The following is a 48545-nucleotide window of genomic DNA, read 5'->3' as shown; positions in this document are numbered from 1 at the left end:
CTGGACTCCCGCCCTGCTTGCGCCCGCTCCTTCCGGTCCTGCGGCCATCCGGAGTCCTTCGGAGGAGCGCACACCACGGCACGCCAGCACGCCACGCCAGCAGGCGGTGCGTGAGCTAGCAAGCTAGTTAGTACAGCTTGGCGTAGATAAACATACAGTTAAAGACCGTCCCTAACTCTAGTGAAGGACCTTGATAACTGCATAGTTATTTAGCCCGAAGTGTACTGGTACGAGGTAAGTCGCCACCCTTCGACACGGTCCCTCGCAAGCTCGTGACCTGCTCAGGATGCCGACTGATTTGTCCCTGGCCGTCCCAACGGGACACGCGCATCCTGAGTAGGCCGCCGCGAGGCACGACGCCAGCGGGCGGTGCGTGAGCTAGCAGGCGGACCGAGAGGTAGTAGATGTACCAGGAGGTACGCGGGGATCCATACTTGTCTACTTGTTTCCTTGTCTACTTGTTTCCTTGTCTACTTGTCTACTTGTCTACTTGTCTACTTGTCTACTTGTTTCCTTGTCTACTTGTTTCCTTGTCTACTTGTCTACTTGTCTACTTGTTTCCTTGTTTCATTGTCTACCCGGAGTTATCCAGTGCACATTCTACCCATCGACTCTGATACCATCACCCTGACCAATGCCGGCGGCAAGGGGATCAATCTGTCCCTCATGTCCCGAACCGGCCTGCCCGTGCCGGGTGGTTTCATCGTCGCAACAGACGCCTATCGCGCTTTTGTGGAGGACAATGCCCTGCAAGGCCCGATCATGGAGGCGCTGGCCGCGACCAATATGAAAGACCCGGCCGCTTTGCAGGAGGCCTCCCGGGCCATCCGCGCCTGTTTCGCCGCCGGCCAACTATGCCCCTCGTTGCGCAGGGCGCTGAGCGACGCCTACGCTAATCTGGGCAAGCCCGCGGTGGCTGTTCGCTCCTCTGCTACCGCCGAAGACCTGCCCGACATGAGCTTTGCCGGACAGCAAGATACCTTCCTGAACGTGGTGGGAGAGCAGGCCCTGGAAAAAGCCCTGGTCGACTGCTGGAGCAGCCTCTGGACCGCCCGCGCCATCGCCTACCGGCAACGCAACGCCATTCCGCAAGAGGATGTGGCACTGGCGGTGATCATTCAACATATGATCGAGAGCGAGGCATCGGGAGTCCTGTTCACCGCCAATCCCCTCACTGGCAAACGCACCGAAACGGTCATCGATGCGGTCCTGGGCCTGGGAGAAGCTTTGGTCAGCGGGCAGGTGGAACCGGACAACTACATCGTCGATAACAGCACGAGCGCGATCCTGGCAAAAACCCCTGGCGCCAAGGCTGTGACGATCCGGGGCAAGGAAGGTGGCGGTACCATCACCACTGCCATCGACGGCAACCGGCAGGCCCTGCCCGATGCCGCAATCGTGGAGCTGGCACGCCTGGGTCAGCAGATAACACAAGAGCTCTATGCCGGTGTTCCCCAGGATATCGAGTGGGCCTGGGCCGATGATCAACTGATCCTGCTGCAATCCAGGGCCATCACCTCGCTTTTTCCCCTGCCGGATGGCATGCCACCGGAGCCGCTTCAGGTCATGTTTTCGCTGGGCCACGTGCAGGGGATGCTCGACCCTTTCACGCCACTGGGGCAGGATACCCTGCGGCTGGTCCTGCTTTCTCTGGCGCAGCTCTTTGGCCGCCATCTTGAACTGGAATCCCAGCGCGAGGTCCAGGTGGCAGGTGAGCGCCTGTGGGTGAACTTCACCCCGGCCATGCGGCACGCCCTTTTCCGCCGGCTGGCGCGCAGCTTCCTGGGCTACATCGATCCTGCCGCGCGCCAGGCCCTGGATTCCCTGTGGGACCATCCCCAGTTGGCGCCGACCCGCCGGGGGCTTGGCCTCAGGGCGGTCCGCCAGCTATCCGGAAACCGTGCAATGATCGCCCTGTTCATTCGGGCCATGCGCCACCCCGATGAACAGCGCCAGGCCGCTACCAGGGCAGCTGAGGCCGGGCTGATCGACGCCCAGACGCGCATGAGAGCGGCAGGTACGCTGGCCGACCGGTTGGCCGTCTGGGACAACCTGAATTCATTTTTCCCCGACACGCTGGCTCCGATAATCTTTCCCAATCTGGCAGCGGGCATGGCATCCTTCTTTCAGCTTCGCCGTTTGGTGAGCAATCAGTTCGGCAGCGACCAATTGGCTCTGGAAGCTGCCCGGGGCCTGCCCCACAACGTCACCACCGAAATGGACCTGGTGTTATGGACCGTGGCCCAGGTGATCCAGGCCGACCCGCCAAGCAGCGCGCGTTTCGCGGCCGACGATGCTAAAACGCTGGCTGAGGACTACGCCGCGGGCAGCTTGCCCCTCGCGGCTCAGGCAGCCATTGCCGCCTTTATGGACCGCTACGGCATGCGAGGCGTGGCGGAGATCGACCTTGGACGGCCCCGCTGGCGCGGGAAGCCGGCCCAAATCATGCAGGTGATTCAGTCCTACGTTCAGATCGACGACCCAACGTTCGCGCCCGATGCGGTGTTCCGGCGGGCAGACTGGGCAGCCCACCAGTCCATCGACCGGATTGTCCGCGGGATCAGGAATCCCTTCAAAGCCAGATTGGCCCGCTTCTTCGCCACCCGCATGCGCGCGTTGGCTGGACTCAGGGAATATCCGAAATTCGCCATCATCCGGCTGATGGGCGTCGTGCGTGAAGGCGTCCTGGAAAGTGGCAACGAACTGGTTGCCGCCGGGGTCCTGAATCGGGCTGAAGACCTGTTTTTCCTGCGATATCGGGAACTCCAGGCGTTGGCGGCCAACCAGGACCGTGACTGGAAGGCTCTGGTCGCCGAACGCCGCGCCCGTTACGAGCGGGAAACGATGAGAGCCCAGGTTCCCCGGCTATTGCTCAGCGATGGCACAGCGTTCTACGAGGGTATCGCTGCCGCGCAGGACCAGGATGGCGAGGGTAGCATCACGGGCACACCGGTCTCCCCGGGAATCGTCGAGGGCATCGTTCGGGTGGTATTCGATCCCCATGAGACCATGCTGCTCCCGGGGGAAATCCTGGTCTGTCCCGGCACCGACCCGGCCTGGACTCCCCTGTTTCTGGTGGCCGGGGGGCTGGTCATGGAGGTCGGGGGGTTGATGACCCACGGCTCGGTGGTGGCCCGCGAATATGGTATCCCCGCCGTAGTGGGCGTTCACCGGGCGACCAGTCGCCTGCAAACAGGCCAGCGGATCAGGGTTGACGGATCGACCGGCGTCGTCACGCCGTTGGACTGAAACGAACGAAACTTCTCAGGTGCGACGCACTTGGTGTAGAAAATCCAGTCGACTTGAATGTCAAGCCGAAAATAACCACTTGGAGTCATACGAGCAAGTGCGTTGCAGCTTATGCCTGAGCAGTTGCAAGCGGACTTGCTTTAACCAATTGTTAACCGTATAATAACACGTGGTCACCGGTTTCTTCGTCAAGACAGTACCTCTGCACCCGCTGAAGAAACCAGAGACTTATCTTGTCCAACCCCAATTCACACCAGTATCCGATCGTTTCTTCAAGGAGGAAAAAATGTTCACCAAACGCACCTTGATCCTGATGGCCATTTTGGTGGCTGCCGGGATTCTGCTCATGGCCTGTGTGCCCCCGCCACCCCCTGGAGCCCCACAACAGTCATCCAGCAACACGCTGAACCTGCTTTGCACCCCCCAGGTGGAATGGTGCGAGGGCATGGAGGGTGAGTTCGAAGCTGCCCATCCCGATATCAACGTGGAGTGGGTACGCATGTCCAGCGGTGAAAGCCTGACCCGCCTGCGCAACGAAAAGGAAAACCCCCAGTTCGACATCTGGTGGGGTGGCCCCATCGATAGCTTTATCGCAGCTTCGGCCGAGGATTTGCTGGAAACCTACGACAGCCCCAATCATGCCAATATCGTCAACAAGGACCTGATGTTGAGCTCCGAAAATCAATGGGCCGGCATCTATGTTGGTTCTCTCGGTTTCGCCACCAACAGCGAGTGGCTGGAAGAGAATCCTGACATGGAAGCACCGAATGCCTGGGACGACCTCCTGGCAGAGGAACTTGCAGGCCAACTGATGGTTGCCCACCCCTCCAGCTCGGGCACCTCCTACACCGCCCTCTGCACGATCCTGCAGGTCAAGGGTGAAGAGGAAGGCTGGGAGTTCCTGAGGGACTATGCCGGCCAGGTCAACCAGTTTACCAAGAGTGGCTCGGCGCCAGCCAGTTTCGTCGGTGGCGGAGAGGCCGCGGTGGGCATTGTTTTCTCCCACGATATCGTGAAACGGATCGAGGATGGCCTGCCTCTGGTGCTTTCCTTCCCTGAAGAGGGTACCGGTTACGAGGTCGGCGGCATGGGTATCGTCAAGGGTGCCAAGAATCTGGAGAATGCCAAGAAGTGGTACGACTGGGCCCTCGAACCTGCAACACAGGAAATTGGCCCCAAGTATGGCGCTTACCAGGCACCTACGGTCAAGGGCGCAACACCTCCGATGCCGGAGCTGCTCGAGGTCAACCTGATTGACTATGACTTTGTGTGGTGCGGCGAGCACAAGAAGGAGTTCGTAGATCGCTTCACCAACGAGATCGCCGGCGCTGCGGATCTGAAAGAGTAATCAATCGACGACAGGGATGGCGGGAGCGCAGTACTGCGCTCCCGCCATTTCCTATCGGACCAGCACCGCGATGCCGTGATAACGTGATAAATGGTACGTCGCACTTTTCTCAACTATTGTGACATGGTGCGCCAGGCGCTGATTCGCCCTGTTGCCCTGTTGCCCTTTCGCCATTCGCCAGCACTTCTTTTCGCCCCATGACATCAAACTGGCGCGAGTCGCTGAAACAACGCTATCGGGAGATCCAGCAGATCGGCCGCGATCCTGTATTGATGGTCGGCCTGCTGATCAGTACAGCCTTTGTGTTTCTCTTTATCGTTTGGCCCTTGCTGCGGGTCGTCGTGCAGGGTTTCTTCGAATTCGGCACAACCAGGGTCTCCCTCGAATACTTCGGCCGCTACATTGATCCCTATTTTTCCCGACACAACTGGAACACCGTACGCGACACCATGATCATGGGCCTGGCCACGGCCACAGGTGGCACATTGCTCGGTTTCATTGTGGCATTCACCCTGGTACGCTGCGACTACCCTTTTACTCGCGTCTCCCATGCACTCTCCTTGATCCCCACCATCTCTCCACCCTTCGCCATTGCCATTGCCGTCATCCTGCTGTTCGGTCGCGGCGGATTGGTCACAAGAGATATACTGGGGATCGAATTCACCCTGGGTGTCAATGATATCTACGGGCTCGATGGACTGGTCTTCGTCCAGGTCATTACCTTTTTCCCCGTGGCCTATCTGATCATTCGCGCCATGCTGGAACGACTGGATCCCTCCATGGAGGAGGCAGCCCAGAGCCTGGGAGCCGGCAAGCTGCACATCCTGCGCACCGTGACCTTGCCCCTGCTGATTCCCGGTTTTGCCGGATCCTTCTTACTGCTCTTTGTCGAATCGTTGGCTGATCTGGGCAACCCGCTGCTGCTCACCGGCACCAGGAATGTCCTCTCCACCGAGATCTTCCTGGCAGTCAACGGCGAATATAATCAGCAAAAGGCCGCTGCTCTCTCGTTGGTATTGCTGATTCCGACCCTCACCGTATTCATCGTTCAGCGTTATTGGGTCAGCCGCCGCTCCTACGTCTCCGTGACCGGGAAGCCGACGGGCGGTCAGCTGCAGATTGACGCCTGGTACATTCGCTGGCCCTTCGTGATCCTGACGACCCTTGCGTTGATCCTGGTAGCAGTTCTCTATGCAACAATAGCCCTGGGATCATTCACCCGCCTTTGGGGCGTCGACTACTCGCTCACACTGGAGAACTACCGCATTGCATTCGACCGGGGGTTTGAAGCCATTCTGGACACAACCTTCCTCTCGGCGGTAGCCACGCCAATTGCCGGTGTTTTGGGCATGATCGTTGCCTTCCTGGTGGTGCGCCGCCAGTTCTCCGGAAAAGAAGCCCTCGACTTCACATCGAATCTGGGTGCCGCCGTTCCGGGCACGATCCTGGGTATTGGCTTCATCATTGCCTTCATCAGCCCACCCCTTGCAGCCCTGGTTCTCGTTTTCCTGGCATTCCTCTATTACCTGATGAGCAACCTGAATACCCCTGGATCAGCAAAAGTGATTGCGCTGGCCCTCGGTGTGGTTCCCGGGTTAGCCCTGGGCCGATTCCTGACCGGATGGGCCGGTGAGTGGTATGTAGCCATCGCAGCCCTGATCCTCGGTATCCTGTTGTTGATAGTGGCCTGGTTCAGCGTGCTGCCCAAGCATCGCCGGGCAGTGGTCCTGTTGCTCCTGGTTGTCGGTATCGGCCTGTTTCTTTATGTGGTTGGCACCTTTCCAGCCAGTGCGTTGTCTTCCTGGGGCCGTTCTCTTGGCGGTAAAGCTGCCGACCTGGTCACCAGTATCGCCGATTGGATCGACGTCTTCACCCAGGTACCGCTGCCACTACATGGACTGTTGCTGATGGCAATCGGCGGCTATGTGATGAGTCGCGTGCTGCCTGGACGCCAGGCCCTGTTCTCAGCACTGTTACTTGCAATCAGCACCATGCTGATCTTTGCCGGCGCACCCCTGGCCCTGGTAGGGACATCGTACATCATCATCGCCGCCTACGCGGTGCGCAGCATGCCTGCCTCCCTGCGCGCTGGTGTGGCATCGCTCCAGCAGATCGATCCCGCCATCGAGGAGGCCTCGACCTCCCTGGGCGCCGACTCGCAGGTTACCTTTCGGCGAGTCACCCTGCCCCTGATCGCTCCTGCCTTCCTGGCCGGGCTGATCTTCGCCTTCGCACGGCACATGACATCACTCAGTGCTATCATCTTTTTGACCACACCAAAATGGCGCATCCTCACCGTGCAGATTCTCAGTGAGGTTGAGCAGGGTGGCCTCAATATCGCAACCGCCTACGCCATGATCGTGATTTTCATCGTATTGATTGCCATCGGCCTGTTCTACCTCATCATGGACCGGGCCTACAGCTCTGACCTGGATATCGATCTTCAGGAGATTGGCGGCGTCGACCGCCAGCTCTCTTCCGAATAGGAATCTCGAGCATAGTCCCATGAGCTATCTATCACTCCGAAATTTGGTCAAGATTTTCCCCGCCCGCGGCGGCAGTGGTGAAGTTGTCGCTGTCGACCATGCCAATCTGGACATCGAACAGGGTGAGTTTATCACCTTGCTCGGCCCCAGCGGCTGTGGAAAGACGACAACCCTGCGACTCATTGCAGGGTTCGAGTTCCCCACCGAAGGCGAGATCATTCTTGACGGCTCAGACGTAGCCCCATTGCCCCCCGACAAAAGGCAGATGTCGATGGTTTTCCAGTCCTATGCCATCTTCCCCCATCTGAGCGTCTACGAAAATATCGCCTACGGCTTGAAGATTCGCAAGCTCTCCACCGATGAAATCAACCGACGGGTTGCCGAGGTTCTGGAACTGACCGAGTTGACCGGCCTGGAAAACCGGGCGCCCAACCAACTCTCAGGCGGCCAGCAGCAGCGGGTCGCTCTGGCCCGGGCCCTCGTTATGGAACCCAAGGTGCTGCTACTGGACGAGCCGCTGAGCAACCTGGACGCCAAGCTGCGCGAGCAGATGCGCACCGAGTTGCGCCGCATCCAGCAGCAATTGGGCATCACGTCGGTCTATGTTACCCACGACCAGGTAGAGGCAATGGCCCTGTCCGATCGGATCGTGGTCATGAACCTGGGCGAAATTGAACAGGTAGGACCACCCTGGCAGATCTATCGGCAGCCAGCCAGCAGATTTGTGGCCAACTTCATTGGCCGTGCCAATTTCGTGGACGCCACCGTACTGGGCACTGAAGACGGCAAGCTTTCATTGAGCGCGCTGGAGGGCAAGCTGCAGGTGCCCCTGCCGGACACGCCCCGCCAGCCCGGCGAGGCCGTTACACTGGTCGTCAGGCCCGACGCTATCCGCCTGGTTGAGAACGACGGTGAGTTTATAGGCACGATTCGGCGCTCTACCTATCTGGGCGACCAGGTCGAGTACGAGGTCGATGTGGCTGACCAGACCATGGTGGCCGTCGAAAGCGACCCCCGTCATGTTCAGGTCTATCCCCCGAACAGTCAGGTCGGTGTAGACTTCCTGGCCGACGCTATCTACCTGTTGCCTACCTGATCAAGCGTCGTTTTTTTGGACATCCCCCACAGTCCGTGCTATACTCATTTCGTGTTTTCTGGAACGGGTCAGGTACAACATGCCGGCCCCTTGTTTTTGTCGCGCGGAAGTCGAGGTAGACATTGTGATCGTAACCACCGCAGAGCTATTTGAGATCGCCTACGGAAAGTTCGCCATAGGCGCGTACAACATCAACAACATGGAACAATGCCTGGGTCTTTTCGAGGGAGCCAGGCGAGCCGAGGCGCCCATGATCATCCAGATCTCGCGGGGTGCGCGCAGTTATGTCGGTCAACCCACCATGCTGGAAGCCATCATCCGGGCGGCTGAAGCCATCTATCCGGAGGTTATCTTTGCCGTTCATCTGGACCATGGCGACGAAAAAACCTGCTACGACTGCATAGACTCCGGTTTCTACAGCTCGGTCATGATCGATGCATCCCACCATCCCTTCGAGGAAAATATCGCCATTACCCGTCGGGTTGTCGAACGCGCCCACGCCAGGGGTATTAGCGTCGAGTCTGAACTGGGAATGCTGGGCGGTGTCGAGGAAGACATCAAGGTCGACGAAAAGAACGCCATGTTGACCGATCCGGATGAGGCCGAGCAGTTCGTCAAGCGCAGCGGCTGCGACTCCCTGGCGGTGGCCATCGGCACCAGCCACGGCGCTTATAAGTTTAGCGGTGGCCAGGGGCTTCACTTCGATCGGGTGGCTGAGATCCAGAAACGGCTTCCCGGCTTCCCCCTGGTGATGCATGGCTCGTCGTCGGTTCCCCAGGAGGAAGTCGAGCGGATCAATGCCGCCGGCGGCGCGCTCGATCCTTCTGCAAAAGGGGTGGATGAAGACGAGTTTGCCAAAGCAGTGCCGCTCGGCGTTACCAAGGTCAACATCGATACCGACGGGCGCCTGGTCTGGACACGGGTGCATCGAGAGTTCTTCCGCGATCACCCCGAAGTGTTCGATTTCCGCAAGCCTGGCGTTATCATGATGGACGAGTATGCCAACTTCATCGTACATAAAAGCGAAAAACTGGGTTGCGCAGGTCGGCTGCTCGAGATAAGGGCAATTCTGGGCACCTGAGATCAAATTCATTGAGCTGCGAATCCCGCAGCCCGCATTAAGGAGCATAGATAATGACAGCAAATATTCCTGAACTGCTTGGTAGCGAGGCAGACAGTCTGCTGGAGTTCGATTCCCCCAAGATCTCCAGGGACCGCTTGCACCTGCCCGGCCCCGACTATATCGACAGGTCCTTCTCCCAGACCGATCGCTCACCGGTAGTGCTGCGCAACCTGCAGACGTTGTACAACACCGGTGGCCTGTCGGGAACCGGCTACCTTTCCTTCCTGCCGGTGGACCAGGGCATCGAGCATTCGGCGGCAGCCTCTTTTGCCCCCAATCCCGACTACTTCGACCCGGAGAATATCGTCAGGCTTGCCATCGAAGGTGGCTGCAACGGGGTATTCTCGACCCTGGGTGTGTTGGGTGCCGTTTCCCGCAAGTATGCCCACAAGATTCCTTTCATGGTCAAGATCAACCACAATGAACTATTGACCTATCCTCCCATCCATGACCAGAATCTGTTTGCCAGCATTGAGCAGGCCTTCGACCTGGGCGCGGTCGCCATCGGCGCCACCATCTACTTCGGGTCCGAGGATTCCCGGCGCCAGATCCAGGAGGTCAGCGAGGCCTTTGCAATTGCCCACCAGTTGGGCATGGTCACAGTGCTCTGGGCCTATCTGCGTAATTCCGCCTTCAAGAAAGATGGCGTGGACTATCACCTGTCTGCTGATCTGACCGGCCAGGCCAACCACCTGGGCGTCACTATCGAGGCGGACATCATCAAACAGAAGCAGGCCGAAAACACCGGCGGCTACAATGCAATCGGCTTCGGTCGCACCCACCCCAAGGTCTACAGCGATCTGAGCAGCGATCACCCCATCGACCTGGTTCGTTACCAGGTGGCCAACTGCTACATGGGCCGAATTGGCCTGATCAACTCCGGCGGCGCATCGGGCGAAAACGACCTGGCTCAGGCCGTGCGCACCGCGGTGATCAACAAGCGAGCTGGCGGCATGGGCATGATCTCCGGCCGCAAGGCCTTCCAGCGGCCGATGGCCGAGGGCGCCCAGTTGCTTCGGGCGATCCAGGAGGTCTACCTGGACGACTCGATCACCGTCGCCTGACGTTAAATTTTCGACGGGGCCGCGCCTTTTTTGGCCGGCCCCGTTGGTTTATGCCCCGCCCACTCCCCGCCCACCAGCATGGCCGCGCGATCGCCCCAACCCGTTCTGAACACACCAAAATGATTCGGCCCAGCGCACGTCTCGATTTGTCAAGCCGTGCCAGGTGCCGTAAAATGTCGTGGTCGGATTGACCCGAAATCCGCCATTGACTGCTCGATCCCGCCGGTATGCGAAACACAGCGAACTATTAGGAGAATCACCCATGACCCCTAAACGTTTTGTCGTCCTGCTGTTGGTAATCCTGACCTCCCTCTTGCTCGTTGCTTGCGGCGCCACGCTGACGCCGGTGCCGGTCGATACGCCGGTGCCCGTGGAACCTGGCGAGCCAGCGGATACGCCGATACCGCCGGATGGCGCCACTGGCCAACCGGAGGATGCGTGGGATCGCATCCAGGAAAATGGTACCATGGTCGTCGGCATATCCGTCGATTATCCCCCCTTTGAGTACTACAATGAGGAATTCCAGGTCGTCGGTTTTGATCCAGCCCTGATGAAGGAAATCAGCGATATCCTCGGCATTGAAATCGAATTCAAGGATATTGCCTTTGATGGACTGGGAGATGCCCTCCAGGTCGGGCAAATCGACGCCGCAATCGCGGCCATCTCGGTAACGCCCAAGAGAGAAGAAGAGTTCGACTTCAGCCACATCTACTTCGTCAGTGAGGATGCCTTCATAGCCGTTCAGGGATCGGGCATCGGTCCCATCACAACCGTGGAAGATCTGCACGGGTATCGGGTAGGCGTTCAAAAGGGTTCGGTTTATCACGACTGGTTGGAGGAAAACCTGGTCGAAACCGGCCGAATGGCATCGAGCGATCTGTTCATTTATTCCGATATCGAGCAGGGGTTTCCGGACCTGGACGAGGGTCGCGTGGATCTGTTAGTCATGGACTTGCCGCCGGCCCAGTTGGCCGTCTCTGCCAACGACTATGAGATTGTGGCCCAGGGACTCCACCGGGAACGTTACGCCATCGCCATGACCAAAGGGCAGAACACCTTGCGCACCCGAATCAATCAGGCGTTGATTACCCTTCAGAATGAGGGCGTGGTTGCCGATCTGGTCCAGGAGCACCTTCACATCGAAGAGAAGGATATCCTGCCCCCTCCCACGCCAACACCGATACCACCGACACCTACGCCGGTACCCGATCAACCAACCCCGACGCCCACGCCGATTCCCCGCTGCCTGGACAGCATGGGCTTCGTGCAGGACCTGAGTTTCGACGACCACAACATGACGGCGCCACCGGTGATGCAGCCAGGCCAGCTCTTCAACAAGGGCTGGCGCGTCCGCAACACTGGCACCTGCACCTGGGATAGCAGGTACACACTGCGATTTGCCGATGGTAACCAGGCGGGTGCACGCATGGGCGGCGAGACGATGAACGTGGATGGCGTGGTAGCGCCCGGTGGCACCTACGACTTCTGGGTGAGCCTGGTGGCTCCCTTGCGACCCGGTGTCTACCAGGGCATCTGGCAGATGCATAACGATCTCAACGAGGCCTTCGGCGAAAGAATCTGGGTTGGCATCCAGGTGCCTGCCCCGGCAACACCCACACCTGTTGCCACCCAAACCCCGTCACCGGACCTTCAGTTCTCGGTCGACCGGACCAATATCAATCAGGGTGAGTGTGTCACCTTCTCCTGGAACGTGACCAACGTCAAGGAAGTTTACTTCTACGCGGAAGGCCAGAATTGGCAGAACAACGGCGTCGCCGGACAGGGAAGCCGCCAGGCCTGTCCAAACCAGACGACAACCTACTACCTGCGGGTGGTCAAACAGGACAACTCGGTAGAAACCCGGCAGATCACAGTCTACGTCAACCCGGTGAGCAATGCGCCCAACATCACCCGCTTCACCGTCGATCCCGGCGGCTCCCTGCCTGTTGGCACCTGCGTCAATCTTCAATGGGAGGTCCAGGGCGACGTCAGCAGGGTGTTGCTCAAACGCAATAACGATATTCTCTGGGATGGCGCACCGACGCGCGGCAATTTCCAGGACTGTCCAACCGGGGTCGGGGATAAGGCCTACATGCTGGAAGCCAGTGGACCAGGCGGCACCAACCACGCCACTCAAAATGTAAACATCTACCAGCCACAGGCGCCGCCCACACCGACACCTGTGCCGCCGCCCGTACCACAGCCAGTCATCCACAACTTCACCGTGCAACCTTCGACGATCTCCGTCAACCAGTGTGTGACCGTGGCCTGGAGCACGGGCGGAGGCACCGAACACGTTCGCATCCGGCGCAACGGAGCGACCGTGCAGGACAACGCCGGGCACAACGGCTCGCTGCAGGACTGTCTGGGCAGTACCGGCGCCTATGTCTACGAGATCGAGGCCAGCAACCGTGAAGGCACCACTATCGGACAGGAAGCCATGGCAACGGTCCAGTAAAAGAAACCAATGATCCAAGGAGGTCACAAAACGATGAAATCGATACGACATCTTTCCCCTATCCTGTTGCTGCTGCTGGTAGCTCTCGTGCTGTCGGCTTGCGGCAGCGCCGCCGAGCCGACGCCTACCCCGACCCTGGTGCTGCCTGATGAAACGCCAGAAGCGGGGCTTCCGCAGCGCGGGGATGCATGGAAACGAATTCAGGAGGCCGGTACCATGATCATCGGTACCTCGGTCGACTACCCGCCATTCGAATACTACGACGACAACTACCGGGTTGACGGCTTCGACATGGCTCTGATCAGGGCCATCGCAGACAAGCTGGGTGTCGAGGTGGAGATCAGGGACATCGCCTTCGCCGGCCTGCTCGATGCTGTATTGCTGGAACAGGTCGACGTAGCCATCGCGGCCATCGACGTAACTCCCAAACGAGAGATGAAGGTCGACTTCAGTCACATCTATTTTGTCAGCCAGGATGCCTTTGTCTCGGCCGAGGATGCTAACATCGGTAAGATCAGCGATGTTAGCAATCTGGCCGATTACCAGGTCGGCGTCCAGCGAGGCTCTGTCTTTCAGGACTGGCTGGAGGATGAACTGATCGAGACCGATCTGATGGATCCGACCAACTTGTTCGTCTATGGCCAGATTGAGCAAGGTTTTCCCGACCTGGAAGCAGGACGAGTCGACCTGTTGGTGATGGACCTGCAACCGGCCCAGGTGGCCGCAGAGCAACCTGGTTTCGTCGTCGCAGCCAGCGGACTCAACAGTCAACGCTACGCTATCGCTATGCCCAAGGGTGAGAACAGCCTGCGCACGCGCGTCAATCAGGCAATGATCAGCCTCAAGAACGATGGCCTGATTGTCGACCTGGCCCAGGAATATCTCTCTGTCCATCCTGATCACATCCTGCCGCTGCCCTCGCCCACCCCGGTACCGCCCACGGCGACCCCGGCGCCCGAAGCGGCGACCCCTACGCCACGGCCAGATTGTGTTGCCGGCGCGGCCTATGTCAGTGACCTGAACTACGATGACCACAATATGCAGAATCCCCCGGTGATAAATCCTGGCCAACCCTTCCAGAAGGGCTGGCGGCTGCGCAATTCGGGCACCTGCACCTGGGACAGCTCCTACTTCATGGGCTTTGACCATGGCAACCAGCCTGGCGCCCGCATGGCAGGTGAAAACACCGCCGTCAAGGGTGTTGTGCAACCCGGCCAGACCTACGACATGTACGTCGACTTGGTAGCACCACTGCGCCCCGGGATTTACCAGGGCTTCTGGCAAATGCACAACGACGAGGCGCGGGCCTTCGGCGAGCGGGTCTACGTAGGTATCCGTGTACCGTCCGGAGCAACCCCCACCCCGGCACCGACGCAGACACCGACGGCAGATATCAATTTCAGCGTCGATCGCGACCATATCAAGCAAGGGGAATGTGTCACCTTCTCCTGGAGCGTCAACAACGTCCGGGAGGTCTACTTCTATGCCGACGGACAGAACTGGCAAAACCATGGCGTAGCAGGCCAGGGCACTTCATCGCAATGCCCCAGCCAGACCACCACCTACTATCTGCGGGTCGTGCTCAACGATGGCTCAGTTGTAACGCGCCAGATCACCATCTATGTGGAATCGGTGGCCAATGCACCCGATATCAAACAGTTCAGCGCCGATCCTGGGGAAATCGCGGTCGGACACTGCACCACCCTGCGCTGGGATGTCCAGGGCAACGTGAATCGGGTGAACATCAGCCGCAACAACGTCTCCCTCTGGGACGGCGCACCCTTCCGCGGCAGCTACCAGGACTGCCCACCCGGCACCGGCACGATGAACTACGCCCTGGAGGCAACCGGCACGGGTGGTACCAGCCGTGCAACGAAAAATGTGAACGTTGTCGATACGCCGGCTACCCCCACGCCTGTTCCCACCTCAGAGCCGCAACCAGTGATCAACGCCTTCACGGTGACGCCAAGCAAGATCAACGTCAACGAGTGCGTGCTCGTCGCCTGGAGCACCAGCGGTGGCACAGACCATGTCCGTCTATACCGGGCAGGCAATGTGGTCCAGGACGATGCAGGCCTGCAGGGGCAGATCCAGGATTGTCTGAGCCAGTTGGGTGACGTGATCTACACCCTCGAGGCAAGCAACCGGGTCGGTGCCAGGGTAACTCAGGACGCCAGTGTCCTGGTCGAACCCGAACCTGTACAGCCAACGGTGGAACCGCCGACACCGGTACCGCCGACTGCCACGGCAGTGCCACCGACCGCAACACCTGAACCGCCAACACCGACACCGCAGCCGCCAACCGCGGTGCCGCCACCGGTGATCACCAGCTTTTCGGCAGTGCCCTCCGAACTCGCACCACAGACCAACTGCACCAACCTGTCATGGACCTATCAAGGGTCCGACATCGCCGCCGTCTGGCTGAGCCGCAACGACCAGCAGCTGGCCGGACCCGACGCCCAATCGCCCTATCAGGATTGCCTTGACCAGAGTCTGGCGGGGCAGGACATGGTCTATCAACTGAAGGTCGACGGAGAGTTTTCCGGATCGGCGACGCAACAGCTGGTCGTTCCCTTTAATCAGGGGCCCCAGCCGAAATAAGCACGAGCTGAAATAAACGTTAATCCCGAAGGCGGAGTGGCACTCTTCTTGCGAAGGCAAGACAGTGCTGCCCCGCCTTCGTGGACTCAAGCAGCCCCCTTTAGGCGCTTACGGCATCAACATCGACAACTTTTTGTCGATAATGCGCTCATTGAAGCGCTGTGCTGGCTAAACTGCCCCGAAGGGGCCTCATCTTCCGAGCGCAGTCTCGGACGATGTGTAGTGCCTTACGAGTCAGATTCTTGCACACTGGGCAAGAAAATCAGCCACAAACCTAACAAGAATGTACCGCAAACCTTCGGCGCAGAGGTCGCTGATCTTTTTTCGATTGATCTGCGATTATCTGCGTTCATCAGCGTCATCTGCGGTTCATTCAGGTCTGCGTTATCAGCGTTCCTCTGGCTTGTCCAGGTTAGGGTCCAGGCGGCTTATCAGCTGGGTTTGCGCAAGATCAACCCGGCTAACCCAGAAAAATGGGGACTTCGTACAGCCTCGACTCCCCTGCATATGGAATGTGCCGTGATCTTCAGGATCATTCATACTGCAAGGAACCTTGAGATGCTTCGGCAACCCTCAGTATGACATAACCGCGACTCCTTAGCGGCTCCTCCGTTATCCTTCATGTTTCAGGATCATTCGTATTACAAGAAACAGGACATAACGGAAGTTTCTTTGGAAAATGGCTACGCAGAGCCTGGACTCCGCAGCACAGTTGGAATTACTGAAGCGAATTCACCTGACTTGAAAAAATCGCAAAGATCGCCTATAATGGGGCGGATAGTTGCAGACAGTTATACTGATTCGGATTATGTAAATTGAACCATGGCTGCTAGCCATGGACGGGAGGATCAAAAACGGCTCGTGCAGTGCCATCCCGATTGGGCTGAACACCGCATAGGAGCCGATCATAAGGAGGACATCGCACCATGCATCGCCGACTTTCACCACTGCTCCTGCTCATCGCAGCCACCCTCCTGTTGAGTGCCTGTGCCACACAGCCTGTCCTGGTACCGGAATCGCCCAACGACTCATTTTCCACACAGCCCGAAGGGTCCATCCCTTCCAATCAGCCGGCAGAATTCAATCCTCAGGCCGACCCGGTCCTGGGCACCGTCACCCTGGGAGGTGAGAATAAGGTCTGGCTCGATCCCACCTTGGTCAGTATGTTGAGCGGAGTCAGCCAGGGCCCCAGAATCGATGCCAGTCAGTTGAGCGAGGACTGTGCCGGTATCATTCCAGTTCGACCTGACGTGGTCCTGGATTGGACCCGCGACGATTATGTCGAATCACTGCGCATCTTCTTCCTCAGTGCAGGCGACCCCACCATGGTCGTTGTGACCCCCAACGGTGATCTGTTGTGCAGTGACGACCTGAATTCGCTCGTGCTGGACCCCTACATCGAACTTCAAGATCCTATCGAGGGCAAGTACGCAATCTTCATGGGCGGATACGAGGAGAACGCCGTGGAGCCAGGCTTCCTGGTCTTCTCCACCCAGGAACTGTCGCCCGCCAACCTGGATGTTGCCCGCTTGCTTCCACAGCAGAGCAATAGAGCGGCCTTCGGTGTTCCGCTGCCCTCGAGGGTCCTGGAGGCGGAAACAGCTCCCCAGTCCAGATCTGCCATTGCCATCATCGATGCCGAGCTCACCCCCTTCCGGCAGGAAATGGCAGGCGGCGGCGAACTTCCTGCCTTTGATATCGACCTGAACAACGAGCTTTGCACCGGCTATGTCGACGCGGCACCCTCATTCCGCTTCAACTGGACCGGCACCAGCGAGGACCTGATACTTTTCTTCGAAAGTGAACAGGACTCCACACTGGTTGTCATGTCACCAGACGGGTCATTCGAGTGCAGCGATGATCATGAGGGCGCCGACAACCTCAATCCGGCTGTGAATCTGGATCCGATCCCCGGCATCTATTCCGTGTGGATCGGAAACTACGCCCCTGGTATTGCCGCGGACGGCACCCTGACCATCGCAACGACGCCAGGACTGGAACCGGAAGTTTTGACTGGTGAGATGATCACGAGCCAATGAACCGGGAGAGCGTCATCCAATCCGCGGGTCGCTCAAGGCCGACTCCGATCGTTTTCTGACCAGATGCCGCCAGCGCACCAACGAAGGTGCTATCCAACCAAAATGAAAGGCAGGTAGGACATGGGTCCTACCTGCCTTTTTGACCTCCTTCAGTTCCCCTTGGCATTACTGGATAACGTGATAGTCGGCAGCCCTTTCGCTTAACTCGGCATCCGTCTTGGGGGTTGCAGATCCACCCTCCACGTGACAGTGCCGGCAGGCGAAATTCAGGCCCAGCTGCGACAGCGCAACGGTGCCATCCTCGTTGAACTGCCCAATCTGGTTGGGATCGATGGCCATCAGATGGGTGCGGAGATCACCGGTGAACATTTCGGCATTGCCAACCGCGCTTTTGGTTACACGCGGCATGTGGCAGTCGATACACTGAACCTCAACTGCCTTGTGTACCTCGGAGTTCTGATCCTCGACGTTATCGAAGTGACAGTTCTCGCAGGTAGTGCGAGTAGTCTGTTCGCCAGCCTTGCGCAACTGGATCACGCCGGTATGGGGATCATGGCAAACCACACAGTCGATGGTAACGTGCTTGCTCTGAAACAACTCCTCGTACTGCTCATGGTGTTTGATGAAACCACCCGATGCGTCAATCGTTTCAGGCACACCGCGGAAATGGCAACTTCCACATTGCTCTGAATCGCGGTCGACTTGCATGGCGACCCCATAGGGATTGTCGGCATGCAGGCTGCCAGGACCGTGGCACTCCTCGCAGTGAATGCCAGGCTCGGACCAGGTACCGACAATACCTGGCAGGTCGTCCTGGTTCCCTTCGGGACGGTATCCTGTCGTATGGCAGGTGCCGCAGTCATAGGGCTTGTTTTCCTCACCTGAGTGATAGGTGACCCAACCAGCCTCGTTGCCGACAACCGGGTTTGCATAATTGTACTGGTTGAGGTAGTCTGCATTACCCGTTTCACCCGGTGCATCGGTGATGATAAAGCCATCCTGGTTCATGAAGCGAGCCTTCCAGTTGTACCCGCCTATGACATAGCTGATATCATCCCATGTGTATCCCTCAGGTAACTCCGACAACTCGGTGAACGGATACTCAGGAGGCTGCCCGTCGACAACCGGATTCAGCTTAAAAGGGTGGCCGGACATATTGAATACTTCAGCCACTTCAGTGTGACAGGTGGCACAAGTCTCGGCGCCCACGTATTCGGAGCCAAAGACAGCTGCTGTGGCTTCCCCTTCAGCCGCAGCACCTGCTGGGCCAGCCGGTCCGGCAGGACCAGGTTCACCGGCAGCGCCGTCGGCTCCGGCTGGCCCGGCCGGACCCTGTGGACCCGCTGGTCCTTGGACGCCAGGCGCAGCCACAGGCGCCTGACAGGCGGAAATCACCATCACAAGGATTAAAACTGCCACCAACAGTAGTTTTCTGGACACGATAGCTTCCTCCTTCTTGGAACTGAACAGGGCAAAAACAACCATGATAAGGACCTGGCACTATCCAGGGCAGAGGGGGGTGAAGCCGGCAGAAAAGGTCCACCCAGACCCTCCGGGATATCCCAGGTCCAACGGGTAGTGGGACTATTCACATAATACAATAATCTATCGCAGTTTTCAAGGGTCAATATGCGTTAATTTTGTTTTTGTTTGTGATCTGCCACAATTTCCCTCAACAGGCAACGAAATCTTCGTCCAGGAGCCTTGTCGGCACGGGTTGACCGTCGGGCGATCGTCCACGGTCATCGGTGTTGCAGCGGAATGCGAGGGATTGCGGGCACCATAGGGATCACTTACCCCTGCCCTTATCCCATTCATGCCGGCGACAAGTGGTCAGGGTTTCCGTTCCAAACGGAGGTAAAGTCAATTGATATTCTCGACACAAGATGGCGCCATTCGCTCGCCGGTCAGGCGAGCCCATGCTGAGACCTATCTGCTTATCTCCCTGGCAGCCTTTGCCGGTTCGGTGATGGTTACCCGGCTGTTCCTGGAATTGACCGGCTTTCCCCAGTTGGGCAACGACGTTCTTCATGTTGCCCACGCCCTCTGGGGAGGATTGCTGCTGCTGGTTGGCGTGCTTCTGCCACTGATTCTCGCCAATGGATGGGCGCTTCGTCTTGGTGCCCTGTTGAGCGGCCTGGGTGTCGGCCTGTTTATCGACGAGGTAGGCAAGTTCATCACCCGGACAAACGACTACTTCTATCCCCCAGCTGCCCCACTGATCTATGCGGTGTTCTTGCTGATGGTCCTCTTGTTCCTCTTCGTGCGCCGGAAAGGAGACCCGAATCCCCGGGCGGAGATGTACCGGGCCCTGGAAGGATTGGCAGAACTGATCGACAACAATCTGGACGAAAGGGAATTGGAGCTGCTACTGCTGCGGCTCAAGGACGCGCAGACGGCCGAATTGCCCCACGTGGCAGGACTGGCCAAAGCGCTGAACAGCTACTTGAGCCAGACCGAAATCCCACTGTTGCCGGCCCGCCCCTCGCTCTGGCACAGGTTCGAGGCGTCTGTGGATAACCTGGCCCTGCGCATCGGCCGTGCTCCCATGCGGATGCTAATCCTGATGGCACTGTTGGTCCTGATCGCGGGTTCGATGCTCACCGCCCTTAGCCTGGTGATCGGGATTCTCGTCCATGATGAGCTGGCACAGATCTGGCAGACCGCTGTCTTCTCACGGGTGGATGTGCAGAGTGGTTTTTGGTTAATCGCCAGGGTCTTGCTCGAAACCCTGGTGGGTCTCATCTCACTGGCAGGAGTGATCTTGATCCTGCGCGGGCAGGAACTGCGCGGTGTGCACGCGGCCAAACTCGCCCTGCTTCTTTCCCTGACCGGTGTGATCCTGATGTCCTTCTACCTGGACCAGTTCAGTGCCATCTTCAAGGCACTGCTCCAGTTCGGCACGATATTGCTGCTGATGGTCTACGAGCGGCGGTACCTGTTTGATCCTCAAGAGGTGCGGGGACACTACCCGAAGCCAATGGATTATGATGCCAAACCATGAAAATGGTTTGGCTCACGGTGCTTGCGAAGCAGCGGCGACCCCTGGTTGGTAATCTGTCTAATCTGCTTCCGTTGTCGTGGCAAAATCGGTCGGTTCCTGTTCTTCCTGGGCCGATTGTTCCGCTACCAGAGCTGCCCGATCGGCTTCTAAATACTCGATCACCTTCTCAATGTGAGACCGTAAGAAATAGACGTTTCGCATGTGGCCCAACGAGACGTTGACCTCTTCAGGGACCCTCGATTCCATCTCGTTCAATTCGGCGATTGTCGCGTCAAGCTCGTCGAGTGACATGCTATCGGCCTGCAATTCAATGGCCCGGATCTTCTTGTACCAGCGGTTGATCTGATTTCGCATGTAAAATTCAACCAGCAGCGAACTCCGTCCGAGCAAGGGCAGCGCAATGAAAAGGATAGGAAGCAGGAAGAGATAATAGCGGTCGATGAGCGCGGCCGCCCAGAAGGGCAGCGTCTTGTCCAGGGTCGTTTCGCCAGAACGCAACCGCTCCCCGTACGCCAGCTCTTCGGGATGGATCGGCAAATCCACGTATGCGAAATTGGGAAATTCGAGGCGCTCTTCGAACAAACCACCCTCCCGATGGGTGAATACCATGGCCAGTGTCAACAAGCGCATGAGGTCAGGATGGAATTCCTCCCGAACGACGATATTGGCTGCAGTGGCGATCATATTTTTGTCTTCGGTCGGCAGGTTATCTTCCAGATCAATCGCTCCCCGAGGTAAGACGATGCGAGCCAGGTAAGGATACATGGCATGGTAGGCGTCTACCCGTGCCATGTTCATCAAGTCGACATCCCGATTCCTCAACAAGGTCTGCACAGTGGCCGATTCGGGCGAGATTACGGCAAAGACAACGTCGACATCTCCGGCAGTGAGCAAATCAACTGCATCGTGCAAGGGAACTTCAACGAGGGTCGCGTTTTCAGCTGTAATGCCATTGTCCTGCAAGAGGGTGCGAGCCAATACTTGGGTGCCACTGCCCGCTTCACCGATCGCGATCTTAAGACCATCCAGTTGATCAAGACCGGTAAGTGGCTTGGCCGACTTGATATCAGTTCGGTAGAACACCCAAACTGGTTCGAAATAGATGCTCGCCAGGGATTTTAACTCGTCCGGGTCGGCATCTAGCGCCGTACCACCCTGAATAAAGGCGGCATCCACCTCACCCCGCTCCAGCATATCTAAAGCTTCAAGGGAGCCGGCCGTTGGCACGATTTGCAGGTCAAACCCCCTTTCCACTGCAATTTTGCGATACGCCTCGGCCGTCTGGTGGTATCCCCCCCCTTCCCGCCCGGTAGCCATTGTAAATGACTTTGGAGGGAAAGAACTGTATATCCAGTAAACCAGCAGACCAACAAGGCTGATGCCAATTAGGACGGCGATCGGGATAATGTTTCTTTTGATCCAGTCCATACGTTAGTTATCCAAAAAAACTAGCCGCTGAAAAGATAGCCCATCACCACGAACGATAGGAGCGGCACGAAGACGAAAAGAACGATCCAGGTCAACAGAATGGTCGCAGCGGAGCGCCACGCGCTGAACTCATGGGTTACTTCCAGAGATTTCACCAGTACGAAGAGAGCCCAGCCCCAACCCACCAGGGCGAGCAGTTGGCCAAAGTACTCAAGAGCAATGGCGGCAGAGACCGGCATAACCAGGTCCATGGGAGGAATCAGGCTCACCATCAATAGTACCAGGGGGGCTGACGCCAGCGCCACCGCTGCCAGATGCTGCGAGATGGTGCCCTTGCCGCCAAGGGATTTGGCCGTAAGCATGCCGGCAAGCGCAAAAAACATCCAGCTCGCCATCAGATTAAAGGGCGTCGAAAGCCAGCGACCGATCGTCCTGCTAACTCGGCTGGCGGGATTGCCCAGGGGAGGTTGCAGCGCCTCCGCCGTCTGCTCCATACGGGCCAGAAGGCCATTGACCTGGCCCGGCATGGCTGCAATCGATTGCGACCGTTCTGCCAGATCGACCGCAGGCATCGCGACACCGTCAAGCGCCTGGCCAATCCGCTCGGGCGTCACGACAACCTTTGCCAGGAAGGCAAACAACCCCGGCTGAAGCGCGGAAATTGTCTCCAGCATTCCGGCCGGCCGCTGCGCCACCAGGCCTGAGGTCTCGGGTGATTCGGTGGCCAGTTGTGCCGCAATCTGGGCCAGCCGTCCCGAGCTAATCCCAGTTTGGCCGATCACCTTGCTCAGGCTCTCCCCGGTGACACCCTGTTCCGCCAGGAAGCTGGTAACACCCTCTGGCGCGCCCGACAGTTCTGCCAGGCGGGCGCCCAGTTCCTCAGCAGAGATATCGGCCTGATTAAGCAACTCATGAACGTGCTCAGGCAAGACGGGTGCCCGATTGGGCAACATCTCATCGAAGCGAGCCTCAAGCGTTTCCATAGTAGCCTGAGCCAATGAGTCCGCGAGGGGGGACACCACCTGGTGGTCGAGCCGGTCGACCTGAACCATAGTCTTCTCCAGAAAATCTGCAAGAACCGGTTTGTCCAGTTCTGCCGGCAGACCGATCCAGTACCCAAGGCCTGCTATCAAGCCCACAACGATTAGCAATTTAACCGCGCGTGCAAAGCCATTTGAAGACTCCCTGATCTCTTCGAATGGCTCCGTGCGCAACTGCAGGATGTCAGAGTAAAAACGTAACGATGATTTCATAGCCCTATCCCCACAGAATGCCAAGGATGCGCAGCGAGTGCAGGATATCGTTGACAAACGGTATCTGGTTGAGCCCAAGGGCAACGGCCAGCAGTACCAGAGCTGTCAGGATAATCAGACCGATCAAATATGGTAGCAGAACGATCGCCAGGCCATATCCCGGCGATAACCCATAGGTGCATTTAACGGCCAGATACTTCAGGACGAGGATGGCCAGGAACACCAGGAGCGGTGAAATGGAGGCCCCAGGTATCATGGGAATAATGGTCAATAAGATCGGTGTGTAAGCCAGAGCCAGCACACCCAGGAACTGTCCCAGGCTTGCCTCGCCGCCAAACCAGCGGGCAATCAGGTGGGCAGTTAAGCCAAAAAGTAGCCAACTGATCCCTGTGATCACCAGGAACGTGACCAGGGCACCGATTCCGGCCGCAGAGGGGTAACCGGTGGCTACCCTGACCAGCTGCCATATCCCGTCGTAAGCCTGTTGGAATTGGTCCGCGAAACCGGGATCGGCGGCGACCTGGTTGGCATACCAGGTCCATTCTGTCAACGCACTCTCCATACCTCGCTGTATTTCATCGACGCGGGGCATCGTAAGCCAGCCCAGGCCCATGCCTATCAGTCGGGCTACCAGCACCGCGATCAGCGACAGCAGCAGGACCACGAAACCACGCGATAGCGCATTCGGATGCTCACGTACGGCCAGGTAGGCTTGCTCATCCATCAGCAAGGCCCGTTGTGCCAGCACCATGGGCTTGCCTGCCATCTCCCACCTGGCAAGCGCGAGTTGTCTGGCCTGTTTCCCGCCCGACGTTTGCTCAGGAGACTCTGTCATGATACATCACTCCCATTTGAATCGGCTGCCCTTTCCCAACCTGGACAAGCCAGAGGAACGCTGATTACGCAGACCTTCGGCGCAGAGATCGCTGATCTTTTTTTGATTGATCTGCGGTAACTGCTCAGGCAATCCCGGTTTTTCCATTTCCTGCCGAGCCTGAGTAGTAACCTGATTTCTAACGGGAAGCACCCTAGAATACCCGATTCTGTCTGGTTCAGCAAATCACAGTCGCTCCACGACCCACACGCTACCTGTTCCATCGCCGGGGGCACACGGTTGCAGCAAGTGGACCCTTTTTCGCAAACCGAGAACCTGGGTTACAATGTCACCTGGTTACCTGGTTCCCGCGCCTTGCACCAGCGCTTCTGACACCGACCATACCCTTTTGGAGCAAAGAATGACAGACCTCCTTGATGCCTCCAACCTGACCAAGCTCTACGGCGATGTCGCCGCAGTGGATGATATCAGTTTCACGGTTCGTCCAGGTGAGATTGTAGGATTCCTGGGCCCCAACGGCGCAGGAAAGACTACCACGCTCAAAATGCTTACCGGGTTGTTGCGTCCCGACCCCGGCACGGTGGTGATCGACGGACACGATATGGAACAGGACCCGATGGCGGCCAAGGCAGTCATCGGCTATGTGCCCGACACACCGAATCTCTACGGCAAGCTGAAGGCCACCGAATATCTTCGCTTCATGGGACAGCTTTACCGCGTGCCCGGCGATGCAGCCGAGCGCCGCATCAAACGCTTGCTCGACCTCTTCGATCTGACCGACTCGGCAGGCAATTACCTGGAAGGTTTCAGCCACGGCATGCAGCAAAAAACCGCCATTGCCGGTGCTCTCATCCACAACCCCAGGATCATCTTCATGGACGAACCCACCGTGGGCCTCGATCCCAGGTCAGCGCGCCTGATCAAGGATATCATGGTACAGCAACGAGATCGCGGCAATGCCGTCTTCTTTTCCACCCACATTCTGGAGATCGCTGAGAACATGTGCGATCGGGCGATCATCATCAACAAGGGCAAAATCATCGCCGATGCCCCCGTTACCGAACTTACCGGCATGCGTGGCACTGACGATTCGCTGGAAGATATCTTCCTGGAAATGACCGGCGGCCGGGATGTGGATGACCTGGTCAAGGAACTGGCCAACGATGTTTCGTGATACGTTGCTGCTCTTCCGCCTTTACTGGACCCTGGACCGGAGGGACAATACAAAGATTCCGCTGGTGGGCCGCCTGTTCGGTTATGCCCTCGCGCTGATGATGGTCGCTTTCTCTGGCGCCGCCGGCTACCTGTTTGGGCAATTGACCAGTGCGTCGGGCCCATTGTTTCGCATCAATTCGGGCACCATTCCCGGCCTGCTCCTGACCATGGCGCTCTTTGGTGTGCTGATTGTGGGAATCAACCAGGCGATCCGTGGCCTGTTTCTGAGCGGCGACCTGGAACGATTGATTGTTGCGCCGATTCACACCCAATCCGTGATGACGGCCAAACTGGTCAGCCGTTTGCCGACCACTGTGCTTTCGACGCTGGCACTGACGGTTCCAGCACTCATCGGATACGGCATCGGGGCCGGATTGGCAATCCCCTACTTCGTGGTGGGAACCCTGTTGCTTCTGGTAGCTCCCCTTTTTGGCCTGGCCGCCGGCGCGCTGATCGCCATGCTGCTGGTTCGTGTCCTGCCGGCCAACCGGCTATCGGAATACCTGGGCGCTGCAAGCATTCTCATCGGTCTGCTGATCGCAATCGCCTTTCAGATCCCCCGTTTCCTCGGCGGCCGCAATGGATTCGATCCAGGCGCAGCTCAGTCCATTGAACAGATCTTCGACTCGCTTGAAGGCTTACCATTGCCCTCGATGTGGGCCGGAAACAGCCTGATCCAGCTATCCCAGGGCCGGGTAACCGACGCCCTGGGCGGAATTCTGGCGTTTCTCCTGATCACGGTAGGCCTCTTCATCGTCACGGCGCTGCTGGCCAACCGACTCTACCTCTCGGGCTGGCTGAAGATGCAGGGTTCTGCTGGAAAAAGACGCGGTTACGAGCAGAGGGCGGGCGTATTTGGTGGCAACTCGTTGGATGCAACTATCGCGCTCAAGGATTGGCTGCTGCGGGTGCGCGATTCCCGTCAGCTGGTTACCCTTTTTTCCGGGGTAGTCTTCGCCGGAGTATTTGCCTTTCTGATTTTGCGCCCCCAGGAGGGCGGCAGTATCATGGACATGGCAGAAATGGGGGGCATTCCTGATCAATTCGCCTGGGTGACGCGAGCCTTCAGCCCTGGCGTCATGACATCGGGCATTTTGTTATTCATCGGTTGGTCAACCATGTCCCAGACAGCCATCACGGCACTGGCCCTGGAAGGAAAGTCCTTTTACATTCTCAAGGCAGCACCGGTGTCGCCGCGGCAGGTATTCCGGGCGAAACTCATGGGCGTCGTGGCGCCTTTCGGCGTTCTGGTCAGCCTGCTTCTGATCGCCAGCTGGTTTCTGACTCGATTCAGTCCGGCATGGGCGTTTTATGCCTGGCTGTGTTTATTGATCATTGGCTACGGCTTGATGGCGCTATCGGTTGGGTTGGGCTTCCTCTACCCCAAGCTGGACTGGGAAGATCCACGACGGATGACGACCGGGCGGGCACGACTCTATAATCTTATTTCCACCGTCATATTTGCCGTGATAACCGGCGGAATCGCCCTGATTCCTTTCATGCTCAGCGCAATCTGGCCCGCGTTTTCGCTGTTATTCGTCCTTGTTGGCCTGTTGCTGTTGGTGGCTCTCACCTGGTTGATTTGTCGCTGGATTGCCAGACAGGTCGAAAATGCCTGGTTTGCTTTGGGTGAGTCATGACCCCTGCTGATGGAAGAGGGCAAATGAACGATTTCGATCAAACGAGAAGAGAACAGGAAGAGGGCATTCTGCTGCGGGCAGGTGCCCTGTTCATCCTGAACGACATCGCCGACCACCTGGCTGGGTACCATGCGGCCCGACTGATGGTGGATCCTCACAGCGATGACATGTCGGGAGAGCCGGCGCTGACCGCCGTTCGCATCCTGGGTAGCCAGGATCAGATTCTTGTCCTTTTCATGTATGCCATGAGCGGCAGCGGTACCCTACCCGAAGTAACCTCCGAGTGTCTGCGCAACTTGACCGGCATTCCGACCACACTCCTACCCGCCATCATCGGCCGTTTCAAGGATACCAAAAACAGCGCGATCCTGGTTGGTCTTTACGATCTGTTGCTGGAACATGAAGAGGGCCCCCAGGCCCTCGATTTCCTGGAGGAGTCGCTGCTCACTCTCAGCGATCTGGACCTCTATCACTATCTCGTGATCGCCCTGATGACCAGGCGCGAGGCGGCATTGACAAACCTGGTATTGAGGAGTGCCCGCTTCGAGACTGATCCCGGCAAGATCGATCTTCTCCGGGAAATCCTGGCGTTGTTCAAGGGCGATCCTGCAGTAAGCGATACGGTCGCCCGATTGGCGAAGCGATCCCGGAAAAAGCCTCCCTGATGAAGCCAGGGATTGAGCAGTCAATCAGCGCAATCCAGGAGTTGCTTCCTGCCTTGATCACTGGAGCTACGCACCTGGCAAAAACAGGAGTCAAATGACATCCTGAGCCTCGCCAGCACGCCACGTCAGCACGCCACGGCAGCAGGCGTACCGTGACGCTAGCAAGCGATGCGAGACGTCAGCAGACGGTGCGTGAGCTAGCTAGGTAAGGCCACCGAGAGGTGAGAGCTAGCTGCGTAGAGCAGGTACGTAACATGAGATAATCATTCCCCGGCCTTATGTTTGAGCAGTTGAACAATGGGTTCAGAAATCCATGTGTCCATTGTTTGTAAACCAAGTGACCGGGCGCATTTTTTGGGCAGCATATCATCAAGGAACTTGCACGGCACTGTTGATCGCTATGCGGATCAGTTCTGGCAGATAGTCGAGTCCTTATCAGACCCCACCCAACAAACGCCACACCTGGGCCACCACAAAAGTCACCAGAAACCCCAGAGCCAGCGGCAGCAGCGCCGACACAGTCGTCCATCTTTTACTTCCCGTTTCCTTGAAGATGGTGTAGATCGTCGTGCTGCAAGGGTTGTGGATCAGACTGAACAACATGACGCTGATCGCTGTTAACAATGTCCAGCCGCCGGCGACTAACACGGCCTTGGTTTGCACGGCCGAATCCAGTTCGAACATTACCCCGGCGCCCGCTCCCGCTCCGGAAAAGCCAGACACCAACACAGTCAGCATGAGAATCGTGGGAATGACGATTTCATTGGCCGGAATGGCGACGATAAAGGCCACAAGGATGACCCCGTTCAGGCCGAGAAGCAATCCCAACGGATTCAAGAAATCGATCATGTATTCGGCGATTGACGTTCCGCCGACGGTGACGTTGGAGATCAGCCATATGACGGCGCCGGCCGGCAGTGCAAACAGAATGGCGCGCCAGAGGACAGGGATCGTGCGGTCGATGATCGAGGTATACAGCGTCTGCAATATCCGTGGTGGCCGGTAGGGGGGCAACTCCAGGCTGTAGGTGGAGGCTTCTCCCTTCAGCACGCCGCGGGAGAGGCTCCACGAAAGCACAAAGGTCAAAAGAATGCCCAGAGCGGCAATCCCCACCACCGCCAGCGCCGACACCAGCCCGGCCACGTGGGCCGGCACCAGTGCACCGATGAACAGCGTGGCAACCAGAATTTGGGTAGGCCACCGCCCGTTGCAGAGGGAAAAGTTGTTGGTGATAATCGCCACCAGTCGTTCCCGGGGACTATCGATGATGCGGGTTGAGATCACCCCCGCGGCGTTGCAGCCAAAGCCCATCATCATGCTCAACGACTGTTTGCCGTGGGCGCCCGACTTGCGAAAAATGTTGTCCAGATTGAAAGCCACCCTCGGCAGATAGCCGAAGTCCTCCAACAGCGTAAACAACGGGAAGAATATAGCCATCGGGGGAAGCATCACGCTTACGACCCAGGCTGTCGCCAGGTACATGCCGTCGATGAGAAAACCGCTCAACCACCAGGGCATTCCGATGGCATTGGCAACTTCGTGCAGCCAGGGATAAATCGTGCCAATCAACAGATCGGCGAGCATGGCCGAAGGCACATTGGCGCCACTGATCGTAAGCCAGAATATCACGGTAAACAGCAGGATCATGATCGGAAAGCCGAAGAGCCGGCTGGTGACCAGGCGATCTATGGTATGATCCAGATCGAAGCGGGGCTTCTGATCGGGCCGGGTTACTGCCCGGCCGGCAATGGTGGCGGCATCGCTGTAAAGATCCTCCATCAACGTCTGATGATAGTCAGTTCCCATCTCCCAGCGCATCGATCGCGCGGTATCGAGTATGGTGTCAGGTGTATAGGTATTGATTGTATCACTCATCTGGCAGGCTCCAGAGTCAGGTTCAGTTCCTGGACCCGTTGTTCCGCGTCGCCATGGGTCAGATCACCCAACTCCCCCCGTTGGATCGCATCGATGATTCGCTGGTCGCCGTCCAGCAAACGTAGCGCAACCCAGCGGGCGTTGGGCAATCCCGGGTAGACAGCTTCGATCTGGCTTGCCAATTCCGTAACCGCATTTTGCAGCTCGCGAGACTTCCCCTTGACCCGATGCGGTTTGCCCACAGTTTTTCCCGTTGCAACCTCGGCAATGGCCTGTAAGAGGGCATCAAGATTTTCCCGACTGCGGGCCGCAATTGGCACCACAGGTACCCCCAGATCTCGAGCCAGGCGCCGGTGGTCGATGGTGAGACCATGACGACGGGCCTCATCGATCAAATTGAGGGCAATCACGACGCGGTCGGTGATCTCCGACACCTGTAGCACAAGGTTCAGATTGCGTTCAAGCCGCGTGGCATCGACAACCACCAGGGTAACGTCAGGTTGGCCAAAGAGGATGAAGTCCCGGGCCACTTCCTCGTCCATGCTGGTGGCCAACAGGGAATAGGTGCCAGGCAGATCGACCAGTTTGTAGCGATCGCCGCCATACTCGTATCCCCCTTCGGCGCGGGCGACTGTTTTGCCCGGCCAATTGCCGGTGTGTTGGCGCAGACCTGTCAGAGCATTGAATACAGTACTCTTTCCCACGTTGGGATTGCCCGCCAGAGCGACAACGTAATCCCAGTCCTCCATGTCCACACCCAACTTGTGCAGGTTGGCAGCATTGTGTACGGCACAACTTTCGCACCCCCCCGAACTCTCGGGAATGGGTTGGATCGTGATGGTCACATCAGGCGACGCTTCGGGTTGATCCTCGCTTGATAATCGCTCAACCTCCTCAAGCCACATGACAGATCGATCCGCCCCAGTTGGTTTCAAGTTCTTGCCATTTTCGTTTTCAGCCATCAGGCAACCTCCGGCAGTCTATTGACACTGATTTGCTCTGCCTGGTCCTCCCGCAGAGCGATCAGCGCATCCCGAATGCGGTATGCGGTTGGATCGCCCCCCGGGCTTCTTAGTTCTGCGGTCACAATGGTTCCTGGCAGCAATCCCAGATCCATAAGCCGGCGACGCTCCGCACCCCGTATGCGAGGGGATAGCGCAGTGACCTCTCCTCGTTCGCCGAGTTCGAGAATCGCCATCGTTTGGCCTCTGTCGGCCGGCAAATCGCTGGCCCGCGCCTCATGCACCAGGGGCACAACTGAAATGTTGCCGGCCAGCAAGGGTGCCAATACATGTTCCTCACCATTGGCCCAGAAACGGATTCGCCGGGGCGAAATCTCTGTGATCAACGCGTCCATGCCCGGATATAAACCTTCTGCAACCAGCTGGGCGTACACCGTATCCGGCTCATCCTCGATGTGAACGATCTGAACCATGGTATCAGCTGACATGCTGGCCAGGGACAACCCTCCGTGGGCGACAAAATCGCCGGTGGAGTCGGGTATCGGGTCGCCATGGGGATCGTGGGTCGGATTGCCCAGGCTTGCAGACAGGGCATCGATATCATCGAGCTGCAGCGCGTGTTCATAACGCTCGGCACGTTCATGCCACTCAGACTCGTCGTAGCTGGTGCGGTCAGCCAGGTACTGCTCAAAAAGACGATGGGCCCGGATGATACGCAATGCCGCATCCCGGCCCTCAGGCGTCAGTCGTATCTCGCCCTCGCCGGTTTCAACCAGGCCAAGGTCTTGCATCATTTCCAGGATTCCGGCCACAGTGTCTCGTGGAACTTGAATCCCCCCGGCAATACTGTCGACCGTTGGCACCTGGCCCCGCATTTCACTCTTATGGATGCATTTGAGAGCATCCTCGATAAGAACACGCTCCGTCATCCGCTGGGTACGCCGCCAGCGGCTCACCACGCCTCGTTCAGGCCAGAAGAGCACCGCCAGCACACCAGCCAGGATGCCAGCGATTGCCAGAGCGATCAAGGGATCATACATGAGTTTCTCCGTCTTCAGTTGGCCCGTTCGGCCACCCGCAGATGTTCCGCCATCTCAAAGGCCAGCACATGACTTCGCCCGCCAATTCTCACGATCAACGGGCCCTCAAAAGGTACCCGATCGACGACGGTGAGGCTGGCACCCGGCGTGATTCCCAGATCACCCAGATAACGCAATCGCTCTTCCTCCTGAATCAGGACGCGCGTCACAAAGGCAGGGCGATTCGGTGGGAGCTCCGAGAGCAAGACATCGGCAACCAATGCCTTGGAACCATCCCGGGCAGGAATGGGATCACCGTGAGGGTCGAAGCTGGGATAGCCCAGCTTGCGGGCAATTGCTTCTTCCACCTCTTCACTAATGGCATGCTCCAGCTTCTCGGCCTCCGCATGCACTTTTTCCCAGGGTATCTCCAGGACCTCGTGCAAAAAAAGCTCGAGCAAACGATGATGCCGGATCGTCTCCAGAGCTACCTGTTCTCCCACAGGCGTCAGGCGAACACCCCGATAGGGGCGATATTCAATAAGGTCCATCTCAGCCAACCGCTTGACCATATTGGTCGCGGACGCGGGCGCCACCGCCATTGCCTCAGCAATAGCTGAGTTGGAAGCCTCTTGACCACTCGCTCCAAGCATGTAAATGGCCTTGAGATAGTCCTGGTGTACCGCGGAAACCGAAGTAGGATACATAGCTAAACCTTTTTTTAGTCTGGTCTAAATTATGCACGGTTTTGCTGATCTGTCAAGTCCCGATTTTGCAGTGGTGAACCGCAGGCATGCCTCGTTCGGTATCCGATCGCATGAAAAAACATTTGACGGCGCGGTTTCTTTCTGGTACACTAGCACCTCAAAGCAATCGGTCAATGCCGCCAACCGGGCCACGAAACAGAACATTCCTGTGGACCCGCTTGCAGAAAAAGAGACGGCGCCCATGGCCGTAGAAAAAGGAAAACCTGGCGTTGGATCACCTTTGGTCTCCGTGGCGCCTGGAGTACATTTTGGCTCCAAAAACAGAAGCTTGTGTGTTTTGCGAGAAAATTGTTAATGGTGATGATCAGGCGGAACACGTTTTGTTCCGCGGGCAAACAGCATACCTGGCGCTGAATCGTTACCCGTATAACAATGGCCACTTGCTGGTACTTCCCTACGCCCACGTACCAAGTCTGGAAAATCTGCCTCCGGAAACCCTTCAAGAGATGATGCTCCTGGTCAACAAGGGACTGTCCGCACTGCGGCTTGCCATGGCCCCCGACGGTTTCAACGTGGGTGCCAACCTGGGCGAGCTGGCTGGTGCAGGCATTAAGGACCACGTGCATTTGCATGTGGTGCCGCGCTGGCGTGCCGATACCAATTTCATGACCGCGGTTGCCGAAACCCGAACCATTCCAGAGTCGCTGGATCAGACCTATGCCCGCCTGCTGGGCGCTCTGGCGGCCCTATCAAAAAAGCCAAAGAACCTACGGAATCTCGATCAGGAGGTGCCCACAATAGATTGACCCCTTCTCTGCCCCAACCAATATAGAAAAAAAAACTCTGAAGAACTGGAGAACTACTGTAATGTTTGAGACCGATTCTTCATCCGGGGCCATGCGCTGGTATCGAATGGATTTACACCTCCATACACCCGCTTCCGAGGACTACGTTCAAAAAGAGACGTCCTATCTTGAAGTGTTGCAGGAAGCAGAGCGCCGGGGCCTGGACATTATCGCCATAACAGACCATAACACCATTGCCGGTTACGAGGCAATCTTTGACGAAATCGAATTTCTGGAAAAACTCAGGCAGCGCGGGCGGCTGCGCGACGACGAACAGGAAGAGCTTGACGAATACCATAGACTCCTAAAACAAATCGCCGTATTGCCCGGCTTTGAGTTTACAACCCGCTTTGGCGCACACATCCTGGGCGTTTTCCCGCCGGACGATCGAACGAGCATTCCGCAACTGAAGGCAGTATTGCACCAGCTCGGTGTTCCCTATGAGAAAATGTCGCTGGGAACTACTTCTCTGCCAGGCTCCCAGGCTTATCTCGAGGCCTACAAGATCATCAATCAGGCTGGGGGCATTGTCATCGGGGCGCACATCAACTCACCGACGGGGGTTCTGGAAATCGCCAGCAATATGCCCACCGGCACAGCACGCGTGAGCGCAACCCAAAACGAATATCTTCACGCGCTTGAGTTTTCCAGTTTTCACAGTACGCAGCTCCAGGGCTTCTCCAGCCCTCGCTGGTACGACGGGTCCAATCTGGGCTACGAGCGCCGAATGCATTGCATTCAGAGTTCCGATGCCCACCGCCTTGTGCAGGATCATGACGCCTCAATGCATCGCTGGGGTATCGGCGACAGACCCACCGAAGTGCTGCTGACAGAGGCCACGTTCGATGGGCTGCTTGACCTGTTCAAGAGCAACGACTTCAACCGGATCCGAGTGCCATTCGTTTCAGATGTGGCCCGCTACAACCACATCGCAGACGTGCGCAGCGCTGGCCCGTCCGATCATCAGATTCTGTGTGCCGGTTGTGCGGAAAATCTGGATGATCTCTGTTGTCACGTTGCAGCTCTGAGCAATGCAGGCGGTGGCACTATCTTCCTCGGTATCGATCCCGACCCGGAAAAGCCGGTTACAGGTCTGATCGATGCTGCCCGGGAAATGCGCGCTTTTCAATCTGCCGTCGCCGAGCGGGTCTTCCCCCAACCGGAATGGTCGGTGGATATCGTGCCCTACGAAGGACAGGAAGTCGTGCAAATCGACGTACAGGAGGCCCAGCGCAAACCCTGTTATCTCAGGGACAATGACGAGCGAAAGATCTACGTGAGACAGGATGGCGCTACTATCCTGGCATCCCACGGCGACATTATCGACCTTGTTCACGCCGAGAGCAGTTCAGCGCCCGGCCAGGAAACCCGTTTTAACGGCCAGGTAAAAATGCTTAGCACAGGTGTCGAACAACCCAAATCCGGGGTCGAGGTCGCCGGAGTTTCCCTGCGAGGCGACAGGGAGTATTATCGGGTAGTGGATCTGCGCACTGGCAGAGAAAGCCTGGTTTCGCAGCACACCGCGACCTCAGTCTGGCTCTACGCCATCAAATTGCACCAGGAAACCCGCGGCCACCTGGCCGACCTGGAACATCAGGTGCGTTGGCGAGATCAGATTGGTCTCTTGCGGATTTACCGCGAAAACGAGGTCTACGATCAACACAATCGCGTCAAGTGTGACCTGGTCTTTCGCAATGGGGAGGGGCACATCGAACGCATCTTCCACGCAGTCGCCGTAAGCTGGATTAGCTCAGCCTGGGATGCACTGTTTGATTTTGACCCGCCGGCCGGCATCGACGCAGAGCCATTGCCATCGGGACGCCAGGTGCGTTGGCGTGGCAACATGGGGATAGAGTCCCTTGTCCGAACCGATGACGGCCTTCGCGGCAATCTGGTATTCAGAAACCGGCAGGGACGAGATCTGTTCTTCCAGAATGTGCCCTGCGAGAAGCTTCAGCCGGAATGGCAGCAGTTGCTAACCGTGCCACTGCCCCGCTCAGGTTTGGAAGTCGTCGAGGTCTTTGAGAACGGTACCGATCCCCTGTTCAAGTTCCATAACCTCGGCAATCAGCACGTGGAAAGCCGCCTCTGGCAGCCCGACTTGCTGAAGGAAGGCAGCCTGAGACATTACGCTCTTCGTATGCATCTGGATCAGGACCGGCCAATAGATGATAGCCAGGTTAGCTGGTTGGGCAACATCGGTTGCCTGAGGCGATCTTTCACAACGACCGACCTGGTCTATCGCGATCCAAACGGGATTGATCACATCTATTACGGCGCCCGCTGGGACGATCTCACCGGCGAATGGCAGGAGTTGATCAACACCTAGTGCAAGCGATTGTTTTCCATCAGCACGGCGATCTGGATGCCCTCGAATTCGTCGATAACCTGCCGGTCCCGGTCATCGCAGCGGATGAGGTACTGGTCCGCGTTTCGTTTGCTGCCCTCAACCGGCTTGACCAGTTTGTCATAACGGGCTGGAAAGGCCTGACCCTGGAAATGCCCCACATTCCCGGCGCCGACTTCAGCGGCCAGATCGTCGCCACCGGGACACAGGTGACGGGCTGGGTCGCCGGACAGGCAGTAACCGCAAACCCCACCATGTGGTGCGGAGAATGCAGTTTCTGCCTGCAAGGTGAGCACAGTCTGTGTGATTCCTGGCACATCCTGGGTGAACAGATAAGGGGAAGCTTTGCCCAGTTTGTTAAGGTGCCAGCCCGCAACTTGATCGCGATCCCCAACGATTTTTCGATGCAACAGGCTGCCGCAGCACCCCTTGTCGCTGTCACCACCTGGCGCATGTTGGTCACCCGCGGGCAGCTGAAACCGGGCCAGGTCGTGTTGATCGTCGGCGCTGGCGGGGGTGTCAACAGTTTTGCGATCCAGCTGGCCAGGCTGATTGGAGCGACGGTCTGGGTGGTTGCCAGCAACTCGCAGAAAGCCAGCCGCGCGCTCGAACTCGGTGCCGATTGGGTCGTCGACCGCAGCGAGCAGGCCAATTGGTCAAAAGCTGTATTTCTCCATAGCAACAAACAGGGTGTGGACGTCGTGGTAGACAATGTGGGTGAAAACACCTGGCAGGACAGCCTGCGCTCGCTGAAGCGCGGGGGACGATTGCTGACGGTAGGAGGCACCACGGGCTACGCAGGCGCCACGCCCATCAACCTGGTATTTGGCAGGCAACTGAGTATCCTGGGCTCTACCATGGGCAGCCAGTCTGACTTCGAAACGGTGATGGGTTTGCTCTTCCGTGGCAAGCTTGCCACGCCAATAGACAGTGTGTTCCCCCTCCGGGAAGCTCGAATGGCCGAGGAACGTTTGCAGAGTGGCCAACACTTCGGCAAGATCCTGTTGCGCGTGGCAGCGACAAACTCATGACAGCTTTGAGTACCTATTTCACAGGAATGCGCGCCAGCATCACACCGGTGCGCCAGGCACGCGGCGACCGGCTGTGGGAGATTGACCTCCTTCGCGGGATTGCCATCATGATGATGGTGATCTACCACCTGGTCTTTGACCTGTACGCCTTTGGTAGCTATCCCATTGACCTGTTCGGCCCATTCTGGAAGACCTGGCAGAATATCACGGCCAGCCTGTTTCTCGGCCTGGTAGGTCTTTCCCTGACCCTGAGCTACAACGCAGCGCGGCAGGGCGGCGGCAGCGGCAATCTGTTCGGAAAATATCTGATAAGGGGCCTGCAGGTCTTTTCCTGGGGTATGCTGATCACGCTGGTCACCTTTTTTGTCAACCCTGCTGTTTTCGTGCGCTTCGGAATCCTTCACTTGATCGGCGTTTCAATCATCATTTCCTATCCCTTGCTGCGCTTCAAGTGGCTCAACCTTTTTTTGGGAATCGCCATTTTGGTTTTGGGACAATTACTACCCGTGTTGAATCCCAACATCAGCTGGCTCGGCTGGTTGGGCCTGGACCAGTCGCCGGGCGCTGTCTTCGACTGGGCGCCGATCATTCCCTGGTACGCCCGGGTTGTGCTGGGTATTCTCATCGGCAATACGCTTTATGCGGGCGGCGAACGGCATTTTCCCCTGCCCGACCTGTCGCAAAACGTGCTGGTCAGAGGCCTGCGCCTGATGGGCCAGAACTCCCTGCTGATCTATTTGATCCACCAGCCAATCCTGATCGTGCTGCTGACACTGACGGGCATGATCAGTTTGTTTTAGGAGCAACATGTTGACATGTCAACATACTGATCTCCAACCGCATGGAATCATGACATGATGACATCAACTCTCCAGTCCACCGTCTACCGCAATGCGGAATTGACCATTGACTCCCTCCCTGGAGGTACGCTTGACCCCAGATGCAAAGACTGAGAAACTGCGTGCGTTGAAAGAACAGGCCTTGCTGGGCGGTGGCGAGGAACGGATTGCCCGGCAACACGCGCGAGGCAAGCTCACCGCTCGCGAACGCCTGGAATTCCTGCTCGACAAGGGCAGCTTCCGCGAACTTGACATGTTGGTCACCCACCGCAGCCATGATTTTGGTCTGGAAAAGCAGCGAATTCTGGGCGATGGAATCATCACCGGCTATGGCACGATCAATGGACAGTTGGTTTATCTCTTCTCTCAGGATTTCACCGTCTTCGGCGGTTCCCTCTCGGAAGCGTTTGCGGAGAAGATCATTAAGATCATGAATCTTGCCATGAAGGTAGGTGCACCTGTTATTGGCCTCAACGACAGCGGCGGTGCCCGCATCCAGGAAGGGGTGGTCAGCCTGGGCGGTTACGCCGACATCTTCCTTCTCAACACGCTGGCTTCGGGGGTCATCCCCCAGATCAGCCTGGTCATGGGTCCCTGTGCAGGAGGCGCCGTTTACTCGCCCGCTATCACCGATTTCATTATCATGGTTCAGGATACCAGTTACATGTTTGTGACCGGCCCGCAGGTGGTCAAAACAGTGACCCATGAAGAGGTCACCTTTGAAGAATTGGGTGGGGCATTGACCCATGCCGCCAAAAGCGGGGTCGCTCATTTTGCCATGGACAGCGAGGAACATGCCCTCTTCGTGGCGCAAAAGCTGTTGAGCTATTTTCCCCAGAACAACATGGAGGATCCACCTTTTGTCAAGCCGACCGACGATCCCCTGCGGATGGATGAGGTTCTGGACACAATCGTGCCGGAGAATCCCAACAAAGCCTACGACATGAAGGAAATCATCCGTCACGTGGTTGACGACGGCGATTTCCTCGAGGTCCACGAACATTGGGCCCAGAACATCATCGTAGGCTTTGCGCGGCTGGGTGGTCACAGCATCGGCATCGTGGCTCAGCAGCCTGCTGTCCTCGCCGGCGTTCTCGACATCGATTCCAGCACCAAGGCAGCCCGCTTCGTTCGCTTCTGCGATTGTTTCAATATTCCTATCGTCACCTTCGTGGATGTTCCGGGCTTTATGCCAGGCACGGCCCAGGAACATGGTGGCATCATCCGCAACGGCGCCAAACTGCTCTACGCCTATTGCGAGGCCACGGTCCCCAAATTGACGGTAATCACCCGCAAGGCCTACGGCGGCGCCTACGATGTCATGAGCAGCAAACATATTCGGGCCGATATCAACCTGGCCTGGCCCACAGCCGAGATAGCTGTCATGGGACCCGACGGCGCCATCAATATCCTCTATCGCAGAGAGTTGGAGGCAGCCGAAGACCCTGAATCCCGCAAGGCCGAGCTGGTAGAGGAGTACCGGGAAAAGTTTGCCAATCCCTATGTGGCTGCCGCCCGGGGCTATATCGACGATGTGATCGAACCCAGGGAAACGCGCCCCCGGCTGATCAACGCGCTGGAGATGTTGCGCAACAAGCGGGATAGCAATCCACCCAAGAAACATGGCAACATGCCGCTGTAGAGAATGGTAACTGTCATTGACGGAGAGCAGCTGACGCGGGAGCCTATACAATCATGCAAATCACATTCTCTCTTTCTGACAACCAATATGCTGCCAACGATCGCTCTGGATTGATGGTCGGTCTGCCCATCAGCGCGCAGTTTGATGCCGGACTGTTAACGACCAACCAGGAGGATGGCTGTGGATGGATTCGGCGGGACTCGCCGGGGCGATCCATTTTGAAACCCTTTAGCCTGGATCGTTGCGTATTCAGTGGTCGGGTAGATCAATTCGACACCTGGCAAAGCCAGGGAACTACCGTCTGCCAGGTCCTGGTCGATTGCGGCGTGCCGCTGCGCATGGATCTGATTGATCCCGATCTGGACTCAGGTGAAATCACCACGCCATACAACCTGACCCAGGGCAACTGGATCATGGGAACGGCGCCCCTGGCTGGCCTGCTGGCGCTGGAACCTGGCACCCTGCTGTGGAAACCCACGAGCGGTACCATCGTCGACATTCAGCGCCTCTACTTGAATCCTGTTAGCCCAGCCTTTGGAACCCTGCGCTGGTTCCACGGCCTGCCACCCCAGTCTTTTGCGCCCGACCTGGTTTTTGTGACCATGGAGATATCGGGCCAGGTGCGATCATAAAACGTTTTTTTTGCATTCACGGTCGGTTGGTCGCCGGGTAGGGGCAGGGTCTCCCTGCCCTCCGCCCACCAGCGTAACCGCAGATGACGCTAGATGAACGCTGATACTCGCTGATCAATCCAAACAAGATCAAAAAAGATCAGCACGCCAGCACGCTACGCCAGCAGGCGTGCCGAGAGGCAGCAAGCGGTGCGTGACGTCAGCATACGGTGCGTGAGCTAGCTAGGCGGTGCGTGAGCTAGAAGATCGGCGACCTCTGCGCCGGAGGTCTGCGTAATCAGCGTTCCTCTGGCTTGTCCAGCTTAGGAAGAAACGATGTTCAAGAAGATACTGGTCGCCAATCGTGGCGAAATCGCTGTACGAATCCTGAGAGCCTGTGAGGAACGCGGCCTGCAGGGCGTAGCTGTCTACTCAGACGCCGATCGGGACGCGCTGCATGTGCGTTATGCCCGCGAGGCTTACCGGCTGGGACCTGCGCCTTCAAGCGAGAGTTACCTGCGTATCGACCGCATCATCGATATTGCCCGGCGATCTGGTGCCGATGCCATCCACCCGGGCTACGGCTTTTTGGCCGAAAATGCCGACTTCGCTCAGACCTGCATTGACGAGGGACTCGCTTTCATTGGACCGACACCAGATGCCATGCGTCGTATGGGAGACAAGGTCACCGCCCGCCGGACGATGATGGCAGCAGGCGTACCAGTCGTGCCCGGCTCGGCCGAAGGACTGCGCGATGGCGAAATTGCCGCGGAAGCACAGAGAATCGGCTATCCGCTGTTGATCAAGGCGTCCGCCGGCGGTGGTGGCAAGGGCATGCGACTCATAGGCTCGGAGAACGAACTGGAAACCGCGCTGGGCGCCGCCCGCCGAGAGGCCCTCAGCGCCTTCGGCGACGACACCGTCTACCTGGAGAAACGCATCGAACGCCCGCGCCACATCGAGATCCAGATTCTGGCTGACAGCCAGGGAAACGTCATACATCTGGGCGAAAGAGAGTGTTCGATCCAGCGCCGCCACCAGAAACTGATCGAAGAATCCCCCTCGGTCGCTGTAGATGAGAAACTGCGGGCTGCCATGGGTGAAGTCGCAATCAAAGCTGCCCGTGCGGTCGATTATGTCAATGCTGGTACGCTGGAGTTCCTGGTTGACCAGCAGGGCGAGTTCTACTTCCTGGAAATGAACACCCGGCTCCAGGTAGAGCATCCTGTGACAGAAATGGTGACCGGCGTGGATATCGTCAAGGAAATGCTGGCCATCGCCGATGGGCGTAGATTGCGCTGGCGCCAGGAGGATATTCAAGCCAAGGGGTGGTCGATCGAGTGCCGCATCACGGCCGAGGACCCCATCAACAACTTCATGCCATCGGGCGGGGTGGTGACAACCCTGCAGGAGCCTACGGGACCCGGTGTTCGGGTCGAGAGTGGCGTCTACGAGGGATTTGAGATAAGCCTGTACTACGATCCCATGATCGCCAAGCTGATCGTCTGGGGCGAAACCCGGGCCGAAGCAATCCTGCGCATGCGGCGGGCCCTGCGTGAATACCGGATAGGCGGAGTAACAACTTCACTTCCCTTTCACCGGCAGGTAATGGATAGTGCTCTCTTCCAGTGGGGCACCTATGATACAAGTTTTCTGGAGGACCGCTTCGACGTCACCTATGTCGAAAGGCCGGAGTTGGAACTGGCAGCTGCCATAGCGGCTGCGCTGGTCGTCCATGAGCGTGAACGAGAGGCAACCATACTGACCGATCAAGATGGTCGATCCGGTTCAGCCTGGAAACGACCGTTGGATTGGAAACGAACCTTCCTTTCCTAAAAGAGAGCTCCACCATGAAGTACATTGCTACGATAACGCCAACCGGTTCTCCAATTGGCAGCGGAAACACGCTGGAAATCGAGGTCGAGGAAGGCAACCTGGTCCGGGTGGATGGAGAGGAACTTCGAACCGATCTGGAGAAGATCGGCAGCCTGGATCTTTACTCCCTGCTGTTGAACGATCGATCTTTCGAGGTGCACGTAAGGCAGACGGAACGCAACAGCTTCCGGGTCATGATCTCCGGCCAGGGCTATGAGGGCTACGAGGTGGAGATCTTTGACGAGCGTCTTTACCGGCTTGGGGAATCCAGCGGCGAGCTTTCAGCCGGCACGGTGGACTCGGCCATCAAGGCACCTATTCCCGGCCTGGTGGTCAAAGTGCTGGTCGAGGAGGGTGAACAGGTGGAGGCAGGCCAGAGCCTGGTGATCCTCGAGGCGATGAAAATGGAGAACGAGCTACGCGCGCCCCGCAACGGCACGGTAGCCACCATCCTCATCCACCCGGGGGATTCGGTCGACCAGGGTGAAGCCCTGGTCACGCTTCACTGACGGCGAAGAAGACTCGGCCAGAGGGCCTGGGGATCATAGGAGCTCATTGGATCTCATGGGAGTTTGTGGGAGCTTCTATGAGATCCTTCCACTCCTGCGAGCTCCAACAGTTTCCACCATTTCCTCCACCCTTGACGAAAATCTCACCCCCTCCCGGCTGTGATTTGTGATACAATGGGTGTATCAACCCTGCTGATTCTGACCACTATCACGGTTTGGAAGTGGGTAACGCCCAGGACGATGGCCTGCACGTGTCCCAGGCGGGCGCCGACGGCGTGTATGCCGACACCACCCAGAGCAGCCACGAATGGGGCTTTTACACCCCCGATGCCATGTATGCCGGCAGCACGCTTGCTTTTCTACGATCCTTCCCGGCCTTGACATGCCTGCCAATAAATCATATCATTACGTCATTGCGAAATCCTGCTTAAGAAAAATAATCAGGCAGGCAGCCGAGGTTTTTTATGTCTTCGTCAGTTTCGGAAGCCCGCGAGGAATGGGCGGGCAGAACCCTAAAAAACACTCTGGACCGGTTTCCGGAGCGCCAGCAGCAGTTCGAGACCAGTTCCGCCATTCCGGTGGATCGTCTCTATACACCGGTCGATGAGACGGCCGGGGACTACCTGGAAACCGTCGGGTTCCCCGGTGAGTTTCCCTTTACCCGGGGCGTGCAGCCCACCATGTACCGGGGGCGTTTCTGGACCATGCGCCAATATGCCGGTTTCGCCACAGCCCTGGAAAGCAACCAGCGTTACAAGTACCTGCTGGCCCAGGGCCAGACCGGCCTGAGTGTAGCCTTCGACCTGCCGACGCAGATCGGCTACGACGCGGATCACCCGCTGGCCATGGGGGAAGTCGGCAAGGTGGGGGTAGCGATTTCATCCCTGGCCGACATGGAAACCCTGCTGGAAGGCATCCCTCTGAATAAGGTCAGTATCAGCATGACCATCAATGCCCCCGCGGCCATCCTTCTGGCCATGGTCATCGCCGTGGGCAAAAAGCAGGGTGTGCCCGGCAGCCAGTTGCAGGGCACCATTCAAAATGATATCCTGAAGGAATACCTGGCTCGTGGCACCTACATCTTCCCACCCCAGCCCTCCATGCGGCTGATCGCCGATGTCTTTCGCTACTGCAGTGATCAGGTTCCCAACTGGAACACTATCAGCATCAGCGGCTATCACATTCGAGAGGCAGGCAGCACTGCGGTGCAGGAGGTAGCGTTCACCCTGGCCGATGGCATCGCCTACGTGCAGGCCGCCATAGACGCAGGACTGGACGTCGACCTCTTTGCCCGTCGCTTGAGCTTCTTCTTCAACGCCCACAATGATTTCTTCGAGGAGATCGCTAAATTCCGGGCGGCCCGCCGGCTGTGGGCCAGGATCATGCGGGACCGATTCAACGCCCAAAACCCCGCTTCCTGGAAACTGCGCTTCCATACCCAGACCGGCGGAAGCACCTTGACCGCCCAACAACCCGAAAACAACGTGACGCGGGTCACGTTGCAGGCGCTGGCGGCCGTAATGGGAGGCACCCAATCGCTCCACACCAATTCCATGGACGAAGCCCTGGCCCTGCCCTCGGAGAATGCCGTGCAGGTCGCCCTTCGCACACAGCAGATCATCGCCCACGAGTCGGGCGTGGCCAACACAATAGACCCCCTGGCAGGCTCCTACTTTGTCGAGAGCCTGACCGGCGAGATCGAGCGCCGGGCGCAGGCATACATCGAAAAGATCGACGCCATCGGTGGCGCCCGGAAAGCCATCGAACAGGGCTTCATGCAACGGGAGATCCAGGATGCCGCCTATCGCGCCCACATGGCCATCGAAGCGGGCACCCAGGTTGTTGTCGGTGTGAACCGCTTTGCCTCGGAAGCCTCCGGGCAACCTGAACCGGACCTTCTGCGGGTGGACGCAGCAGTACAGGCCGAGCAGATCGCGCGCCTGCGGCAGGTCCGGGAGAACAGGGACCAGGCACGAGTCGATGACCTGTTGAACCTGCTGGCGCAGTCGGCCGGCGATCCCGGCGCACCACTGATGCCCCTCTTTGTCCGGTGCGTGGAAAACCACGTCACGCTGGGCGAAATCTGCGGGGTATTGCGCGGGGTCTTTGGCGAACATCAGCCAGATGTGTGGGTGTAGGAAAAAAGGATCACAGCATGAACAAACAACCCAATAGCCGCATGTGTTTTGTCTGCGGCATGAAAAACATTGCCGGCGTCAAGGTCTTCTTCTACGAAATAGAGGATGGCACAATATTGGCTCGTTTCACAGGCCAGGACATCCATCAGGGCTATCCGGGTCGTTTTCACGGCGGCGTGCTGGCCGGCATCCTGGATGAGATGATCGGTCGCGTGATTCGCATCGAATATGGCGATGACATGTGGGGCGTCACCGCCGAGTTGACCATCCGCTACCGTCAGCCCGTGCCACTTGGCGTGGAGTTGGAGGCGACCGGCCGCGTCATCAAAGACAGTCGCCGCATGTTCGAGGGAGAAGGCCGGATATTGCTGCCGGATGGCACGGCGGCGGTGACCGCCAGGGGCAAGTACGTCAAATTGCCGCCCAGCTCGCTGTCCGAGTTCGACCCGGAGAAGGAAGAATGGCAGATTGTGCCAGACTGACGTTGGCGAACAGAACTTGGTGCCCTGAAGGAACAACCAGACCATGATTAAAAAAATCAATCACATTGCTATCGTCGTTAACGATCTGGATGCCTCATTGCAGGCTTATCATGATCTTCTCGGTTTGCCCATTGGCGAACGCCGGGTAGTGGAAGAGCAGGAGGTAGAAATCGCTCTCCTGCCCACCGGTGACAGCCTCATCGAGCTGATCAGCCCTACTACCAGCGAGTCTGGTGTTGCCAGGTATCTGGCAAAGCGAGGGGAGGGCCTGCACCATATCTGCCTGGAAGTGCCCGACATCGATGCCGCCCTGGCAGAAATGCAGGCCAGGGGTGCCCAACCTATCAACGAAACCCCGGTGAAGGTTGCCGGGGGACGGGTCTTTTTCCTCCATCCAAAGGGCATGCACGGCGTTCTGATCGAACTCCTGGAGGTTGACGAAGACTGAAAGCAGTCATCGGCCCCCGGACAAGACCGATCGGTCATGTCTTCACATCTGGTTGGCAATTTGTGTCAAATTCGCCAGGAACCTTCGTTTAACTGTTAGACACCGTGAGTGATTATTCCAACTCGATTTTCAGAATCCACTTGACGTCTAGAGGTGACTGCTGTGCTACCTGGCCTTGTTGACTGGTCCTTCATTGTTACCCTTGTAGTAATCCTATTGGCAACGCTGGTCGGTTCCTACATTCGCTCAAATCATCGCGATCGTTGTCTAAAAGATTTCGATGGGTTCCACATAACGGTTGAAAGGAAGGACAACCGGGTTATGTGGGGTGAGATGGACCTGTATCCCACCGGTTTTGAGTTGATCTACCGCTCCGATGTCCTTGACGACAAACATCTCGAAACCAGTTACATCTTCTACAAGGACGAATACCAGGACCTTCAGGCCATCTATCGCTACGCACGCAATCTGACCGAGGAAAAACGTAAACAGCGGGCGAAGGATCTTCAGCGAAGCTTCCACCCGGGAATCGGACGGCGTCTGTGGCGATCGACACGCAATTTCTTGAGCACAGCCTCCGACTCTTTAAGCGAAGGCCTGGGTGTGGTGATCGGGCGAACGCGCAAACCGGCCACTACCATGATTTCCGAAACCAGTGAGGTCTATTTGAAGGACATGAGCAGATCTCTGATCGGCTATGTAGGCACCAGTTACGACACCCTTTTGGAGGCCTATGTGGGCAGCCGGGTGGTCATGGAGGTAGTAGAGGACAACGAGATTCACGAACATGTCGGGGTTTTGAAGGAGTACTCCGCCAATTTCCTGGAGTTGCTCGACGTTTTCTTTCCCCTGCCCCAGAAGGTGGCGGTTGGTTCCGATGCCCACAGCGACGTGATCAACCAGGTGCACGTGACCGCCGCGGATCAGCAGATTCGAGTGCGCAACGATGGGCTGCATCCTGTCTACGTTGATCGCATTTCTCTGGGCGACGTCGAGAAACCTATGGACGCCATTGTAGCAGGTGGCGAGGAGATTATCCTGAATGTCGAGCATAGTGAGCAGAAGACTACCCTGCACCTGCGAGTTGCATGTCGCCTGGATATGATCCTGCCTCGTAGCCACGCGCTGATCCGCCACAGGGCGGAACGCTACGACCCGGACACGATTTTCGATATCGGTTTATCGCTCGTTCGTCGCGAGGGTGACGAGAAGGAAATCACGCGGCTGCAGCAAGTCCTGCGTTACTCGCCCCACGACGCCATCTCTGCTGCCCACCTGGGTGAGCTCTTTTACCGAAGCGGACAGCTTGTCAATGCCGAGAAATGGCTGGCAGTGGCGCAGCGCTATCGCCATCACCTGCCCGACAACGGGAACCGGGTAGATCAAAACCTGCGCATGCTGCATCGACGCATCCAAACAGTGGCAGGCGCCGGCAAAACCACGGAGGACCCATTGTCGCTCTCCGAAGATGGCCAGGATCCCACCTTTGAGATCCAGCCGCTGCAGGAAACGGCCCCGCCCGAATAAGCGCTTATGTCAACGATTCTTGCCATCGAAACTTCCTGTGACGAGACCGCGGCCGCTGTTGTGACAGATGGCCGCACCATATTATCCAATGTCGTGGCCTCTCAGATCGAGCTCCACCGCCGTTACGGTGGCGTCTTTCCCGAAGTGGCTTCCCGTCAGCACGTACTGTCGATCACCCCTGTCATCGAACAGGCACTGGCGGAGGCTGCCGTCGACTGGACAGACCTGGATGCAGTGGCGGTCACCGAGGGCCCCGGGCTGGCTGGCTCCCTGCTGGTGGGTGTCAACGCAGCCAAGGGCATCACCTTCATGCGCAACCTGCCTCTGATCGGAGTCAACCACCTGGAGGGGCACATCTACTCAAACTGGCTTCGTCCAGAAATCACTCCCGCGGGCCAGGGAAGTTTTGAAGGCCCGGGAGAGCAGGATAAGTCGGTCAATACTCCGGCATTGACAATTGACAATTCTTCATTCCCTGTTTTGATTCTCATCGTGTCCGGGGGACACACGGAACTGATCCTGATGGAAGATCATGGTCGCTATCGAAGATTGGGAGGGACACTGGATGACGCGGCCGGCGAGGCTTTTGACAAGGTAGCCCGGCTGCTGGGCCTTTCCTATCCCGGTGGTCCGGTAATCCAACGAGTCGCAGTGGGCGGTGATTCCGCCGCCTTTGATCTTCCCCGGGCACTCACGAACAGGCCCGAACACCGCTACAATTTCAGCTTCAGTGGGCTGAAAACGGCCGTCCTGCGCCTGGTTCGCGAACAGCAGATTCTGCTCGACGACCAGGCCTGGCCTGAGGCGTATGCCGAGTCTGCAGGGGACGCCGGGACGCAGGGACGCGGGGACGCAGGGACACGGGGACGCGGGGACGCAGGGACACGGGGACACGGGGATGCGGAAACACGGGAGCCTGATGACGATACTGCCCGGGCCGTGCAGATGATACGCGACGTCGCAGCCAGTTTTCAATTGGCTGTGGCCGATGCCCTGGTGAGCAAAACCCTCAGCGCAGCCCGGCACTTCGAGGTCAAACACATCAATGTCTGTGGCGGGGTGGCAGCCAATCTCGAACTGCGTCGCCGGCTGGCCAACGCCGTATCCCACTCGGACTACCCTTGCCCTGAGGTCTCGGTCCCTCCTGTCTGGCTGTGTACCGATAACGCGGCCATGATCGGCGCAGCCGGACACTACCGGTGGAACGCAGGATTAGTCAGCGGCTGGGACCTGGACGTCCAGGCTCGCCTGCCGCTGCGTTCCTGGAACTGATTGCCTCTCCTGCTCTTTTCCCCCTGGCAACTCCCCGCCAGGCAACCTGTCCCGCACCTGGTCAATCGTCAGATCTGTTTCCAGACCTTGGCCAGGCTCTCGCCATAGACGCTCAGGTCCCACTCGTTGAAATAGCCAAACGGCGTGATCCAGACCTGGTAGCCGGTGTTGCGCAGCCGCTCGGCCAGGTCCTCAGTGAATGCCTGGGCAAATTCGGGCGGGGCATTTTCGCCGCCCAGGTGGGTAAAGGAATGCAAGACCACGTTTTTGAAACCACGTTTGTTGGCAAGCCACTTGATATGCTTGAGGGTCTTGCGAAATACGGCGCTGCGGTTCCCCGTGTCCGTTGCTTCCACCTGATAGAAGACAACAACCGCATCGCGAACCTCCTCCTCAACCTGGATCTCATCCACCTCATCCAGGGTCTTGGAGAAGCTGCGCCACCAGAAACGTTTAGCCTGGAAGGTGAGTAATTTCATGTCATTATGTCATTATGTCAGAATAGTACTACAACGAGACTTTGCAAAAAGGTGAGAGAATCTGCTAAGAAACCGTTTTAAAAGTCTTGTCCATGGGCCTGTTGGGTCTTCATGGTGTGCCTCGCTGCATCAGGCGAGTTTCCAGGCCTGAATTACAGCTTTCGAGCGGCCTGGGGAGATCTTTGACCCCTTTTCAAACAACTGCTAAAGCATTTTCATGTCAGCACACCTTCTGCGACTCCGCGCATGACGCCCTCAATTGTGACGATGACGGCAATTTCAACCAATATTGTGAACGCGCGCGCTTCTAAACTGAAGTCATTATGAGACCAGAAGTTTTTCGAAATCAGGGTCCAATTCAAATTTGGGCCAGAGTCGCTGAATAATGGCCACTGGATCGAGATTGATACGTTCAATGAAAGCCTTACAAGCC

Annotated in this window: 37 protein-coding genes; 27 read left to right on the top strand and 10 right to left on the bottom strand. The window is 57.7% G+C overall.

Annotated features, from left to right (window positions below; all coding sequences use genetic code 11):
* Positions 1-591 precede the first annotated feature (591 nt).
* The 9 genes from U9R25_04520 to U9R25_04480 all read left to right on the top strand — a co-directional run bounded on the left by U9R25_04520 (position 592) and on the right by U9R25_04480 (position 17464).
* A complete protein-coding gene (locus U9R25_04520; protein MEA3335150.1) occupies positions 592-3249 on the top strand; it encodes a PEP/pyruvate-binding domain-containing protein in 2658 nt (885 codons plus the stop codon).
* Between the two features lie 286 nt (positions 3250-3535).
* Positions 3536-4597, top strand: coding sequence for an ABC transporter substrate-binding protein (locus U9R25_04515; GenBank protein MEA3335149.1), 1062 nt, complete (start codon positions 3536-3538; stop codon positions 4595-4597).
* Between the two features lie 197 nt (positions 4598-4794).
* Positions 4795-7083 carry an iron ABC transporter permease gene (locus U9R25_04510; GenBank protein ID MEA3335148.1) on the top strand — a complete coding sequence of 763 codons (2289 nt, stop codon included), beginning with the start codon at positions 4795-4797 and terminating at the stop codon, positions 7081-7083.
* 19 nt (positions 7084-7102) lie between these two features.
* Entirely contained in the window at positions 7103-8179 is a 1077-nt protein-coding gene (locus tag U9R25_04505) for an ABC transporter ATP-binding protein (protein MEA3335147.1), read from the top strand.
* 124 nt (positions 8180-8303) lie between these two features.
* Entirely contained in the window at positions 8304-9260 is a 957-nt protein-coding gene (locus tag U9R25_04500) for a class II fructose-bisphosphate aldolase (protein ID MEA3335146.1), read from the top strand.
* Positions 9261-9313: 53 nt separating this feature from the next.
* Positions 9314-10366 carry a class I fructose-bisphosphate aldolase gene (locus U9R25_04495; GenBank protein ID MEA3335145.1) on the top strand — a complete coding sequence of 351 codons (1053 nt, stop codon included), beginning with the start codon at positions 9314-9316 and terminating at the stop codon, positions 10364-10366.
* A 262-nt stretch (positions 10367-10628) separates the two neighbouring features.
* The gene (locus U9R25_04490) at positions 10629-12824 is read left to right on the top strand and encodes a transporter substrate-binding domain-containing protein (protein MEA3335144.1); all 2196 of its coding nucleotides are present in this window, start codon (positions 10629-10631) and stop codon (positions 12822-12824) included.
* A 33-nt stretch (positions 12825-12857) separates the two neighbouring features.
* Entirely contained in the window at positions 12858-15425 is a 2568-nt protein-coding gene (locus tag U9R25_04485) for a transporter substrate-binding domain-containing protein (protein MEA3335143.1), read from the top strand.
* A 926-nt stretch (positions 15426-16351) separates the two neighbouring features.
* A complete protein-coding gene (locus U9R25_04480) occupies positions 16352-17464 on the top strand; it encodes a hypothetical protein (protein ID MEA3335142.1) in 1113 nt (370 codons plus the stop codon).
* A 165-nt stretch (positions 17465-17629) separates the two neighbouring features.
* Here U9R25_04480 and U9R25_04475 read toward each other — a convergent pair whose 3' ends face one another.
* Entirely contained in the window at positions 17630-18904 is a 1275-nt protein-coding gene (locus U9R25_04475) for a multiheme c-type cytochrome (GenBank protein ID MEA3335141.1), read from the bottom strand.
* A gap of 427 nt (positions 18905-19331) precedes the next feature.
* On the opposite strand from U9R25_04475, the gene U9R25_04470 reads away from it, so the two are divergent.
* Entirely contained in the window at positions 19332-20468 is a 1137-nt protein-coding gene (locus U9R25_04470) for a hypothetical protein (GenBank protein MEA3335140.1), read from the top strand.
* A gap of 57 nt (positions 20469-20525) precedes the next feature.
* Here U9R25_04470 and U9R25_04465 read toward each other — a convergent pair whose 3' ends face one another.
* The 3 genes from U9R25_04465 to U9R25_04455 are packed head-to-tail and all read right to left on the bottom strand — an operon-like array spanning position 20526 to position 23984.
* Positions 20526-21896 (bottom strand): TAXI family TRAP transporter solute-binding subunit, encoded by a 1371-nt coding sequence (locus tag U9R25_04465; GenBank protein MEA3335139.1) that lies wholly within the window; start codon positions 21894-21896, stop codon positions 20526-20528.
* A 20-nt stretch (positions 21897-21916) separates the two neighbouring features.
* Positions 21917-23149, bottom strand: a complete 1233-nt coding sequence (locus U9R25_04460) for a Yip1 family protein (protein MEA3335138.1) — start codon at positions 23147-23149, stop codon at positions 21917-21919.
* 4 nt (positions 23150-23153) lie between these two features.
* Complete coding sequence (locus U9R25_04455) at positions 23154-23984, bottom strand: YIP1 family protein (protein ID MEA3335137.1); 831 nt, start codon at positions 23982-23984, stop codon at positions 23154-23156.
* Positions 23985-24384: 400 nt separating this feature from the next.
* On the opposite strand from U9R25_04455, the gene U9R25_04450 reads away from it, so the two are divergent.
* From U9R25_04450 to U9R25_04440, 3 genes are read left to right on the top strand one after another with little or no spacing between them, the layout of a single operon-like run.
* Positions 24385-25158: an ABC transporter ATP-binding protein gene (locus U9R25_04450; GenBank protein MEA3335136.1), complete on the top strand. Its 774-nt coding sequence runs from the start codon at positions 24385-24387 to the stop codon at positions 25156-25158.
* Complete coding sequence (locus tag U9R25_04445) at positions 25148-26839, top strand: hypothetical protein (GenBank protein ID MEA3335135.1); 1692 nt, start codon at positions 25148-25150, stop codon at positions 26837-26839. Before U9R25_04450 ends, U9R25_04445 begins: the two co-directional genes overlap by 11 nt.
* Before the next feature lie 23 nt (positions 26840-26862).
* Complete coding sequence (locus U9R25_04440) at positions 26863-27504, top strand: hypothetical protein (protein MEA3335134.1); 642 nt, start codon at positions 26863-26865, stop codon at positions 27502-27504.
* Positions 27505-27939: 435 nt separating this feature from the next.
* Here the strand turns inward: U9R25_04440 and U9R25_04435 are convergent, their stop codons facing one another.
* The 4 genes from U9R25_04435 to U9R25_04420 are packed head-to-tail and all read right to left on the bottom strand — an operon-like array spanning position 27940 to position 32067.
* A complete protein-coding gene (locus U9R25_04435) occupies positions 27940-29379 on the bottom strand; it encodes a nucleoside recognition domain-containing protein (GenBank protein MEA3335133.1) in 1440 nt (479 codons plus the stop codon).
* Positions 29376-30341, bottom strand: coding sequence for a FeoB small GTPase domain-containing protein (locus tag U9R25_04430; protein MEA3335132.1), 966 nt, complete (start codon positions 30339-30341; stop codon positions 29376-29378). Before U9R25_04430 ends, U9R25_04435 begins: the two co-directional genes overlap by 4 nt.
* A complete protein-coding gene (locus U9R25_04425; GenBank protein ID MEA3335131.1) occupies positions 30341-31381 on the bottom strand; it encodes a metal-dependent transcriptional regulator in 1041 nt (346 codons plus the stop codon). Before U9R25_04425 ends, U9R25_04430 begins: the two co-directional genes overlap by 1 nt.
* A gap of 14 nt (positions 31382-31395) precedes the next feature.
* Positions 31396-32067 carry a metal-dependent transcriptional regulator gene (locus U9R25_04420; protein MEA3335130.1) on the bottom strand — a complete coding sequence of 224 codons (672 nt, stop codon included), beginning with the start codon at positions 32065-32067 and terminating at the stop codon, positions 31396-31398.
* A 308-nt stretch (positions 32068-32375) separates the two neighbouring features.
* On the opposite strand from U9R25_04420, the gene U9R25_04415 reads away from it, so the two are divergent.
* The 14 genes from U9R25_04415 to tsaD all read left to right on the top strand — a co-directional run bounded on the left by U9R25_04415 (position 32376) and on the right by tsaD (position 47633).
* A complete protein-coding gene (locus U9R25_04415; GenBank protein ID MEA3335129.1) occupies positions 32376-32873 on the top strand; it encodes an HIT domain-containing protein in 498 nt (165 codons plus the stop codon).
* A 61-nt stretch (positions 32874-32934) separates the two neighbouring features.
* A complete protein-coding gene (locus tag U9R25_04410) occupies positions 32935-35241 on the top strand; it encodes a putative DNA binding domain-containing protein (GenBank protein MEA3335128.1) in 2307 nt (768 codons plus the stop codon).
* Positions 35241-36290, top strand: a complete 1050-nt coding sequence (locus tag U9R25_04405; GenBank protein ID MEA3335127.1) for a zinc-binding dehydrogenase — start codon at positions 35241-35243, stop codon at positions 36288-36290. Before U9R25_04410 ends, U9R25_04405 begins: the two co-directional genes overlap by 1 nt.
* On the top strand, positions 36287-37090 hold the full coding sequence (locus tag U9R25_04400) for a heparan-alpha-glucosaminide N-acetyltransferase (protein MEA3335126.1): 804 nt from the start codon (positions 36287-36289) through the stop codon (positions 37088-37090). Before U9R25_04405 ends, U9R25_04400 begins: the two co-directional genes overlap by 4 nt.
* Positions 37091-37220: 130 nt before the next feature.
* Complete coding sequence (locus U9R25_04395) at positions 37221-38771, top strand: acyl-CoA carboxylase subunit beta (GenBank protein MEA3335125.1); 1551 nt, start codon at positions 37221-37223, stop codon at positions 38769-38771.
* 53 nt (positions 38772-38824) lie between these two features.
* Positions 38825-39403: a hypothetical protein gene (locus tag U9R25_04390; protein ID MEA3335124.1), complete on the top strand. Its 579-nt coding sequence runs from the start codon at positions 38825-38827 to the stop codon at positions 39401-39403.
* Positions 39404-39718: 315 nt separating this feature from the next.
* On the top strand, positions 39719-41218 hold the full coding sequence (gene accC / locus U9R25_04385; protein ID MEA3335123.1) for an acetyl-CoA carboxylase biotin carboxylase subunit: 1500 nt from the start codon (positions 39719-39721) through the stop codon (positions 41216-41218).
* A 14-nt stretch (positions 41219-41232) separates the two neighbouring features.
* Positions 41233-41766 carry a biotin/lipoyl-containing protein gene (locus U9R25_04380; protein ID MEA3335122.1) on the top strand — a complete coding sequence of 178 codons (534 nt, stop codon included), beginning with the start codon at positions 41233-41235 and terminating at the stop codon, positions 41764-41766.
* Between the two features lie 221 nt (positions 41767-41987).
* Positions 41988-42197 (top strand): hypothetical protein, encoded by a 210-nt coding sequence (locus U9R25_04375; GenBank protein MEA3335121.1) that lies wholly within the window; start codon positions 41988-41990, stop codon positions 42195-42197.
* Positions 42198-42230: 33 nt separating this feature from the next.
* On the top strand, positions 42231-43904 hold the full coding sequence (locus U9R25_04370; protein ID MEA3335120.1) for a methylmalonyl-CoA mutase family protein: 1674 nt from the start codon (positions 42231-42233) through the stop codon (positions 43902-43904).
* Between the two features lie 17 nt (positions 43905-43921).
* Complete coding sequence (locus tag U9R25_04365) at positions 43922-44386, top strand: PaaI family thioesterase (protein ID MEA3335119.1); 465 nt, start codon at positions 43922-43924, stop codon at positions 44384-44386.
* Between the two features lie 43 nt (positions 44387-44429).
* Entirely contained in the window at positions 44430-44834 is a 405-nt protein-coding gene (gene mce / locus U9R25_04360; protein ID MEA3335118.1) for a methylmalonyl-CoA epimerase, read from the top strand.
* 162 nt (positions 44835-44996) lie between these two features.
* Complete coding sequence (locus U9R25_04355) at positions 44997-46361, top strand: hypothetical protein (GenBank protein ID MEA3335117.1); 1365 nt, start codon at positions 44997-44999, stop codon at positions 46359-46361.
* A 6-nt stretch (positions 46362-46367) separates the two neighbouring features.
* Positions 46368-47633, top strand: coding sequence for a tRNA (adenosine(37)-N6)-threonylcarbamoyltransferase complex transferase subunit TsaD (tsaD, locus tag U9R25_04350; protein MEA3335116.1), 1266 nt, complete (start codon positions 46368-46370; stop codon positions 47631-47633).
* Positions 47634-47701: 68 nt separating this feature from the next.
* Here tsaD and U9R25_04345 read toward each other — a convergent pair whose 3' ends face one another.
* A complete protein-coding gene (locus U9R25_04345) occupies positions 47702-48112 on the bottom strand; it encodes a threonyl-tRNA synthetase editing domain-containing protein (GenBank protein ID MEA3335115.1) in 411 nt (136 codons plus the stop codon).
* A 215-nt stretch (positions 48113-48327) separates the two neighbouring features.
* The coding region (locus U9R25_04340) for a hypothetical protein (protein MEA3335114.1) at positions 48328-48545 on the bottom strand (218 nt) is incomplete at its 5' end.

It is taken from the genome of Chloroflexota bacterium (assembly GCA_034717495.1).
In the GTDB taxonomy this organism is placed as follows: domain Bacteria; phylum Chloroflexota; class Anaerolineae; order JAAEKA01; family JAAEKA01; genus JAYELL01.
Note: the sequence above shows the minus strand (reverse complement) of the source record. Positions and strands in the feature narration are given on the sequence as shown.

What these genes read in the sequence shown, in the direction of transcription:
- U9R25_04515 (MEA3335149.1), top strand. Translation starts at nt 3,536, where the DNA reads ATGTTCACCAAACGCACCTTGATCCTGATGGCCATTTTGGTGGCTGCC.
- U9R25_04510 (MEA3335148.1), top strand. Translation starts at nt 4,795, where the DNA reads ATGACATCAAACTGGCGCGAGTCGCTGAAACAACGCTATCGGGAGATC.
- U9R25_04505 (MEA3335147.1), top strand. Translation starts at nt 7,103, where the DNA reads ATGAGCTATCTATCACTCCGAAATTTGGTCAAGATTTTCCCCGCCCGC.
- U9R25_04495 (MEA3335145.1), top strand. Translation starts at nt 9,314, where the DNA reads ATGACAGCAAATATTCCTGAACTGCTTGGTAGCGAGGCAGACAGTCTG.
- U9R25_04490 (MEA3335144.1), top strand. Translation starts at nt 10,629, where the DNA reads ATGACCCCTAAACGTTTTGTCGTCCTGCTGTTGGTAATCCTGACCTCC.
- U9R25_04485 (MEA3335143.1), top strand. Translation starts at nt 12,858, where the DNA reads ATGAAATCGATACGACATCTTTCCCCTATCCTGTTGCTGCTGCTGGTA.
- U9R25_04480 (MEA3335142.1), top strand. Translation starts at nt 16,352, where the DNA reads ATGCATCGCCGACTTTCACCACTGCTCCTGCTCATCGCAGCCACCCTC.
- U9R25_04465 (MEA3335139.1), bottom strand. Translation starts at nt 21,896, where the DNA reads ATGGACTGGATCAAAAGAAACATTATCCCGATCGCCGTCCTAATTGGC.
- U9R25_04460 (MEA3335138.1), bottom strand. Translation starts at nt 23,149, where the DNA reads ATGAAATCATCGTTACGTTTTTACTCTGACATCCTGCAGTTGCGCACG.
- U9R25_04455 (MEA3335137.1), bottom strand. Translation starts at nt 23,984, where the DNA reads ATGACAGAGTCTCCTGAGCAAACGTCGGGCGGGAAACAGGCCAGACAA.
- U9R25_04450 (MEA3335136.1), top strand. Translation starts at nt 24,385, where the DNA reads ATGACAGACCTCCTTGATGCCTCCAACCTGACCAAGCTCTACGGCGAT.
- U9R25_04445 (MEA3335135.1), top strand. Translation starts at nt 25,148, where the DNA reads ATGTTTCGTGATACGTTGCTGCTCTTCCGCCTTTACTGGACCCTGGAC.
- U9R25_04440 (MEA3335134.1), top strand. Translation starts at nt 26,863, where the DNA reads ATGAACGATTTCGATCAAACGAGAAGAGAACAGGAAGAGGGCATTCTG.
- U9R25_04435 (MEA3335133.1), bottom strand. Translation starts at nt 29,379, where the DNA reads ATGAGTGATACAATCAATACCTATACACCTGACACCATACTCGATACC.
- U9R25_04430 (MEA3335132.1), bottom strand. Translation starts at nt 30,341, where the DNA reads ATGGCTGAAAACGAAAATGGCAAGAACTTGAAACCAACTGGGGCGGAT.
- U9R25_04425 (MEA3335131.1), bottom strand. Translation starts at nt 31,381, where the DNA reads ATGTATGATCCCTTGATCGCTCTGGCAATCGCTGGCATCCTGGCTGGT.
- U9R25_04420 (MEA3335130.1), bottom strand. Translation starts at nt 32,067, where the DNA reads ATGTATCCTACTTCGGTTTCCGCGGTACACCAGGACTATCTCAAGGCC.
- U9R25_04410 (MEA3335128.1), top strand. Translation starts at nt 32,935, where the DNA reads ATGTTTGAGACCGATTCTTCATCCGGGGCCATGCGCTGGTATCGAATG.
- U9R25_04400 (MEA3335126.1), top strand. Translation starts at nt 36,287, where the DNA reads ATGACAGCTTTGAGTACCTATTTCACAGGAATGCGCGCCAGCATCACA.
- U9R25_04390 (MEA3335124.1), top strand. Translation starts at nt 38,825, where the DNA reads ATGCAAATCACATTCTCTCTTTCTGACAACCAATATGCTGCCAACGAT.
- accC (MEA3335123.1), top strand. Translation starts at nt 39,719, where the DNA reads ATGTTCAAGAAGATACTGGTCGCCAATCGTGGCGAAATCGCTGTACGA.
- U9R25_04380 (MEA3335122.1), top strand. Translation starts at nt 41,233, where the DNA reads ATGAAGTACATTGCTACGATAACGCCAACCGGTTCTCCAATTGGCAGC.
- U9R25_04370 (MEA3335120.1), top strand. Translation starts at nt 42,231, where the DNA reads ATGTCTTCGTCAGTTTCGGAAGCCCGCGAGGAATGGGCGGGCAGAACC.
- U9R25_04365 (MEA3335119.1), top strand. Translation starts at nt 43,922, where the DNA reads ATGAACAAACAACCCAATAGCCGCATGTGTTTTGTCTGCGGCATGAAA.
- mce (MEA3335118.1), top strand. Translation starts at nt 44,430, where the DNA reads ATGATTAAAAAAATCAATCACATTGCTATCGTCGTTAACGATCTGGAT.
- tsaD (MEA3335116.1), top strand. Translation starts at nt 46,368, where the DNA reads ATGTCAACGATTCTTGCCATCGAAACTTCCTGTGACGAGACCGCGGCC.
- U9R25_04345 (MEA3335115.1), bottom strand. Translation starts at nt 48,112, where the DNA reads ATGAAATTACTCACCTTCCAGGCTAAACGTTTCTGGTGGCGCAGCTTC.